Consider the following 54570-nt stretch of genomic DNA (forward strand, 5'->3'; position numbering starts at 1 on the left):
AATTGCGCCTTCGATATCTCCAATCTGTTCCAGACCGAGGTGATCCTCGCCGACCTCGACCTGCCCTACGGCACGGCGAATATCGACTTCGATCAGGACCCGCCGCAGGGCATTTCCGAGGCGATCTATGCGCCGGACCGCCTCGACGAGGTCTTCCTCGACCGTCTCCTGACCAAATGCTCGGAGCATCTTTCGCTTCTGGCCGCCCCCTCGATGCTGGATCGCGCCTACGATCTGGAGCGTGGCTCCTTCCAGCCGGTCCTCGAAGTATTGCAGCGCAGCGCGCCGGTGACGGTGCTCGACGTGCCGCATGCCTGGTCAGAATGGACCCGCACGCTGCTGTCCGAGGTGGACGAGCTGATCATCACGGCGACGCCGGACCTTGCGAGCCTGCGCAACGTGAAGAACATGCTCGACGCGCTGAAGAAGCTCAGGCCGAACGACAAGCAGCCCCACCTGATCCTCAATCAGGTCGGCCTGCCGAAGCGCCCGGAAATCGCCCCGGCGGATTTCTGCGAGCCGCTCGGCATCGAGCCGGTCGCGATCATTCCCTTCGACGCGCAGCTTTTCGGCACGGCCGCCAACAGCGGCCGCATGATCGCGGAAATGGACCGCAAGTCGCCGACCGCGGAAACCTTCTCGCAGATCGCCCATCTCGTGACGGGCCGCGCGACGGTGAAGAAACCCAAGAAGGCCGGGCTCGGCAAGATGCTGGGCCTGATCGGACGCAAGTAGGCCCCGAAGGGGCGATGCAACAGACTGGATGACGTGGCATGTTCGGCAAACGGGGCAATGACGGTTTCGGCAAGAGCGGCGCAGCGGGCCAGATGCCCCATGCCGCGCCTTCGGCCGCCGCGACTGTGACGGCCGAACGGCCGGCCGCGCCCACGCCCGCGGCCCAGCCCGTCTTCGAGCCGGCGCCTGCGCCGGTGGCGGCTCCGGCCCCCGCGCCCGCCGGCTCCAGCCGCCGCCGCTCGCCGCGCACGGAAGACTATTACGATACCAAGAGCCAGGTCTTCTCCGCGCTGATCGATACGATCGACCTGTCGCAGCTCGCAAAGCTCGACACGGAAAGCGCGCGCGAGGAAATCCGCGACATCGTCAACGACATCATCACGATCAAGAACTTCGCGATGTCGATCTCCGAGCAGGAGGAACTGCTTGACGATATCTGCAACGACGTTCTCGGCTATGGCCCGCTGGAGCCGCTGCTGGCGCGCGACGACATCGCCGACATCATGGTCAACGGCGCCGGCAAGACCTATATCGAAGTGGGCGGCAAGGTGCAGGAATCGGAGATCCGTTTCCGCGACAACGCCCAGCTCCTCTCGATCTGCCAGCGCATCGTCAGCCAGGTCGGCCGCCGCGTCGACGAATCGAGCCCGATCTGCGACGCCCGCCTTCCCGACGGCTCGCGCGTCAACGTCATCGCCCCGCCGCTCGCCATCGACGGCACCGCGCTCACCATCCGTAAGTTCAAGAAGGACAAGCTGACGCTCGACCAGCTCGTCCGCTTCGGCTCGATCACGCCGGAGGGTGCGGCGCTGCTGCAGATCATCGGTCGCGTTCGCTGCAACCTCGTCATCTCCGGCGGTACCGGCTCGGGCAAGACGACGCTGCTCAACTGCCTCACCAACTATATCGACCGGGACGAGCGGGTCATCACCTGCGAGGACTCGGCCGAACTTCAGCTCCAGCAGCCGCATGTCGTGCGTCTCGAAACCCGCCCGCCGAATATCGAGGGCGAGGGCGAGATCACCATGCGCGATCTCATCAAGAACTGCCTGCGTATGCGTCCCGAACGTATCATCGTCGGCGAAGTGCGCGGACCGGAGGTCTTCGACCTCCTGCAGGCGATGAACACGGGTCACGACGGCTCGATGGGCACGATCCATGCCAACACGCCGCGCGAATGCCTCTCGCGCATGGAATCGATGATCGCCATGGGCGGCTACACGCTGCCGGCCAAGACGGTGCGCGAGATCATCGCCGGCTCCATCGACGTCATCATCCAGGCTTCGCGCCTGCGCGACGGTTCGCGTCGCATCACCCACATCACCGAAGTGGTCGGCATGGAAGGCGACGTCATCGTCACCCAGGACCTGATGCGCTTCGACATGCAGGGCGAGGACGCCAACGGCCGCATCATCGGCAAGCATATGGGCACCGGCATCGGCAAGCCGCACTTCTGGGAGCGCGCCCGCTACTTCAACGAGGACAGGCGCCTGGCGGCAACGCTCGACGCGATGGAAAAGCCGTAAGGGCAGGGGATACCGCGGATGTTCGGGCTGGATATCACCATCGTTGCGATCTTCGCGCTGGCGGCGCTCTCCACCGCCGGCCTTGCCTATGGCGTGCTCTTCTCGCGCATCGAGGCGGAGAAGAAGACCGAAAGCCGCTTCCGCCGCGTCCAGTCCGCCGAAACCGACCAGAACAAGGCCAAGGCGGCGCGCGACCGCATGCAGGAACTCTCCAAGCGCCGCAAGTCGGTGCAGGAATCCCTGAAGGACCTCGAAAAGAAGCAGCAGGAGCAGACGCGGCGCATCGCCACGACCCTGAAGGCCAAGCTGATGCAGGCGGGCCTCTCGATCACGCCCGCCAAATTCTACGTCTTCAGCGCGATCTTCGGCCTCTTCGCCTTCGTGCTGACGCTCGTGGCCGGCGCGGGGCTTCTCATCTCGCTCGGCGTCGCCTTCATCATGGGGGCGGGCCTGCCGCGCTGGCTCGTCGGCTTCCTCGTCAAGCGCCGCATGAACAAATTCCTCGAGGAGTTTCCCAATTCGCTCGACGTGATGGTGCGCTCCATCAAGTCCGGTCTTCCCCTGACGGATGCGCTGCGGCTGATCGCGGCCGAAGGCCAGGAGCCGGTGAAGACGGAATTCCGCAAGGTTGTCGAATCCCAGCAGGTCGGCCTCAGCGTGCCGGAAGCCTGCGCCCGCATGTTCACCAATATCCCGCTGCAGGAAGTCAACTTCTTCTCGATCGTCATCGCCATCCAGAGCCAGGCGGGCGGCAACCTCTCCGAAGCGCTGGGCAACCTTTCCCGCGTCCTGCGCGAGCGCCGCAAGATGCGCGCCAAGGTCAACGCTCTGTCGATGGAGGCGAAAGCCTCGGCGGCGATCATCGGCGCCCTGCCGTTCATCGTGGCCTTCCTCGTCTACCTGACCTCGCCGGATTACATCATGATCCTGTTCCAGGATCCGCGCGGCCATCTCATCCTCGGCATTTCCGGCTTCTGGATGTCGATCGGCATCCTGGTGATGCGCAACATGATCAACTTCGACATCTAGGGCCGAGACCATGGTCGCCATGCTTACCGATCCCGCCATCCTGCTGCCGGCCTTCGTGATGATCGCCGTGCTGGCGACCTTCTACACGCTGGCGGCGCCCTATCTCGACCGCGGCGACCTCGGCAAGCGCATGAAGGCGGTGGCGCTGGAGCGCGAGCAGATGCGCGCGCGCGAACGGGCGCGCCTCAACACGCAGGCCGTCCAGAGCAAGGCCTCGCTGCGCGCCCAGCACAACACCTCCGTGCGCCAGGTCGTCGAACGGCTGAACCTGCGCGAGGCGCTCGTCGACGCCAATACGGTGAACCGGCTGAAGCAGGCGGGTTATCGCTCGCAGAACGCGCTCAACATCTTCCTCTTCGCGCGCTTCGTCCTGCCCTTCGTCTTCCTGACGCTTGCCGGCTTCTACATCTTCTATCTCGGCCTCCTCGCCGACAAGCCGCTGCCGATGCGCATCCTCGCCACCGTCGCCATCGGCTATCTCGGCTTCTACGCGCCGAACATCTTCGTCTCCAACCAGGTGTCGAAGCGCCAGAAATCGATCCGCCGCGCCTGGCCGGATGCGCTGGACCTCATGCTGATCTGCGTGGAATCGGGCATTTCCATCGAAGTCGCCTTCAAGCGCGTGGCCGACGAGATCGCCATGGCCTCGCCGGAACTGGCCGAGGAGCTGGTGCTGACCACCGCCGAGCTCTCCTTCCTGCAGGAGCGGCGGGTGGCCTATGATAACCTCGGCACCCGCATCGGGCTCGACACGGTCAAGTCCGTCACGCAGGCCCTCATCCAGGCCGAGCGCTACGGCACGCCGCTCGCCCAGGCGCTGCGCGTGCTGGCGCAGGAATGCCGCGACCAGCGCATGAACGAGGCGGAGAAGAAGGCGGCCGCCCTGCCGCCGAAGCTGACCGTGCCGATGATCCTGTTCTTCCTGCCGGTGCTCGTCGCCGTCATCCTCGGCCCCGCCGGCATCCAGGTTTCCGACCGCTTCTGACAGCGGTTAACCGAACGAAAAACGCCCCGGTCGAGCAATCGGCCGGGGCGTTGGCGTCTTGGGAGGGACGCTGGGATGAGCTTCAGTTGGTGCTGCCGCTGTCGTCCGCGGCGAGCTTCTTCCAGGCGTTCTGCTGGGTCAGCATGGAGCGCAGATAGGTGACATTGGCTTCGGCCTGCCCGGCGGTCAGCTCCTGCCTTGCGATGGCCTCCGCCTCCTGGAACCGCCCCTGCAGGCCGACGGTGAGCGCCAGGTTCTGGCGCACGCCGCTGTCGGCGCCGGGCTGGCCGGCGGCCGAGCGCAGATAGGTCTCCGCCGTCTTCAGGTCCCGCGTCAGGAGATAGGACATGCCGAGATTGGAGAGCACGGACGGCTCGTTCGGCCGCAGGTCGAGCGCCTCGCGGTAGCGCTGGCGGGCCTCGCCCGACCGGCCGAGCTGGTCGAGGATTGCGCCTTCCGCCGATTTCAGCTTCCAGTCCGGCCGGTCCGGCGTCTGGGCGCGCAGGATCGTGTCGAGCGCCTGCTGGAGCTGGCCGGCCGCCGCCTGCGCCTTGCCGTAGGCGGCGAGCACTTCACGGTTGTCGGGATTGCTGATGGCGACCTGCTGCATGACGGCGAGCGCCTGGTCGTTGCGCCCGTTCATGCGCAGGACGCTGGCATAGTTCATGCCGGTCTGGGGATCGCGCGGGTTCTTCTCGTAGGCCTTGCCCATGCTGTCGGCCGCACCGCGCAGTTCCGTCGCGTTCATCGCGCCGACCGGCTTGGATGTCGTGGGGATCGAGCCCGTGGTCGGGTTGTTCTTGCTGGCGCAGCTCGCCACCGCCACCGTGATGGCAAGCAGCGCCGCCCCTCTCAGAAGCGCCGAGCGAAGTGACGAACGCGTGCGGCTGATAGCCATGATCGGTCCCCGAAGCGATTTTCGCATCCCCGCGGCGTCAAGAATCACGCCGCAATCTCCACTCCAGCAATAATCTGTTAACCCTAACAGAGTGTTAATTGCCCGATTCCCGGCTCTCTCCAAAGGTTCGCCATGGCCCCCTTCCAGTTCATCGACCGGCCCTCTCCCTTCAACACGAAAGGCGGCAGGACGCTGCCGATCTTCGCGATCACGCCGGCCCATATCGAAACCGGCACGATCGACCCGATCGCGCTCGACTGGGCGAAGAAGGCCGGCTTCAAGGCGGAATCGGGCGCGCTGCTGATGGTGCCGACGGCCGATGGCCATCTCGGCGGGGCGCTGTTCGGCCTCGGCAGGAATCCGTCCGATGCGCCTTTCCTGACGGGCAAGCTCGCCCGCACGCTGCCCGCCGGCGACTGGCATATCGAGACCGCGCCGCTGACGGCCAACCGCCTCGCCCTCGGCTACGGCCTCGGCAGCTACCGTTTCGAGCGCTACAAGGCCTCGGCCTCCGAGGCGCCGACCCTGCTCATCCCGACCGATGCGGACGCCGCCGACATCAAGCGCCAGCTCGCCGGCGTCTTCCTTGCCCGCGACCTCATCAACACGCCGACCAACGACATGGGCCCGGAAGCGCTGGAAGACGTCTTCCGCGCGCTCGGCGAGCACTACAAGGCGAAGGTCTCGGTGATCGCGGGCGAGGATCTCCTCAAGGAGAACTTCCCCCTCATCCACACGGTCGGCCGCGCCTCGGAGCAGGCGCCGCGCCTCCTCGAACTGCGCTGGGGCAAGAAGGGCCACAAGCGCGTGACGCTCGTCGGCAAGGGCGTCTGCTTCGACACCGGCGGCCTCGACATCAAGCCGGCCTCCTCCATGCTGCTGATGAAGAAGGACATGGGCGGCGCGGCCAATGTCATGGGCCTTGCGCTGATGATCATGGACGCCAAGCTGAAGGTGGACCTGCGCGTGCTGCTGCCGGTGGTCGAGAACTCGATCTCGGCCAATGCCTTCCGCCCCGGCGACATTTACAAAAGCCGCAAGGGCCTGACCGTGCAGATCGACAACACCGATGCCGAGGGCCGGCTGATCCTTGCCGATGCGCTCGCCTATGCCGACGAGGAGGACGCCGACCTCATCGTCGACATGGCGACGCTGACGGGCGCCGCCCGCGTCGCGCTCGGCCCGGACCTGCCGCCCTTCTTCACCGACGACGACGACCTTGCCCACGATCTCACCGAGGCGAGCCTTGCGGTCGACGATCCGATGTGGCGCATGCCGCTCTACATGGGCTACGACAAGGACGTCTCCGCCCGCATCGCCGACCTCACCAACGCCCCGTCCGGCGGCATGGCCGGCTCGATCACGGCCGCACTCTTCCTCAAGCGCTTCGTCACGCGCAATCGGCATTGGGCGCATTTCGACATCTATGCCTGGGCGCAGGCCGAGCGGCCGCATTCGCCGGTCGGCGGCGAGGCGCAGGCGATCCGCGCGCTCTACCACCACCTGCGCGGCATGACCGCCTGAGCTTTCCTTCGGGCGGTTGATACGGTAGCGTAACAATTGCGGGAAGCCGATGGTCGCGCCCGCGATTGCGCCAGCAACGCCCGGAGGATCCGTGCCGCTCGATCTCACCCCCTCGCAGGCGCTCGGCCTCTGGCACGCGGTCGCCGTGGAGCAGGTCCGCGAAGACGGGCGGGACCTGACCCTGCGCCAGCTCGCCATCCTTCTGGAGATCTATCTCGTGCCCCCGCCGCATACCGTGCGGGGGCTCGCCGCGAAGCTCGGTGTCACCAAGCCGGTGATCACCCGCGCGCTCGACACGATGGGCGAGCAGGGGCTCGTCACCCGCCTGCGCGACGAGCGCGACCGCCGCAACGTCGTCATCAAGCGCACCGTCGAGGGGGCGCTCTATCTCGAACATCTCGGCGATGTTATCATCGCCAGGGCCCGCGCCCAGAATTCCTGAAGGCTTCCGCGAGAACATCATGAACGCCCTGCCAGACCGCCGCCTCAACGCCTTCCGTCCGGACCTCGCCGAAGAAGCCCTCAAGGGCACCGTCGCCGCCGGGCGCTATGTGACGGGCGTGCCGGCCCGTATCGCCGTGCCCGTCGCCGCCCTCCGGCCCCGGCCGGACGAGGCCGCCGGCATCGACACGCAGGTCCTGTTCGGCGAGGGCGTGCGCGTGCTCGACCGCGCCGGCGGCTGGGCCTGGGTGAAGTCGGATTTCGACGGTTACGTCGGCTACCTGCCGGAAACGGCGCTGGATGCGGCCGCGTTGCCCGCCACCCATGTCGTCGGCGTGCCGCGCACCTTCGCCTATACCGGGCCGGACCTCAGGACGCCCGCCGCCTTCGCGCTTTCCATCGGAAGCCGGCTAACGGTCGTCGGCGAGAGCGAGACGCGGGGCACGCGCTATTTCACGCTGGAAGGCGGCCAGTCGGTCATTGCCGGCCATTGCCTGCCGGTCGGCGGGACGGCGGGCGGCGATTATGTCGCGATTGCCGGCCGCTTCCTCGAAACGCCCTATCTGTGGGGCGGCCGCTCCGGCTTCGGCCTCGACTGCTCGGCCCTCGTGCAGCTTTCCATGATGATGGCGGGGCGAAGCGCCCCGCGCGATTCCGACATGCAGGCCGCGGGTCTCGGCACGCCCGTCGCCCGCGAGGAACTGCGGCGCGGCGACCTCGTCTTCTGGAAGGGTCATGTGGCGATCATGGAGGACGAGACGACCATCATCCATGCCAACGGCCATACGATGAGCGTCGCCCGCGAGCCGCTGGCCGCCGCCATCGAGCGCACCGCCTATCTCTACCAGCAGCCGACGGGCTATCGTCGTCCGGTCTAGAATAGCGTCTCGTAGATCTCCGGCTTGAAGCCGGCCGTAAGCTGCCCGTCGCGGTCGAGGATCGGGCGCTTGATCATGGATGGCTGAGCGATCATCAGCGCGATGGCCTTCTTCCCGTCGAGGTCCTGCTTGTCGCCGTCCGGCAGGGCGCGGAAGGTGGTTCCGGCGCGGTTGAGCACCGTTTCCCAGCCGAGCGCATCGACCCAGCGGGCAAGGCTCGCCTCGTCGATGCCTTCCGCCTTGTAGTCGTGGAAGCGATAGACGACGCCCCGGGCGTCGAGCCAGGTGCGGGCCTTCTTCATCGTGTCGCAGTTCTTGATGCCGTAGATCGTGACGGTCACGCGTCTCTCCTCATGTCATGTGCCGCTTTCATAAAGCGCCGCGAGGATCACGTCACCCCGAAATAGCGGCCGGGGCGGTGATTGATGGCGAGCGTCATGTTGACGACGACGGCGCCGAGCACCGAGAGCGCCAGCCGGTCCGCCGGGATGACGAAGAAGGCCGCGGCGAGGATGGCAAGGTCGACGCCGAGCTGGAAATAGCCGGCGCGCAGGCCGAACCGGTCCTGCAGGTAGATCGCCAGAACATTGATGCCGCCGAGCCCGGTGCGGTGGCGGAAGAGGATGAGCAGGCCCGTGCCGGAAAGCGCGCCGCCCATCACCGCCGCATAGAGCGGATCGAGATGGGAGAAGGCGATCAGGCCGGATGTGAGTCGGGTAAGGATCGAGACCAGCGTCACCGCGGCGAACGTCCGCAGTGTGAAGGCCCAGCCGAGCTTGCGCACGGCAAGCACGTAAAAGGGCAGGTTGATGGCGAAGAACAGCCACCAGAAGCCGATGCCCGTCGCATATTGCAGGAGGAGGGCAAGACCCGCCGTGCTGCCGGCGAGCAGCACGGCCTTGGTGTAGATCACCACGCCGAGCGCCACGAACATCGTGCCGACGACGATGGCGATGACATCCTCGTAGACGGAATGGCGCTCGGGCGGGGATGCTGTCTCGGCCGTCATCGCGTCCTCACAGGCTCAGGAACTTCTCGATGACGGCGTCGACCTCCGCCGTCTTCAGGCCTGCGATGTTGATGCGGCCGGAGGTCGGCATGTAGATGGCGTGCTCGGCCCTGAGCTTCATCACGTCCGCCTCCTCGAGCGGCAGCAGCGAGAACATGCCCTCCTGCTCGCGGATGGCGGTCAGCACCTGCCAGCGCTTCGAAAGGCCCGCGGCAAGGCGCTCGCGGATCGCGGTTATGCGCAGCCGCATGGATTCGAGCTCGGCCTTCCAGTCCGCCATCAGCGCCTCGTCACCGAGGATCATGCTGACGACCGCGGACCCGTGGTCCGGCGGCATGGAATAGCTGACGCGGGCGAGCGCCGCGAGATTGCTGCGCACGGTCAGCGCCGTCTCGGCGCTGCCGCAGACGGCATAGATCGCCCCGGTGCGCTCGCGGTAGAGCCCGAAGGACTTCGAGCAGGAAACGGCGACCAGCGCCTCCGGCACGGCGCTGAGCAGGATGCGCAGGCCCGCCGCGTCTTCGTCGAGGCCCCGGCCATAGCCCTGATAGGCGATGTCGATGACCGGCAGCAGGCCGCGCTCGGCGACGAGCGCGGCAACGGCGCGCCATTGCTCGGTATTGAGGTTCGCGCCCGTCGGGTTGTGGCAGCTCGCATGCAGCAGCACGGCATCGCCCGGCGCGGCGCCGGAAAGCGCCTCCATCATCCGCTCGAAGAGAACGGCCTGCGAGGGGATGTCGAAGAAGGGATAGGTGACGACCTCCAGGCCGGCGGCCGTGAAGATGCTGGCATGGTTCGGCCAGGTCGGCAGGCCGAGCCAGATGCGCCGCGTGCCGGTGCGCGCCATGAGGTCGCCCGCAAGGCGCAATGCGCCCGAGCCGCCGGGCGTCTGCAGTCCGGCGGTCGCGCGGCCGCGGCCGGCCTCGCCCGTCGTCAGCGCCCACAGGCGTTCGAGGAAGACGGGATCGCCTTCCGGCCCGACATAGGCCTTGGTCTGCTGGGTCTCGACGAGGCGGCGCTCGGCCTCCTTGACCGCGCGGAAGACCCGCGTGACGCCCGTTTCGTCGCGATAGACGCCGACGCCGAGGTCCACCTTGCCGGCGCGCTCGTCCGCCCGGAAAAGGCCGATCAGGGCAAGCAGCGGATCGTCGGGCTGGCGGGTGAGGGCATCGAACATGGCCGGTTTCCTGTCTGGCTGGAGGGTGGAACCGGTTTAGGACAAATCGCCCGAAAATTCGACCATGATATTGCGGGCAAGGCGCAAGACGCTTGCATTGCCTCCCGGGCGCCGCGCCGCCCCGACTTTTCGGAACCTTCTTGCCGCAGGGCGGTTGCCGAGAGGAAGCCCGCCCCCATATGATGGGAAGGTGCCATGAGGAAGGTCCATTGGACAGGAACGGCAAGATCACGTCGGCCGCGCTGCTTGCGGCCATTCGCAATCGCCGCGGCCACCGGCCGCCGGAAAACAATCGCCCGGGCGACACCGTCATCGCGTCCTACAACGTGCACAAATGCGTCGGCGTCGACCGGCGCTTCGATCCCGAGCGCACGGCGAGCGTGATCGCCGAGATGAATGCCGACATCATCGCCATCCAGGAGGCGGACAAGCGCTTCGGCGAGCGCTCGGGCCTCCTGAACCTGGAGGCGCTGGAGCGCGACTGCGGCCTCGTGCCGGTGCCGATCAACGCGCTGTCCTCCTCCGGCCACGGCTGGCACGGCAACATGATCATGATGCGCAAGGGCGTGGTGGGCGGCGTGCGGCAGCTGAAGCTGCCGGGCGTCGAGCCGCGCGGCGCGCTCGTCGTCCATCTCGACCTGCCGGTGGGGAAGCTGAGGCTCGTCGCCGCCCATTTCGGCCTCCTGAAGCGCTCGCGCGAGCAGCAGGCGATGGCGATCCTCGCTTCCGTCGCGGAAGAGGAGGAGATGCCGACCCTTCTCGTCGGCGACCTCAACGAGTGGCGCGTCGGCCGGCGCTCGTCGCTCTCGCGCCTGCAGCCGACCTTCGATCCGGCCTCCGGCGCGGTGCCGAGCTTTCCTTCCCGCTTTCCGGTTCTGGCGCTCGACCGGGCGCTCGGCCATCCGCACGACCTCGTCACCTCCGTCGAGGTGCACGATTCGCCGCTGGCGCGCGTGGCGTCCGATCACCTGCCGATCAAGGCCCATATCGACCTCAAGGTCGTCTGGGAGCGTGCCGGCGCGTCTACAGATAGGGCGAGCCGAGCCATGTGATGCGCTCGACGAGGCGCTGGGCGAAGGGCCGTGCATTGAGCTCTTCCAGCGTGACCTCCTCGGCATTCGACAGCGCGGCCGTGATGCGCCCGGTGATGCGGTCGGCGAAATCCGGGTCGATCACCTCGATATCCACCTCGAAGTTCAGCCGCAGCGAGCGCGGATCGATGTTCGACGAGCCGACATAGGTCCAGATGTCGTCGATGACCGTCAGTTTGGAATGGTTGAAGGCGCCGGAGGCGCGCCAGATGCGGCAGCCGTATTTGAGCAGCTGGTCGAACTGGGCGGTCATGGCGAGGTCGACGAGCTTGAGGTTGTTGGCCGAGGGCACGACGATGTCGATCTCCACCCCGCGCCGCGCCGCCGTGACCATCGCGCTGATCAGTTCGCGGTCGGGCAGGAAATAGGGCGACATGATGCGGATCTGCTTCTTGGCGACCGACAGCGCACCCATCAGCATGCGGTGGTTGGTCTCCAGACTCTTGTCCGGCCCGGAGGGCACGACGCGGGCGAGCATGCCGGTATCCGGCGCGTCCGGCGGCGGCGGAATGCGCCAGGCCTCGCCGGAAAGGTCGTCGCCGCCGGAAAAGCGCCAGTCCTCATAGGCGATGCGGAAGAGGTCGCTGACGACGGGGCCGGTGAGGCGGAAATGGGTGTCGAGCGCCGCGGCCTGCCCGGCGAATTCCGCGCAGAAGCCGGCGCGGATGTTGAGGCCGCCGGTAAAGGCGGTGGTGCCGTCGACGATGAGGATCTTCCTGTGGGTGCGCAGGTTCGCATAGGGCAGGCGCAGGCCCATGACGATATTGCCGTTGAACACGTCCGTCGGCACCTTCGCCCGTTGCAGCTCCGAGACGATGGAGGGAATGGAATAGCGCGCGCCGACCGCATCGATCAGCACGCGCACCTCCACGCCGCGTGCGACCGCCGCCGACAGCGCCTCGACGAAGCGCTCGCCGGCCTTGTCGCGGTCGAAGATGTAGGTTTCGAGCAGGATGGAGCGCTCGGCGGCGGCGATGGCGGCGAGCATTGCCGCATAGGCCTCGTCGCCGGTCGAGAGCACCGCGATGCGGTTGCCCGAAGTGAGCCGGCAGCGGCCGACGGCGTCGCCGAGGCGCTGCATGGCGGCGAGCGCCCCGCCGAAGCGCACCTGCATATGGGCGTTGGAGACGTCGTATTCGTCGAGATGGTGCCAGCCGGCGGCGAGCAGGCCCTCGCGGCCGAGATTGAGGGTCTTTCGCCGGATACGGTTCACGCCCCCGACGGCATAGATCAGCGCGCCGACCACCGGCGACAGCACGATGACGCCGACCCAGCCGATCGCCGCGCGCACTTCCTCCTTCGTCATCGTCGCATGGATGGCGGCGGGAACGCCGAGCACGATCGACAGCGCGACGAGGATATGCGGCCAGTAGGCGGAGAGCGTCTCAAACATGATGCGTGCGGATCATCCCAAGGCGGCAAGCTCTTTTGCTGCTTCTATATATTGCTTCGGACGATACGAATGCGAGGGGGAAGGCCATCCCCCGCGCGAAGATTTTTGCAGGCCCCCAGTCAGTCTTCCAGCGTGCCCGGCTTGCGGTCCCTGCGGGTGGCTTCGCGGCAGGCGATCTTCATCAGGTCGTCGCCCCGGCGGGCGTAGCGGGCCGAGCAGCGCGTGGCGATCAGCCCGTCATGGCCGGCAGTGACCGCGAGCGTGCCGCCGGGTTCGCCCGGCCGGACGATGAGGGTTGCGATGAGGTCGCCGGCCTTCACCTCGTCGCCGATATCGCGGTGGAAGAGCACGGTGCCGGGCTCGGGCGCCTTGACCATCTCGATATTGTCGAGCGGCACGGCGGGTCCCGCATAGGGCTTCGCTTCATGCGCCGGGTCGGCGACGACGCCGCGGCCGGCGAGGAAGGCCCAGAGACCGTCCGCATCGTGCCGCGCCATGTCGGGATAGACGTCGCGCCGGCCGCGCAGCTCGACGGTGACGGCAAGGCGGCCGGGTACGCTCTTCAGCTTGTCGCCTCCCTGGCGCTTGAAGGCATGGCCGACGGCCTCCTCGAAGGCGGTGCTTTCGCCGTCCGAGAGGAACACGGCCTTCATGTCGAGGGCCGATGCCAGGTCCGCCGCCTCCGGCCAGAAGGCCTCGTCGATATAGGCATATTGCAGGGATTCGTCGTCGCAGTGCAGGTCGAGGACGAGGTCCGCGCCGAGTGCGGTATGGAGCAGCGTCCGCTTCAGCCGGTCGGCGGCGCTGCGGCTTTCGAATTTGTCGAGCAGCGTATCCCGCCCGGCAAGTGCCACCAGCGGGAAATCGCGGTTGAAATTGGTGCGCGAGCCGAGATCGAAGCGGCCTTCCATCTCGCCGAAATGGTACTGGGCAAGGCCGATCGGGTTGGCCTGCGGCACGACGGTAATGTCGCCGCGGATCGCGCCGTCCGCCTCCGCCTTCTGCAGGCCTTCCAGCAGGAAGTGGAGGAGCGCGGTGCCGGGCAGCTCGTTGGCATGCAGCGCCGCCTGGATATAGGCCGAGGGTGCCGCGCTGTCGCTGCCCTTGAAGCGGAAGACCGGCACGCGCCATTCGATGCCTGCCGTATCCCCGCCGATGATGATCTCGGAACGTTCCACGCCGTTTCTCCTCAAATCGTTTGCCGCGTTATGCGAATTGCCTGCGGATGGCGCAAGCCCCGGCAAGAAACGGGTTGAAACCGGCCGGGCAAAGCCCGATCTTGTGACAAGACGGGAACGGGAGCCGAAAATGACCGGCAAGACCCAGTATCATATCTTCGAAACGGCGAGCGGACCCTGCGGCATCGCCTGGACGGCGGCGGGTGTCGTGCGCTTCCAGTTGCCCGGTGAGGACGCCGCCAAGACGCAGCGCCTGCTGCTGCGCCGTCTCGAAAATGCCGAGGCCGCCGAGCCTGCCGAGCCGCCGCCGGCCATCGCCCGCGCCATCGAAGCCGCGCAGCGCTATTTCGCCGGCGAGGAAGCGGATTTTACCGACGTGCCGCTCGATCTTGCCGGCCAGAGTGAGTTCTTCCAGGCGATCTACGATGCTGCGCGGCGCGTGCATTGGGGCGAGACGACGACCTACGGCACGATCGCCCGCGATCTCGGCGCAGGTCCCGAAGGCGCGCGCGAGGTCGGCCAGGCCATGGCGAAGAATCCCGTCGCCCTCATCATCCCCTGCCACCGGGTGCTGGCTGCCGGAAACAAGGTCGGCGGCTTCTCGGCGCCCGGCGGCGCATCCTCCAAGGTGAAGATGCTGGCGCTGGAGGGCATTTCCTTCGCCCCGCCGGAGCCGGCGCAGCAGTCGTTCGGGTTTTAGGCAGGCTGCGTCAGGCTCGTCAGCTTGTCCGGATTACGGGTGATGTAGATCGCGGCGATGCGTCCTTCGACGATTTCCACGGCCGTGGTCTGCATGTGCCCGTCGATGCGGCTTACGAAGCCGGGCAGGCCATCGATCACGGCATGGCCCAGGAATTCCATCCGCGCGCCCAGCTTCCGCGACAGCCCGAGAAAAAGGCGGACCAGCCGGTCGACGCCCTGGATGGCGTTCGGGAAGGTGAGCACCTTGCCGCCGCCATCCGAGCGCAGCGTCGCGTCCGTCGCCAGCATGGAGCCGAGCGCGTCGGCGTCACCGACGCGGCAGGCCTCGAAGAAGGCGCGCGTCAGCGCCTCGCCGTCCTCGCGGGGGATTTCATAGCGCGGCTGGTCGATCCGCACATGGGCGCGGGCCCGCGCCGCAAGCTGCCGGGTGGCCGCCGGGCTGCGCTTCAGCGTTGCCGCAATGTCGTCGAGCGGCTGGTCGAAGACGTCATGCAGCAGGAAAGCGGCGCGCTCCAGCGGCGAAAGCCGTTCCAGCGCCATCATGAGCGTGAGGGTGATGTTGTCGGCGCGGGTTTCGTCGTCCGCCGGCTCGATCAGCGGTTCGGGAAGCCATATGCCGGGATAGGTCTCGCGCCGTGCGCGGGCGGATTTCATCGCGTCGAGGCAGAGACGCGAGACGATGCGGGTCAGCCATGCCGCCGGCTCGGCCACCGCCGCGCGGTCGCTGCGGTGCCAGCGCAGCCAGGCTTCCTGCACGACATCCTCCGCTTCCGCGTGCGAGCCGAGCATGCGATAGGCAAGGCGCAGCAGCCGCGGCCGCTGCGCCTCGAAGACGTCCGTTGCCGGGTCGTCACGCCGCATGGCGCCGGTCGACCGGGTGCTCGGCGCGGAAGCCGACCTGCACGCGGTTCCAGACATTGATCGCGCCGATCGCGACGGAAAGCCATGCCTGCTCGTCGGGCGTGAAGGCGGCCTCGAGGGCTGCCCAGTCCTCGTCCGGCGCATGCGTTTGCGCCACCAGCGTCAGCGCTTCCGTCCAGGCCAACGCTGCCCGTTCCCGCTCGCTATAGAGGGAAGAGTCGCGCCAGCCGGCCAGCAGATGGAGCCGCATCTGGTCTTCGCCGTCCTTCAGGGCCTCGCCGACATGCATATGGATGCAATAGGCGCAGCCGTTGATCTGCGAGGCACGCACCTTGACGAGATGCAGCAGGCTCGCCTCCAGCGGGCTGGCCTTGAGAGCGGCTTCCAGCGCGTACATCGCCTTGAAGGCAGGTTCGGCGCGTTTGAAATAATCGGTCATGCGAGCGGACATTCCAGTCTCCTTTTCGATCCTACACCGCCATGACGATGCAGGAAGGCAGGATGTGACATGGTGTTGCGGATTTTTTACATCCATGGCCACTCGCGCAAGCCGGCGCCGTTGCTTGAGGGGGAAATCGAGATCAAGAAGGGCGGGGCAGCCCGAGGATTGCCCCGCCCGGATCTTCAGTCGTGCAGCGAGCGCCTTGTCAGGCGGGCAAGCATGAGCAGGGTGGCCGCCGCCATCAAGGCCGCATAGCCCGCCAGCGGCCAGGCGGTGGTGCCATCGAGCAGCAAGACCGCGGCCGTGCCGGCAATGCCCGTGATCAGGCTCTGCACGCAGAAATGCAGCGCAACCGCGGTGCCGGCGGCATGGGCGAAGGCCTGCAGCGCGCCATTGGCGGAGACGGATGCCGTCAGCACGATGCCGACCGCCATCAGCCACATCGGCGGCATGAGGCTCCAGAAGGACGGCCCCAGCAGGTGTTGCCCGAGGACCAGCAAGGCTGCGCCGGAGAGCAGCAGCGCCATGCCGCGCACCGTGCAGCCGGCAATGCCCCAGCGCCCGACAAGCCTTTCCGCAAACTGCGCCGTCGCGATCATGACCAGGGCGGCGGTCGCGAAGGCGAGGCTGAAGCCCAGTTCGGAAAGGCCGGCGCCATCCATCAGGATACGCGGCGCGGTCGAGAAGAAGACGAAGAACGTCCCCATGGCCGCGCTGAAGGCAAGCGTATAGGTCCAGAAGGCAAGGCTTGCCAGCACGGGACCGAAGGCGCGCTTCTGCGCCATCGCCTCGGCGGGCCGCGTCTCGTGCCATTTCGGCAAGGCCACGAACAGCATCGCGATCGCGGGAAGGGCGAGCGCGATGAACAGCGCCTGCCAGCCGAAGGCGCGGGCAATCAGCGCGCCGGCAATCGGCCCGAGGGCGGGAACGAAGGCCAGCATGGCATTCATCAGACTGTAGATGACGGCGCTTTCCGGCCTGTCGGCATAGACGTCGCGGATCGTGGCGAAGAGCGCCACGAGTGCCGCCGAGGCACCGATGGCCTGCACGAGCCGCAACGCCACGAACAGCGGCGCCGAGGTCGTGAGGGCGAGGCCGAGGGAGGCGGCGGCGAAGATCACCACCCCCGCGATCAGCACCGGCCGGCGGCCGATACGGTCCGAGAGCGGGCCGAACAGCACCTGCCCGACGCCGAGCGCGATCATATAGACCGTCAGGGTGAGCTGCACCACATCCGGTGTCGTCCGCAGGATCGCGGGCATGGCGGGAACGACCGGCAGGTAGATGTCCATGCCGAGCGAAGCGAGAATGTTGAAGGGAGCCAGCAGCAGCAGCGCTGCCGGCAGGCTGTAGGTCCACGCGCGTGGATCACGAATACGCATGATTGATCATCCGCTGAATGAGAAATCCGGCGGCGTCTGCGCTGTAGTCTGAAAGGGTTCAGCAGAACGCCGCAACAACAAGGATGTCGTTGCGGCTTATTTCACTGCTTTCTTGGATCCCCGCATGCGAGCCCCCGTTATTCCCACTCGATCGTGCCCGGCGGCTTCGACGTCACGTCGTAGACGACGCGGTTGATGCCGCGGACTTCGTTGATGATGCGGGTGGCGGCGCGGCCGAGGAAGTTCATGTCGTAGTGGTAGAAGTCGGCGGTCATGCCGTCGACGGAGGTGACGGCGCGCAGCGCACAGACGAATTCGTAGGTGCGGCCGTCGCCCATGACGCCGACGGTCTGGACGGGCAGCAGCACGGCGAAGGCCTGCCAGATCTTGTCGTAGAGGCCAGCCTTGCGGATCTCGTCGAGATAGATGGCGTCGGCTTCGCGCAGGATCTCCAGCTTGTCGCGGGTGATGCCGCCCGGGCAGCGGATGGCAAGGCCCGGACCCGGGAAGGGATGGCGGCCGATGAACGAGTCGGGCAGGCCGAGTTCGCGGCCGAGCACGCGCACCTCGTCCTTGAAGAGCTCGCGCAGCGGCTCGACGAGCTTCATGTTCATGCGCTCGGGAAGGCCGCCGACATTGTGGTGCGACTTGATCGTGACCGAGGGGCCGCCGGTGAAGGAGACGCTTTCGATGACATCAGGATAGAGCGTGCCCTGCGCGAGGAATTCCGCGCCGCCGAGCTTGCCGGCCTCTTCCTCGAAGACCTCGATGAACAGGCGGCCGATGATCTTGCGCTTGGTTTCCGGGTCGGAGACGCCTTCCAGCTCGCCGACGAAGCGGTCGACGGCGTCGACATGGATGAGGTGCAGGTTGTAGTGCTCGCGGAACATGGCGACGACGTCGGCCGCCTCGTTCTTGCGCATCAGGCCATGGTCGACGAGGATGCAGGTGAGCTGCGCGCCGACCGCCTCATGGATGAGGAGGGCCGCGACGGATGAGTCGACGCCGCCCGAAAGGGCGCAGATGACGCGCTTGTCGCCGACCTGCTCGCGGATCGCTTCCACCGCGCGGGCGCGGTAGGCGGACATCGACCAGTCGCCCTTGATGCCGGCGATCTTGTGCACGAAGTTCGACAGCAGCTTGGCGCCGTCGGGCGTGTGCACCACTTCCGGGTGGAACATGGTCGTGTAGTAGCGCTTCGCCTCGTTGACGCAGATGGCGAAGGGGGCGTTTTCGGAAACGCCGATGATCTCGAAGCCTTCAGGGGCGACGGTGACGCGATCGCCGTGGCTCATCCAGACCGGATATTTCTTGCCGACTTCCCAGAAGCCTTCGAAGAGTGGGCTTTCCTTGAGGATTTCCACGTCGGCGCGGCCGAATTCGCGGGCATGGCCGCCCTCGACGGTGCCGCCGAGCTGGGTGGCGAGCGTCTGCTGGCCGTAGCAGATGCCGAGGATCGGCAGGCCGGAATCGAAGACGACCTGCGGTGCGCGGGGGCTGCCCTGGTCGAGAACGGAAGCGGGGCCGCCGGAGAAGATGACCGCCTTCGGCTTCATGCGGTGGAAGGCTTCCTCCGCCGACTGGAAGGGGATGATCTCGCAATAGACGCCTGCTTCGCGCACGCGCCGCCCGATGAGCTGGGTCACCTGGCTGCCGAAATCGATGATGAGAACGCTGTCGGGATGGGCTGTCTGGGTCATGGCGAGCCTTTAAAGAATATCCTTGCGGCGTGCAACGGGGAAAAAGCCGGTTTCTCAGCCTTTGAGCACGAGCGTGCCGTCGGCGGCAGCGGTTTCCAGCCTGTCGACGGCGGCGGCGAGCCTTTCGTCGATCACGTGCAGGTATTCCGTCCAGTCGCCGATATGGGTGAGCTCGGCCTTGCCGTCGGAAATGCCGCGAAGCGCGACGAGCCGGACGCCGAAGGCCTGGCAGGCGCGCAGCTCCGCATAGGTCTCCATCTCCACCATGTCCGCGTCGATGGCGGCATAGGCGGGGCCGGAAACCACGTTGGCGCCCGTCGAAAGCCGGGCTTCCGGCAGGCCCGGCACATGCACGGTCAGCGGGACCTCCGCCGGCAGGTCGAGGAAGGGCGTCGCGCCGCGTGTGAAGCCGAGGGGCGAGGCATCCATGTCGCGGTAGGAAACGGAGGTGGCCTGGTAGACGCCGGCCTGCTCCAGCACCGCCGAGCCGGCCGAGCCGAGCGAGACGACGAGGTCGGGCAGGTTCCCCTCCGCCTCCAGGTGGCAGAGGGCGAGCGTCAGCTGCACGGCGGCCTCGACGGGGCCGACGCCGGTCATCAATGGCGTCATGCGAGCCCTGAGATGCGGGCCGTATTCGGCGTCGACGGCCATGACATAGAGGATGCGGTAGCGGCCGGCGGTCTTGAGGACGAAGCTCATTCGGTAATGTCCTCCCGCCCGCGCATCACCATCATCGTGCCGGTCATCGACGCGATCAGCTTGGCCGGCCCGTCTGTCAGGGCATAGCCGCGCCCGTCGGCGACGATGATGTTGCTGCCCGGCTTGGTGACCTCGCCGCGGAACAGGAAGCGCTCGCCCCGCCCCGGCGACAGGAGGTTGACCTTGAACTCGATGGTGAGGATCGAGGCATCAGCATCGATGACGGTATAGGCGGCATAGCCGCAGGCCGTGTCGAGCGCGGCGGAAATGATGCCGGCATGCAGGAAGCCGTGCTGCTGCGTCAGTTTCTCGTCGAAGGGCAGCTCGATTTCCACCGTGCCGTGGGAAATGCGGGTGAGCTCGGCGCCGATCAGCCGCATGGCGGCCTGCCGTTCGAAACTTCTCGAGACGCGGTCGGCAAAACCCGACGGAGGAAAGCCTGTCATGACCCCACTATCGCCGGAACGCCGGCCCTGAACCGAAGGTGGCCGAGGTTTGCACGGCGCATGCTGCACTGCAAGCGCCGGGCGGCGATATCCCTCAGTTGAGGACGAGAATCGCGCCGTTGAGCGCCGTCGCGAAGAGGACCCAGGCGAGATAGGGCAGGAAGGCGAGGGCCGACGGGCGGTCCTGCCGCCAGGATGCGGCGATGAAGCCGGCGACGGCGATATCGAGGGCGAGGATGACGATCATCGCCGATGCCGGATCCTGAAAGCCGAAGAATACCGGGGTCCAGGCGAAGTTGAGGACGAGCTGCGCGAACCAGAACCGCATGGCCGGGGACCGGCGGAACGTCAGCCAGGTGCGGGCGCCCACCACGCCGATGACCAGGTAGAGGATGCTCCAGACCGGCGCGAACAGCCAGTTGGGCGGGTTGAAGAAGGGCTTGGCAAGCGAGGCATACCAGCCGCCGGGAACCGTGTTGGCGCCGATGACGAGGCCGCCGCCGAGAACGAGGATGATGAAGGCGAGATAGACGAGGGGTTTGTTGCTCATGCCCCCAGAGCTAGTGCGCGCCGTGCCTTCGTCCAGAGCGGCAGTCAGCGCTGTGGCATCAGCCCGGCGATGTGCTGGTCCCAGGCGACATCCTCGCGCCGGCCGGCAAAATGGCCGTCATAGGAGGAGACGGCAAAGCCGTGCGGCGCGGCGGCGATGCCGGCGGCATCCGCGACCGCCTCGTCCCTGACGACGCGGCGGGTCTTGGCGTCCAGCACGACGAAGCGCCCGCCGTTCGGCGAGGTGAGGCCGACGAGCCCCTCGCGCCGGTTGACGGCGATGGCGCCGACATAGTTGGCAAGGCCGATCGTGGTTTCTTCCGGAAGGTCGATGAAGGCGAGGTCCTCGCCCCTGCCGAAATGGCCGACGAGCGGCGGCAGGTCGTTGCGCGGCCCCTCGTACTGGCAGGCGAACCAGATGCGGCCCTTGTCGTCGAGGTCGATATGGCGTGTGGAGAGCTGGCGCAACTTCTCCGGCAGCGCGTGGCGCTCGACAAGTGCTCCCGTCGCCGCGTCGATCAAGGCGAGCGAGGGCTCCATATGGTCGAGATTGAGCTTGGTACGGCCGAAATCCGGATGGGTCTCGATGCCGCCGTTCGCCGCGATCAGGAACCTCCCGTCGTCGCTGACGGAAAGGTCGTGCGTGCCGATGCCGTAGGTCGAATATTCGCCGATGCGGCGGTAGCCATCGCGGGCGTCGTAGAGGCCGATGACGCCGCGATTGGCGTCGAAGTCGTTCTCGCTGGCATAGAGCAGCCTGCCGTCCGGCGAGAAGCAGCCATGGCCGAAGAAATGGCGCTCCTGCGCGGCCGCGATGGTGCGCGGCTCCGCCTGGCCGCTCCGGTCGATGACGAGCGCGAAGGTGCCGGGACGGCGGGCGAAGGCGACGAGATGGTTCGTCGCGGGCGAAAAGGCCATGCCGTGGCTGCGGGCGGGAAGCGCCGTGCGGTCGATCACCGTCCCGTCCTCGGCCAGCACCGCGATGCCGAAGCGGCCGTCGCGGTCCATGTAGCCGGAGGCGAAGACGGCGTCGGTGCGCGCGAGCGCGAAGGCCGGGCCGGCGCCGAGCGACGCCACGAAGGCCGTGCCCGCCATGCGCAGGAAGGCACGGCGGTCGAGCGCGGCGCTGGGCAGGCCCATAGCTTCCATCAGTCGCCGTCCGCGAAAGAGAAGCCGGCGCCGAGGCCGATCGCGCCGCCGAAATCGCCGTTGAGCGCCAGGATCAGGTCGCGGGTATTGGTGAGGAGGAAGCCGATCTTCTTCTCGTCCGCCGGCGTGGAGACAGCCCTCTCGATGTCTGGGTCGACGGTCTGTGCGACGCCGCGTAGTGCCTTCATCGCGAAATCGACATTGCCGCTGAGCGACGTGCGGCCGGGATCGACGAATTCGGCGATGCCGGACCGGTCGAAGAGCGTCTGCAGGCCCTCGAGATTGGCGTCGATCGAGGTCCAGGTGTTGCCGGACCGCCAGAAGACCGCCGATTTCGGCCGCGGCGTGCCGCCCTTGCGGTAGAAGGTCTCGATGCGCTGGTCGCGCACCGCTTCCGTCCCGTGCACGAGGATGCCGAGCAGGGCGGTCATCGCCTCCCGGCCGGTGCGGAAGACGGGGTTCTGCGGTCCCGGATGCTTCCAGTGCTGCTGGACGCCGTCGGGCGCGTCCCAGGCCGCCGTGAGCTGCCCGGCCGTCGTCTCGATATGGCTGGCGACGGCGGCGGCGTAGCGGCAGCGGAAGCTTTCCGGCGTCTTCGCGAGGTCTTCGGAACCCGTGCCGTAGAGCGCGAATTCGAGCGCGCCGAACCCCTGGATGGCGACGCTCTTTTCGCCCATTGCCGCGGCCTTGGTGTCCGCCTCGTCCGCCTTCTGGAGCAGCGCCTGCACCTGCTTGAGGCCGGTGCTCTTGCGGTCGGGGTAGAAAAGGATGCGCTCGAAGCGGTTGTCGTCGAGCACCGGGCCGATGCGCACCATCTCGATGCGGCCCCAGTCCGCGACGGCCTGCCGGAAGGCGTCGTCCACCGCCTTGCGCGAATCGTCCGAAGGCGCCTTGCAGAAGGCGGTTGTCGCCCCTGCCAGCTTGCCGGCGGATGCCTCGAAAGCCCGGTAGCCGGGGCGGATGACGTCGTCGACGGCATGGGTCATGACGCCGACGACGCTCTCGTCGGTGAGTTCGGGCGGCGCGGCCGTCGCCTCTTCCTGCGCCATGGCCGGAAGGGCGGTGGAAAGCATCAGGCTTGCCCCGGCAAGGGCGGCGAAACGCAGCAGGAATGAACGCAGCATCGGCATCTACAGGCTCTCCAGGAAGGTCAGAAGGGCGTCTCGGTCCTGCTTTTCCAGCGCGGCGAAGCGGTCGCGCGCCGCCTGTGCCTCCCCGCCATGCCAGAGAATGGCCTCGGTGAGGTTGCGGGCGCGTCCGTCGTGCAGGAAGAACGTATGGCCGTTGACGGTTTTTGTAAGGCCGATACCCCAGAGCGGCGGCGTGCGCCACTCCCTTCCGGTCGCAACGCCCACCGGCTGCCCGTCCGCAAGGCCTTCGCCCATGTCGTGCAGCAGGAAATCGGAATAGGGCCAGATGAGCTGGAAGGCATGGGCCTTGTTGCCGGCATCGCGCCGGGTCACGAATTTCGGATGGTGGCAGGAGACGCAGCCGGTCTCGTAGAAGACCCGCTTGCCGGCGAGCGTTTCGGGGAAGCTCGCCTTGCGCCGTGCCGGCACCGCGAGGTTCTCGGCATAGAAGGTGACGAGGTCCATCACCGGCGGCGGCGCCTCGGCATCGCCAAGGCGCTTCTGCACGCCGTTGGGCCGTTCGAGGCAGGCGGTCTGGGCGGGGGTGCAATCGCCGTCGTGGAGCGGCACTTCCGGCGTCGATATGCCGATGTCCATGGCGAAGGCCTCGGCGCTCTGCTGGCGCACGGTGGCGGCTTGCGCCTTCCAGCCGAACCGGCCGAGCGTCTTTCTGCCGGTGGCCGGGTCGATGGCGACGGCGGCCTTGCCGCTGATGCCGTCGCCGTCCGCGTCGTCGGGATCGGCTAGCGCCAGGATGTCGGCCTCGTGGATCGCCTGCACGAGACCGAGGCCGAGCATCGGCTGGGTGACGCGCGGCGAGAGCGTCGTCGCCGGATCGAGGTTGCCATAGGCAAGGTCGGTAATGGAATAGGTGGGGCGGCGCAGCTTCACGACCTCGCCGCCGGCAAGCGTCACCGGCTCTTCCCTGTAGTCGATGGCCATGTGGCCCTCGGCCTTGAGGCCGGGAATGGCCTGGTCCTGAAGCTGGCGGCCGTAGATGGGGTCCGGCAGGTTCATCGCATGGAAGCTCTTCAGCGCCGCCTCTTCCTCTGTCGTCGCTGCGGGCCGGGCAAGGCGCAGGAACATCGAGGTCGCGTCCGCCGCGCCCTCCGGCGGATGGCCGCGCCCGTCCTTGATGTGACAGGACTGGCAGGAGCGCGCGTTGTAGAGCGGGCCGAGCCCGTCCGAGGCCTGCGTGGAGGAGGGGGAGGAGACCCAGAGTTTCTGGAAGAGCGCGTTGCCGAGCTTGAAGGTCCCGCGCTCCTCGAAGGTGATGTTCTCGGAGAAATGCGAGAAGCTGTTCACGTCGACGCTCGCAAGCGAGGTGGCGGCGCCGGCGGACATGGCCTCGTATTGCTCGGCCTTGGAGAAATCCGTCGCCGGTGCCGTCACGGCGACGACGCGCTTCAGGTCTTTCGCGGAAAGGTCCCCGCGCTCCCGGGTGGCCGAAACGGCGCTGCCGATGACGAAAACGCCCGCCGCGACGGTGAACGCGGCGGAAACCGCGAGCAGGCGACGGGCGGGGCGTTCTGTCATTGCTGGATCGGGCCGCCGTTCATGCGCGGCGGCCCGCCTTCTATCTTATTTGAAGACCGCGCCAGGATTGTCCAGGCTGTCGGAGCCTTCAAGCTCGATCTTGCCGAGGTCGAGCGCCGTGATGACGCGCTCGATCGTCTTCGTCTGGTCGATCAGGCTGTCGATGGCGGTCTGGACGACCTTGTTGCCCTCCGCATTGCCTTCGCCGATCATCTGGTCGTAGGCTTCGCCGCCTTCCGCACGGTCCACCAGCGCCTTGAAGGCGGTGTGGCTGGCGTCGAGCTTGGCCGTCATCTCCTTGTCGAGCGCGGCGTCCTTCTCGGCGACGAGCTCGTGCAGCGACGGACCGGTCAGCTTGGAGCCGTCCGGGCGGGTATATTCACCCGTATAGACGGTCTGGATGCCGACGACGTCGTAGTAGTGCGAGTTGTGCGTGTTGTCGGAGAAGCAATCGTGCTCCTCTTCCGGATCGTGCAGCAGGAGGCCGAGCTTCATGCGCTCGCCGGCGAGTTCGCCATAGGAGAGCGAGCCCATGCCGGTCAGCATGGCGGTGATGCCGGCCTTCGGGTCGGCCGTCACGTTCTTGGTGGCGTCGCCGTCCGGCGACCAGGCCTTGACCATGTCTTCGAGGTCGGAGACGAGCAGCGAGGAGGCGGCCTTCAGGTAGGCGGCGCGGCGGTCGCAATTGCCGTTGGTGCAATTGGCCGTGTCGTAGTCCGTCGCCGGGCGGTTGCCGGCGCCCGCACCCGTGCCGTTGAGGTCCTGACCCCACAGCAGGAATTCGATGGCGTGGTAGCCGGTCGCCACGTTCGCCTCGACGCCGCCCGCTTCATGCAGTTCCTGCAGCACTTCCGGCGTGATCGTCGTGGCGTCGATCGCCTTGCCGGCGATTTCCAGCTTCGGATTGGCGATGACATTGGCGACGAAGAGCGCGTTCTCGTCGCTTTCCGTGCCGTAGCTCGGGTCGACATAGTCGATCAGGCCCTCGTCGAGCGGCCAGGCGTTCACCTTGCCTTCCCATTCATCGACGATCGGGTTGCCGAAGCGGTAGGCTTCCGTCTGCTGGTAGGGCACGCGGGACTTGAGCCACGCCTCGCGCGCTGCCTTCAGCGTGTCGTCGCCGGGCTTGGCGATGAGGGCGTCGATTGCCGCGTCGAGCGCCTTGGCGGCGTCGAGCGCATCGGAATACTTGGCGTGGGCGATGTCCGTATAGTGCTTGACGATCGCAGCCGGATCGGCAGCCGCATGGGCGGAACCGATGGCGAGGCTGGACGCCGCGGCAGCAAGCGCAAAGGCGGCCGCGCGAAGGAAGGAAGTGGTCATGACGTCTCCTGGTGTCCTGTTTGACGTGTCCCCCCGACACCGGAGCAGCGGCGAACGCCGCCCGGATGGCCCGGCGGTCGGCCGGGTTCGGGTAATTCAGGCCTCGCTGTCATGGACCAAATAAAAACTGGTGTCAAAGTGTATAGTTTAGAATGGTTTCAACCTGTTGCGCCGCTTTTTGACGGAGCACAAGGAATTCAGCCTTTGCGGCCCATGGCGCAGAAGAAGAAACCGTCCGTGTCGGTGGAGGCGGGCGTCAGCGTCACGGTCCTGCCGTCGCGTGAGCGGGGCTGCGGCCTGTCCGCGCCGAAGAGCGCCTGCCAGGTCTCCGTGACGGGCAGGATCTCGAAATCGGAATTGGCCTTGCAGAAGCCGTGGACCTGTTCCTCGTTCTCCTGCGGCAGGATGGAACAGGTGACGTAGATGAGGCGGCCGCCGGGGCGCACGAAGGCGCTGGCATTGGCGAGAGCTTCCTGCTGCTGGGCGAGGCGTTCCTCGAGGTTCTTCTCGGTGAGGCGCCACTTGGTGTCCGGTCGCCGGCGCCAGGTACCGGTGCCCGTGCAGGGTGCGTCGACCAGCACGCGGTCGAAGCGTGCGGTCATGGGGGCGAGGCCGGCAAGGTCCTCGTGGACCTGGACATTGCGCGTGCCGGCGCGCTTCAGCCGCTCGATGATCGGGGCGAGGCGCTTGCGGTCGGTGTCGTAGGCGTGGACCTGGCCCTTGTTGTGCATGGCGGCCGCCATGGCGAGCGTCTTGCCGCCGCCGCCGGCGCAGAAGTCGAGCACCTGCTCGCCCTCCCCGGGCACGACGAGGTCGGCGACGATCTGCGAGCCCTCGTCCTGCACCTCGAACCAGCCCTTCTGGAAGGCGAGGTCCGCGGTGACGTTGGGAAGGCGCGACGGGCCTTCGCCGGCCGGAATGCGGATGCCCTGCCTTGCGATGGCGGAGGCCAGCGCGCCGTTGCGCTCCAGCGCCTTCAGCACCTTGTCGCGACCGGCCTTGAGCGTGTTGGCCCTGAGGTCCAGCGTGGGTCGGCCGGCGAGCGCTCTTGCTTCCGCCAACCAGTCACCGCCGAAGTTCGCCTCGAAAGCGGGCTGGATCCATTCGGGAATGTCGCCCTGCACATGGAGCGGGGCCGTGGCGAGGTCGCGGGCGTGGAAGGCGGCAAGCGCGTCCTGCGAAAGCGGCTGCGGGGCGAAGCGGTCGCCCTCGAATTCGGCGGCCAGCGCCTCGGGGGCAAGTCCCCACTGGCGCAGGAGTACGGCATGGCCGAGGGCGGTGGGGCTGTCGTCGTCCATCAGGAAGGCGTGCGACAGTTTCATGCGCAGCGCGTCGTAGACGATATTGCCGATCGCGGCACGGTCGCCGGAGCCGGCGAAGCGATGGGAAAGGCCCCAGTCCTTGAGCGCATCGGCGACGGGGCGCCGCCGCGTCTCGATATCCGTCAGAACCTCGATGGCTCCCGAGAGCCGCCCACCCAATCGCATCCGTCTACTCCGTTTTGCGTCGTGGTAGCGGCGGAATGCGCGAAGGGCAAGCCGGGCGCCGCAGATTCCGCGGAGCGTCAGCCGATGACTTCGTAACAGATCTTGGCGTGGCCCGAGCGGATCATGCCGATGTTGGAGGCTGCTGCCTTGGAAAGGTCGAGCACCCGGCCGCGGATGAACGGGCCGCGATCATTGATGCGGACGACGACGCTCTTGCCGTTGTTCGAATTGGTGACCTTCACCTTGGTGCCGAAGCGCAGGCTCCGATGGGCGGCGGTCAGCATGTTCGGGTTCATCCGTTCGCCGGAAGCGGTGCGCGAATGCAGCGCATACCACGAGGCGCGGCCGCAGCCGGCGGCTTCAGCTTCGGAGAAAGTAACGAATGTCGAGGAGGCGGCGAGGAGGGAGGCAAGGGCGAGGCTGGAGAGCTTGAGCATCATGTATCGGACGACCTTCCGGGAAAGTTGCGGTTTTCCACTGTGTTGATCGCCCTATGAGGAAGCAAAAGTGGCGAAAACGTGCCTCAACCCGCCACAAGTGCCGGCAAGCGGCCCTCCGATATACAGTCCATCGCCCACGATGGATTTTTAACCTTGGTTAACGGGGCAGGAAAAGCGCTTGCGAATCAGTCGCTAAACTGGATCGACTTGGAAGTTGGAATGTCTGTGCGGCAATCCTGCAAATTTTCGGAAAAAACTTTCAATATTAGCAATTTCTGCGCAGGAATTCGGAGGCGAAAATGGGGCAGATAAATTAAAGGTTGTAGAAAATCGCAAAACGGGCCGCGCGGGCCCGTCCTCCGTCAGCCCCGCCAGCGCCCGGACGAGAGCAGCTCGGCGAGCGACTGGCGGTAGTTCGGGAAGCGGAATTCGAAGCCCGCAGCCTTCAGTTTCGCGTTCGAGACGCGCTTGTTCTCCCCATAGAAAGACCGGGCCATGGGAGAAAGTTCCGCCGTTTCGAAAGGAATGTCCGGCGGGGTCGGCAGGCCCATCAGCCGGGCGGCTTCCGCGACCACGTCCTGCGGCGGGCCGGGCTCGTCGTCGGTGATGTTCCAGACGCCACCGAGATGCCGTTCGGCAAGGAAGAGCGCGGAGCGGCCGATATCCTCGACGCGGATGCGGTTGAACACCTGGTCCTGCTTGATCAGGCGGCGGGCGGTGCCTTCCTCCATGTTGCGCAGCGCGTTGCGGCCCGGCCCGTAGATGCCGGCAAGGCGCAGCACGGCGACGGGAAGGCCGGAGGCCGCGCCATGGGCGAGCCAGCGCTCCTCCGCCTCGACCCGCTCGACGGAGCGGGCGGAAACGGGGTTCAGCGCGGTCCCCTCGTCGACCCAGCCGCCCCTGTGGTCGCCATAGACGCCGACGGTGGAGAGATAGCCGGCCCATTCGAGCTTCGGCATCAATTGCGAAAGCGGGGGAACGCCGGCGCGGAACAGCGGATCGCCGTCGCGGCCGGGCGCGATGGACTGCACGACATGGGTGGCGCGGGCCATGTCGGCGGCAAGGTCGGCGGAAATCGTGCCGTCGAAGAGGAGGGGCGTCATGCCGAGGCCGCGCAGCGCCTCCTCCTTCTCCGCCGAGCGCGTCGTGCCGGAGACGGTGAAGCCGGCGGCCAGGAAGGTTTCGCCGATGGCCTTGCCGGAAAAGCCGGCGCCGAGGATCAGGAGGTGCTTCATGGTCTTTCCGCCTTCGCTCTTGCATATTCCGCGCGCACGTCCTCGTCCGCGTCGTCCGCCCTTCCTGCCGCAAATTCCGCGAATTCGGAAGCCGTCATCAGGCGGGAAAGCGCCCATGCGGCCATGCCGCGCACCACGGGCGCGGCATCGTCGGCAAGGCGGATGCAGGTTTGGATAAGGTCGCGGTCGCCGGAATTGCCGGCGGCGATCAGCACGTTGCGGATGAAGCGGTTGCGGCCGATGCGCTTGACGGGCGAGCCGGAGAAATGGGCGCGGAAGCCGGGATCGTCGAAGGTAAGGAGATCGGCGATGGCCGGCGCCTTCAGCTCCTCGCGGGCGACGAGCTTCATCTCGGAGGCGGCCGCGGCGAACTTGTTCCACGGACAGGCGGCAAGGCAATCGTCGCAGCCATAGATGCGGTTGCCGATCCTTTCGCGGATGTCCTGCTCGATCAAGCCCTTGTGCTCGATCGTGAGATAGGAGATGCAGCGCCGCGCATCGAGCTTGTAGGGCGCCGGGAAGGCATCGGTCGGGCAGGAATCGAGGCAGGCCCGGCAGGAGCCGCAATGATCGCGCTCCGGCTCGTCGCGGAGGAGGTCGGCGGTGGTGAAGAGGCTGCCGAGGAAGAGCCAGGAGCCGTGCGTGCGGCTGACGAGATTGGTGTGCTTGCCCTGCCAGCCGAGCCCGGCGGCCGCCGCCAGCGGCTTTTCCATGACCGGTGCGGTATCGACGAAGACCTTGACGTCCGCCCCGCCGCGTGCGGCAAAGCGCGTCGCCACTTCCTTCAGCCGGCCCTTGATGATGTCGTGATAGTCGCGGTTCTGCGCATAGACGGAGATCGCCGCCCGGTCCGGCATGGCGAGCACGGCGCGCGGATCGTGCTCCGGCCCGTAATTCATGCCGAAGAGGACGACGGAGCGCACGTCGTTCCACAGGACGCGCGGATCGGCCCGGCGCGCCTCCGTCTCCGCCATCCAGTCCATCGTGCCGTGGTAGCCGGCGGAAAGGAAGTCGGCGAGCCGTGCCGGCGCCTGGGGAATAGAATCGGGGCCGGTGATGCGACAGAGGTCGAAGCCTTTGTCCGCCGCCTCCGCCTTGAGGAAGTCGGTCAGGCGGCGCCGGAGCCTGTCGTCGCCCGACATGGCGTCATCCTCAGAAGTCGAGGTCCGCGTAATGCGAGACCGGGGTCACGCCGCGCACGCGCTCGGCGAGCAGCGGGCGGAAGGAGGGGCGGGATTTCAGCCGCTGGTACCAGTCCTTGGCCTGCGGCGCGTCCGTCCAGTTGATCTCGCCCATATAGTCGAGAACGGAGACGGCGGCTGCGGCGGCAAGGTCGGCATAGCTGAGCCGGTCGCCGGCAAGATAGGTGCGCGAACCGGCAAGCCAGGAGAGATATTTCATGTGCTGGCGGATATTGGCGCGCGAATTGCGCAGGATCTTGCTGTCCGGCGGCCCGCCGCCCTGGTCGGAGGTCATCTGAAGCTTGAAGATGCGCTCGCGCACCAGGGGCCGCGTCACGTCCTGCTCCATCTTCTGAAGGAACCATTCGGTAAGGCGGCGGATTTCCGCGCGCTGGAACGGGTCCTCGGCAAGCAGCCGCCGGTCGCGCTTGAGGACGCCGTGCGTCTCGTCGAGATATTCCGAAATGATACTCGCGCCACAGAGCGCCCGCATGCTGTCGTCGACATAGACGGGCAGCGTGCCGGCCGGGTTGAGCGCCAGGAAGTCGCGCCGGTTTTCCCAGGGCTGCTCCTCGGCAAGCTCCGTCTGGAAGCCGTATTCCGCGAGAATCAGCCGGACGAAGCGGGAGGCAGAGGACATCGGGTGATGATAGAGTGTGGGCATGGACGCTGCTTTACTGGTCTTGCGGAAGGGGTTGCCCCGGGCCCTGGCGCGCGTGCGGCGCAGATCCGGATCACGGCTGATTTGACGAACCTATAGAAATTTGATGGTACAAACACAAGCGAATCGGGCTTTTTGCCGTATGCCCGGTTTCGTTTCGTGCCTTTCCTTCCTCCCATCCCAAGGAACATCCATGGCAGACCAGTCCATCGTCAGCGCCCTCGTTCTCGGCCTAATCGAGGGCTTGACCGAATTCATCCCCGTCTCTTCCACCGCCCATATCCTGCTCGCCGGGCATTTCCTCGGCTTCAAGTCGCCCGGCAACACCTTCGCGGTGCTGATCCAGCTCGGCGCGATCCTCGCGATCCTGTCGGTCTACAGCGCCAAGCTGCTGCGCATCGCCTTCGCGCTGCCCTCGAGCCCGGAGGCGCGGCGCTTCGTCATCAGCATCCTCGTCGCCTTCCTGCCGGCCGCGGTGATCGGCGCTCTGGCGCATGATTTCATCAAGACGGTGCTTTTCGAGACGCCGATGCTGATCTGCGTCGTGCTGATCGTCGGCGGCGTCATCCTCTATGCGATCGACCGCATGCCACTGACGCCGCGCTATACGGATGCGATGAAATATCCGCCCTCGCTCGCCTTCAAGATCGGCCTCTGCCAGTGCCTAGCCATGATCCCCGGCACCTCGCGCTCGGGCGCGACGATCGCCGGCGCCCTCTTGATGGGCACCGACAAGCGCTCGGCGGCGGAATTCTCGTTCTTCCTGGCGATGCCCACCATGGTCGGCGCCTTCGCGCTCGATCTCTACAAGAACCGGGACGCGCTTTCGTCCGACGACGTGCTTCTCATCGGCGTCGGCTTTGCCGCCGCCTTCGTCGCGGGCCTCTTCGTCGTGCGCTCGCTGCTCGACTTCGTCTCGCGGCGCGGCTTCACGCTGTTCGCGATCTGGCGGATCGTCGTCGGCGTGCTGGGCCTTGCGGCGCTGCTGATCTGGGGCTGAAAGGCCGGCTTCGGCCGGCCCGACGGGCTGGCCGGGGCTTACTTGACCGAAGCGGTCGTGCAGGGATCGACGCCATAGGCCGGCGAGCAGCCGTGCTTGCTGGCGGAGACCGTCGTGGGCGCGGCAAAGGACCCGGCCACGATGATCAGAGCCGAAAATCCGAAGAAGATTGCAATTGCCTTGCCCATTTGCGCCGGAAGCCTCTTGAAGTGCTGAAATGCGCCGTGTCCGTCTCTTTTGCATGACGCGGCGGGGGCGGTGTTTATTCGCAGGTCCCGTTACAATCAATATCGCGACATGCTGAATCGGGCGTAAATGCCGCAACGCTTTTTTGAACCGCTGCATAAGTGCAACAGCAGGCCGAAGCGCCTTGAAAAAAACGGACCGGCCGCCGCGGAAAGCCTCCCGCGGCGGCCGGTTCTGCATTTCCAAAAGGGGCGATCAGGCCGTGCGGTCGATCTTGGTGAACTGGCCCTGCGGGCGGTAGCGCACGAGATAGCTCGGCAGGATCGCTTCGGCCAGGACCGGCTCGACGCCGAGGCCTTCCAGCGTGCGGCCTTCCTTGCGGGCAGCCTCGGAAACTACGTTGTCCGAACGCAGCAGCTTCACCTGGTCGGAGGTCAGCGGCGGCTTGACGAAGGGGATCAGCGAGGCGATGGAGCCGATCAGCGAGGCGATGCCGAAGGGCAGCGCGACGAGCGGGCGCTTGCGGTCGACGATGCGCAGCATCGTTTCGAGACACTGGCGGAAAGTCAGCACTTCCGGGCCGCCGAGCTCATAGACGCGGCCGCGCCCGATCGTGCCGTCCACCGAGCGGGCGACCGCTTCGGCGACGTCGTTCACATAGACCGGCTGGAACTTCGTGTGGCCGCCGCCGATGAGCGGCAGGGCCGGCGCGAAGCGCGACATCTCGGCGAACTTGTTGAAGAAGCCGTCTTCCGGGCCGAAGACGATGGACGGGCGCAGGATCACGGCGTCCGGCACGGTGCGCATGACCGCCGCCTCGCCGCGCGCCTTGGTGCGCGCATAGGTCGACGGGGAATTCTCGTCCGCGCCGATGGCGGAGATGTGGGTGAGCTTCGCGCCGACGGCACGGGCGGCCTCGGCCACCGCGCGGGCGCCGAAATCCTGAACGGCGTCGAAGGTGTTGCGGCCGGTCTCGAAGAGCACGCCGACGCAGTTGACGACATGGTCGGAGCCTTCGACCGCGCGGTCGACGGACTGGCGGTAGCGCAGGTTCGCCTGGACGAAGGAGATCTGGCCGACGCCGCCGATCGGCTGCAGGAAGCCGGCGAGGTCCGGGCGGCGCACGGCGACGCGGATGCGGTAGCCGCGGCGCGCCAGCGCGCGCACCACATGACGCCCGACGAAGCCCGAGCCGCCGAAGACGGTGACGAGCGGCGGAAGGTTGGACAAGGTCATGAGGCTGCTCCTGAAGACTAGGATAGGTAGGTAGGGCCTACATAGCCCAAACAACCGGCAAGGTGAAGCGCGGCGAAGCGTCTCTCATGCCGGTTTTGCAAGGGCTTGCGGCCGGGGGCTCAGAGGCCTTCGACGACCACCATCTCCGCATCCGCCACTTCCTGGCGGATCGCGGCGGCGATCTGGTATTCCGGCGAGTTGTAACAGTCGACGGCGGCCTGCAGCGAGGGGAACTCGATGATCACGTTGCGGGCGCGCACGCGGCCTTCCAACTGCGCGAAGGCGCCGCCGCGGGCGATGAAGTTCGCGCCGTATTTCTCGAAGGCCGGCTTGGCGGCGGCCACATAGTCCTTGTAGCGCTCGGGATCGCGCACATCGACCTGTGCAATCCAGTAACCCTTGGGCATGTCTGTCTCCCTCTTGTTATGCTGTAAGCGCGCCATCCATCTCGGCGAGGATCGCCTTTGTGGCCGCAAGCGGATCGGCGGCCTTGACGATGGGGCGGGCGACGACGAGGTGGCTGGAGCCGGCCTTCAGCGCATCGGCGGGCGTCATCACGCGCTTCTGGTCGCCGAGCTCGGCACCGGCGGGGCGGATGCCGGGGGTGACGATCGCCATGTCGGAACCGACGACCTTGCGCACGGCGCTCGCCTCTTCGGCCGAGCAGACCACGCCGCCCATGCCGGCGATGCGCGCCTGTTCGGCGCGGCGCAGCACCAGCGTGTGCGGATCGTATTCATAGCCGGCGTCGATGACGTCCTTGGCGTCCATGGAGGTCAGCACCGTGACGCCGAGCAGGCAGAGGTCCGAGCCCTTCGCCGCGGAAACGGCGGCGGCCATCGCCTTCGGATAGGCGTGCAGCGTCAGCATGGACATGCCCATCTTCACGATGTTCTCGACGCCCTTGGCCACCGTGTTGTCGATGTCGAGCAGCTTCATGTCGAGGAAGACCTTCTTGCCGTCCTTGGCAAGGTCGCGGGCGAATTCCAGCCCGCCGGCAAAGACGAGCTGGTAGCCGATCTTGTAGAAGAGGGCGGTGCTGCCGAGCGTCCGGACCACCTTTTCCGCCTCCGCGATGGTCGGTACATCGAGGCCAACGATCAGGCGGTCGCGCGCGGACATGGTCACATCCCTTTCCAAGATTCCATTGCCGTCCAGTCGCATGTGACGCTGCGGTCCGCAAGACGGAAAGCGAAAAGATTGCCGCCGCCCGCCGGCTGGTCGTGGTCGCGGCGGATGGGAGTGCCCCCGAGGTGGCATTTCAGCAGCGTGCCGACGCCGCCATGGCCGACAAAGGCGATCGGAAGGGTCGGGTCATGGGTCGCGAGCACCCGCTCGATGGCGGCGACGATGCGCGCCTGCGCATCCATCGCCCGTTCCCATCCGTGAAAGCTTTCCTGCGGGTGGGCGAAGAACCAGTTTGCGGCCTCTTCGAAGGCGTCCGGCGGCAGGAAGCCGGTGGCGGAGCGGTCGTTCTCGCCCATGGCGTGATCGGTTTCCACGGGAAGGCGGCCGGCGGACAGAATCTCTGCCGTCTCGATGGCCTTGCGCTCCGTGCTCGCGACGAAGCGGCCGATCTGCTGCGCCCAATCGGTGGAGGCGGCAAGCGCGGCGCGTTCCCGGCCGCGCTCGGAAAGGCCCCAGTCGGGCACCGGCACGGCCGGGTCGATGGCGACCTGCGGATGGGTGATGTAGAGCGCGAACATCGCCGCCGCTCAGTGCGTGCGGCGGTAGGTCCAGAGCTGCGCCGGCGGGATGTTGCGCACGACGAAGTCGAGATGGGTGATCTGGTAGCGATCCGGCATGGCGACGACGGGGGAGAGCGGGCCATAGGAGATCTGCACCACCGGCCGGCCGGCGGGGATGCGGGCGAGCAGGTCCTCGATCAGCGCGACGCGCCGGTGCATGGGGAAATTCAGCAGCGGCACGGCGGAGATGACGCTGTCGAAGGTGGCGTCGCGCAGCTCGCCGAGCGTCCTGTCGAGATCGAAGGCATCGCCGTTGATGAAGTTGACGCCGTGAAAGCGCTCGACAAGGTGATTGTAGAAATCCGTCGAGAATTCCACCGAGGTCAGCTTGTCCGGCGTGATGCCGGCCTGCAGGATCGCCTTGGTGATGACGCCGGTGCCGGGACCGAGCTCGAGGACGGGCAGGCCCGAGGCCGGGTTGACGACGCTCGCCATGCGGCGCGCGGTGACGGAGGATGTCGGGATGATGGCGCCGACCGCCTTGGTGTTGCTCACCCAGCCCTTGAAGAAGCGGATCTCGTCGTCGAATTTCCTGCCGAGCCGTTCCTTCACCTTCACGCGCAACGTCATGTCGTCTCCCCCTTCATGGTAGCATTTCCGAGGCCGGCGGCAGGTTTCATCCCGTCCGCATGGTTCGGCCCCGCCGAATATGTGACGCGGTTTGCGTCAAAAACAAGTCTGATTGCGCCGCCACCGGCAAGTTTCTCGAAGATGGCGGTATTGCCTTTTGCAAAAAAGAACCCGCCGGGCGACCGGCGGGTTCCTCGAACGGTTCCCGATGCCGCGACGGCCGGACTATACGCGCATCGGCATGAGCACGTAGAGCGCATCGTCGCCGGCAAGGTCGCGCACCAGCGTCGGCGAACCCGGATCGGCCAGCATGAAGACGGCTTCCGTGCCGGAAAGCTGCGCGGTGATGTCGAGCAGGTATTTCGCGTTGAAGCCGATCTCCAGCGGATCGTTCTCGTAGCCGACCGCCAGTTCTTCCGTCGCGCTGCCCGAATCCGGGTTGTTGACGGTGAGCGTCAGCTGGCCTTCGGTCAGCGCCAGCTTCACGGCGCGGCCGCGTTCGGAGGAAATGGTGGAAACGCGGTCGACGGCCTGCGCGAAGGACTGGCAGTCGATCTTCAGTTCCTTGTCGTTGTTGGTCGGGATCACGCGCTGGTAATCCGGGAAGGTGCCGTCGATCAGCTTGGAGGTCAGTACGATGGAGCCGATGGTGAAGCGGATCTTGGCGTCCGACACTTCCACGGTCACGGTGAGGTCGGGGTTATCGACCAGCTTCTGGAGTTCGCCGACCGTCTTGCGCGGAATGATGATGCCCGGCATGCCCTCGGAGCCCGAGGGGGCGTCCACGTCGGCGCGGGCCAGGCGATGGCCGTCGGTGGCGACGGCGCGCAGCTTCAGGTCGCCCTTGCTCTCGATCGTGTGGATGAAGATGCCGTTGAGGTAATAGCGGGTTTCCTCGGTCGAGATCGCGAACTGAGTGCGATCGATCAGCATCTTGAGGTCCGTCGACTTGAGGCGGAACGTGTGCGAGAAGCTGCCGGCGGTAAGGTCAGGGAAGTCGGACTGCGGCAGGCACTGCAGCGAGAACTTCGAGCGGCCCGAGGCGACCGTCATCGACGCGCCGTCGGCGCTCGTCGCCAAGAGCACTTCCGAACCGTCGGAGAGTTTTCGCACGATGTCGTAGAGGAGATGGGCGGGAACGGTCGTCGCGCCGGCCTGTTCCACCTGCGCCGGCGTCGCCTCGGTGATCTCGAGGTCGAGGTCGGTCGCCTTCATGTCGAGGCTGGCGCCGTCGGCCCGCAGCAGCACGTTCGAGAGGATCGGGATCGTGTTGCGCCGTTCGACCACGCGATGGACGTGGTTCAGCGACTTCAGAAGATTGGACCGCTCGAGAGTAATGCGCATGGAACTGTACCGCTTTCGACCGCTAGCCCGCCGGAACCCGGCGCGGCATTGCCTTGAAGGTCCGGCAGGTGCCGGAAGATGTGGACGGGCAAAATGGCAGAAGTTCCGGCCCGATTGCAAGTGCTAACGGCGCAGCACACACGATAGTCAACCGCCGGACCTTGCGGGGGCATCCGCGCTCGCCCATAAGGAGGGAAAAGTGCGGCCATCCGTGGCCGGAAAGGGACTGACGATGCGGGATGAAGGCTTGGCAAGCGGGGCAGGGGATGGCGCGAAAAGCTTCCGCCTCCACAATGCCGTGATCCCCGCCCGGCCGCTGGAGCCGGCGCTCTATCTCGTTGCAACGCCCATCGGCAATCTCTCCGACATCACGCTGCGCGCGCTGGAAACACTGGCCGGCGCGGATGTGCTCGCCTGTGAGGACACGCGCGTCACCCGCGTGCTGCTCGACCGCTACGGCATCGTCAACCGTCCCTATGCCTATCACGAGTACAATGCGGACGAGGCAGGCCCCCGCCTGATCGCCGCACTCGAAGCCGGAAAATCCGTCGCCCTCGTCTCCGATGCGGGCACGCCGCTCGTCTCAGATCCCGGTTATCGGCTCGCGCTGCTTGCCATCGCGGCCGGCCACCGGGTCGTGCCGATCCCCGGCGCATCCGCCCCGCTCGCAGCCCTCGTCGGCTCGGGCCTGCCGAACGACGCCTTCTTCTTTGCCGGCTTCCTGCCGTCCAAGGACAAGGCGCGCCGCGACCGCCTCGCGGAACTGGCGACTGTTCCGGCAACGCTCCTCTTCTTTGAATCGCCGCACCGCATCGCCGCGACGGTCGCCGCCGCCGCCGATGTGCTAGGCGAGGCGCGCGCGGCCTGCGTCTGCCGGGAACTCACGAAAACCTTCGAGGAATTCCGCCGCGGCACGCTGGGCGAGCTCGCCGCCCGTTATGGCGACGGCGCTTCCGTCAAGGGCGAGATCGTCTTCGTCATCGGCCCGCCGGGTGAGGCGGCCGCGCCGGACGCGGAGGATGTCGACCGGCTGCTGACGATGCTCGCAAAGGACATGTCGACCGGCAAGGCGGCGACCGAGGCGGCGCGCCAGACCGGCCTGCCGCGCAAGGACCTCTACCAGCGCCTTCTCGACCTGAAGGACGCCGATGGGCAATAGGACGGCGGACCCGAACCGGCTGAAAGCTTTCCGCCGGGGGCACGTCTCCGAATATCTCGCCGCGCTCTATCTTCTTTGTAAGGGCTACCGCATCCGCGCCATCCGCTACCGCACGAAACTGGGCGAGATCGACATTGTCGCCCGGCGCGGCGATCTCGTCATCTGCGTGGAGGTGAAAGCCCGCCGCGATGTCGACAGCGCCGTCTTCGCCGTCACCGGAACCGCGCAGCAACGCATCCGCGCGGCGAGCGAGATCTGGCTTTCCCGCCAGCCGGCCGCCCATCGCTTGTCCTTACGATATGATATTGTTGCGGTCCTGCCCTGGCGGCTTCCGAAACACCTTCCGGATGCGTTTTGATTGAAAAGAAAATGTAACGAAACTGACATGAAAGCGTAACGCGTCTGTCATCGGCCGCCCTTAGTGCACCCCTCACACCAAATCCGGTGAAGAGGAGCAACTCATGTTCAAGCCGCTTTCCCTCGCAGGTTTCGCACTCGCAATTTCCGCCACGACGTCGATGGCCGCCACCAACATCACCTGGTGGCACGGCATGGCCGGCCGCAACGGCGAGGTCATCAACGAAGTCGCCAAGAAGTTCAACGACGCCCAGTCGGCCTGCGCCATCACGCCGGTTTCCAAGGGCACCTACGAGGAAGCGCTCGCTTCCGGCATCGCGGCCTTCCGTTCGGGCGAACAGCCGAACATCCTGCAGGTCTTCGACGCCGGCGCGGCGACGATCATCAATGCTCCGGGCGCGGTCATCCCGGCCGAGGACCTGATCACCCAGGCCGGTTACAAGTTCGACCGCGAAGCCTTCATCGAGGGCGTGCGCTATTTCTACGCCGCTCCTGACGGCAAGTTCGTCGGCATGCCGTTCAACTCTTCGGCGCCGATCATGTATGTGAACACCGAAGCGCTCGAAAAGGTTGGCGTCGAAGCGCCGAAGACCTGGGAAGAGTTCGAGGCGATCGCCCCGAAGCTGAAGGAAGCCGGCTACCTGCCGCTCGTGCAGTCGCAGCTCACCTGGCAGTTCACGGAAAACTTCTTCTCGCGCCACAACATCCAGTTCGCGACGAACAACAACGGCTACGACTCGGTCGCCGACACCAAGATCAACATGACGGACCCGAACCTCGTCATGATGTTCACCAAGCTCAAGGCCTGGGCTGACGAAGGCTACTTCGGCTACTACGGCGCCGGCTGGAACGACAACCAGAAGCTCTTCGAAGACGGCAAGGCCGCCTTCTGGATCGGCTCTTCGGGTTCGTTCGGCGGCCTCCAGAAGACCGCGCAGAAGCCGTTCACCGCGACCTTCCTGCCCTACTGGCAGAGTGTGAAGGGCGCCGGCACCAACACCTTCATCGGCGGTGCGGCCCTCTTCGCCATGTCCGGCAAGCCGGAAGCCGAGAACAAGTGCACGGCCGACTTCTTCCAGTTCCTGACCTCGCCGGAAGTGCAGAAATTCTACCATGAGGCCACCGGCTACGTCGCCATCACCAAGGCGGCCTACGAGCTGGCGAAGTCCGAAGGCTACTACAAGGAGAAGCCGGTCGCCGAAGTCGGCATCCAGCAGCTCATGCTGCCCTCGGGCGAATGGTCGAAGGGTTACCGCCTCGGCTTCTACCCGCAGATCCGTGAAATCATGGAACGCGAATACGGCCGCATCTTCGCCGGCGAAACCTCGGTCGAGGAAGCCCTGAAGACGATCGAGACCGAAGCGAACGACCTGCTCGCCCGCTTCGCCAAGACCGCCGGCTGATAGGTCCGCGTCCGGCAAGCCCCTCATCCGGCCTGCCGGCCACCTTCTCCCCGCAGGCGGGGAGAAGGGACAAGCCGCAACATTGCCTCTCCCTCTCCCCATCGGCGGGGAGAGGGTTGGGGTGAGGGGCAACCCGCCCGCTTCTCCCGTTCTTTCAAAGGCCACGCCATGAAGCGCGTCCAGTTCTCCTCGCCCTTTCTGCCCTATCTCTTCCTTGCGCCGCAGATGGCGATCATCTTCGTCTTCTTCTACTGGCCGTCGATCCAGGCGATCCAGTCGTCCTTCTACCTCGAGGACCCCTTCGGCTTCGGCTCCACCTTCGTCGGCCTTTCCAATTATTCGGACGCGCTCGGCTCCGTGCAGTACCAGTCGATCGCCCGCTTCACGGTCGTCTTCACGGCGCTGGTGACGTTCCTGTCGCTGGGGATCGGCATGCTGCTCGCCGTCAAGGCGGATGCGGTGCTGAAGGGCAGCTCCACCTACAAGACGCTGCTGATCTGGGTCTATGCCATCGCCCCGCCGGTCGCCGGCCTCATGGGCATGATGTTCTTCGACCAGCATATCGGCCCGCTGGTGAAATTCGCCGCCCTCTTCGGCTGGGACATGAAGGTCGGCCTCAACTACAACGACACCGCGATTGCGATGATCATCGTCTCGGTCTGGAAGCAGATCCCCTATAATTTCATCTTCATCCTTTCGGGCCTGCAGAGCATTCCCGCCTCGGTGCGGGAAGCGGCCACCATCGACTGCCGTTCCGGCTTCCGCCGCTTCTGGACGATGACGCTGCCGCTGCTCGCGCCCACCGCCTTCTTCCTGCTCATCATCAACATGACCTACGCGCTCTTCGACACGTTCGGCATCATCGACGTGATGGTGAAGGACAAGGCCGCCAACAACCCGATCACGCTGGTCTATAAGGTCTATATGGATGGCTTCCGCGGCAACGACCTCGGCGGCTCCTCGGCCCAGTCCGTCATCCTGATGATCGTCGTCTTCGTGCTCACCGTCTTCCAGTTCCGCTTCATCGAGCGGCGCGTGCACTACAATTGAGAGGACGCCCGTGATGAACCGCATCCGCCTTTTCGATCATCTCGTCCTCATGCTCGGCGTCTTCGTCATGGTGGCGCCCGTCGTGGTCGCCTTCATGACCTCCACCCACGATGCCGCCGACATCCACCGCAACGGCCTGTCGCTCACCTGGGGCGGCAATTTCGCCGAGACCTACAACACCGTGCTGACCCGCAAGGGCGGCTTTACCGGCGAGATCACCGGCGCGCGCATGATCTGGAACTCGCTGATCCTCGGCGTGGGCTTCGCCGCCGGCAAGATCGTCCTCTCCATGCTCGCCGCCTATGCCATCGTCTATTTCCGCTTCAGGCTCGGCACGCTGTTCTTCTGGATGATCTTCACGACGCTGCTGCTGCCGCTCGAAGTGCGCATTGTCCCCTCCTACGAGGTGATGAACAAGCTCTCGCTCACCAACACCTATACCGGCCTCATCGTGCCACTGCTCGCCTCGGCCACCGGCACCTTCTTCTTCCGCCAGTTCTTCAAGTCCGTGCCGGAGGAGCTGCTGGAGGCCGCGCGCATCGACGGGGCGGGGCCATTCAAGTTCTTCATCGACGTGCTGGTGCCGCTCTCGCGCACCATGATCGCCGCCATCTTCATCATCATGTTCGTCTATGGCTGGAACCAGTATCTCTGGCCGACGCTGATGACCACGGACGAGCGCTTCTTCACGCTGGTGCGCGGCATCAAGCAGATCCTGCTCGTCTGGGTCGGCTCCAACATTCCCGATTACAACGAAGCCTTTGCGCTGGCGATCCTCGCCATGCTGCCGCCGGTCATGATCGTGCTGATCTTCCAGCGGTGGTTCATCAAGGGTCTTACCGAAAGCGACAAGTAAGGAGTTCCGTCCCATGGCATCCATCGGCATCAAGGACGTATCCAAGATATACAATGGCGGCGTGACCGCGGTCAGTTCCGTCAGCATCGACATCGCCGACGGCGAGTTCATCGTGCTTGTCGGCCCGTCGGGCTGCGGAAAGTCGACGCTCCTGCGCATGGTCGCGGGACTGGAGACGATCAGCGAGGGTGAAGTCACCATCGGCGGCCGTGTGATCAACGATGTCGACCCGGCCGACCGCGACATCGCCATGGTCTTCCAGAATTACGCGCTCTATCCGCATATGACGGTCTACGAAAACCTCGCCTACGGCCTGAAGAACCGCCGCACGCCAAAGAGCGAGATCGACGCCCGCGTGGCGGAGGCCGCCCGCATGCTGGAACTGCAGCCCTATCTGGAGCGCAAGCCCCGCGCCCTCTCGGGCGGCCAGCGCCAGCGTGTCGCCATGGGCCGCGCCATCGTGCGCAAGCCCTCCGCCTTCCTCTTCGACGAGCCGTTGTCGAACCTCGATGCCAAGCTGCGCGTCTCCATGCGCGGTGAGATCAAGCGCCTGCAGCGCCGCGTCGGCACCACCTCGATCTATGTCACGCACGACCAGCTGGAAGCCATGACGCTCGCCGACCGCCTCGTCGTGCTCTCGGGCGGCCGGATCGAGCAGATCGGGGCGCCGCTGGATGTCTATCACCGCCCGGCCACCACCTTCGTCGCCAGCTTCATCGGCTCGCCGGCCATGAACCTCGTCGGCGGCGAACTGCACGGCAGCAAGCTGGCGCTCGGCCCCGCCCTCCTCGATCTCGGCGCGGCCGTGCCGGCGCAGGGCGCGCTCACCGTCGGCCTGCGTGCCGAGGACCTGCGCCTCCATGCGGGATCGGACGGCGCCATGCCCTTCCGCATCGACTATGTCGAGGAACTGGGCTCCCAGCGCCTCGTGCACGGCTTCGTCGGCGACCAGCCGATGGTGGCGGCCATCTCGTCGGAAATCCCGCTGCCCGAGACCGCCTCGCTCTCCATCGCGCCCTCCCGCCTGCATTTCTTCGACACGGCGAGCGGCCGGCGCATCGACTGGACGATCGCGGAACAGGGGCAGGCCGTCGCCGTTTCCGGTCTGGAGGTCGCCGCATCATGATCCGCACCACCACCGACAGGCTCGTAGCCCCGAGCGCGGAAGACCGCGCCGGCATCGCCACCCTTGAAAGAACCGTCGCCGCCCATGACGCCCGCATGGCGGAGCTGCCCTCCATGAACGTGGTGGAAGCGGGCGGCCGCGCCGAGCGCGCCGAGCCTCTGCCGTTTCCCTTCACCGTCGCCGCCTGGAACCTGGAACGCTGCCTCTTCCCGCTGCAAAGCGCCGAGCATCTGGGCGCGACCGGTGCCGAAATCGTGCTTCTCTCCGAGATGGACGACGGCATGGCCCGCACGCGGCAGGCCCACACCACGGCGGATGTCGCCGAGGAGCTGGGCATGGCCTATCTCTACGGCGTCGAATTCATCGAGCTCGGCCTTGGCTCCGACACCGAGCGCGAATTCTGCAAGGACGATTTCAACCGTCGCGGCCTGCATGGCAATGCCCTGCTTTCCACCGTGCCGCTGCACGAACCCTTCCTTCTGCGTCTGGAGGGCGAACGCCTGTGGTTTACCGGCGAGGTCGACCAGCCGCGCCTTGGCGAGCGCGTCGCCGTCGGCGGCACGATCAACACGGAGGCCGGCCCGCTGGTGCTCGTCTCCACGCATCTCGAAAGCGCCACCACCGCCGCCTACCGTGAGCGACAGGTGGTCGGTATCATCGATGCGCTCGACGCCGCGTTCCCCGGCCGCCCCGTCCTCATCGGCGGCGATCTCAACACCGGCAACCACACGGGCGGCGATTTCGAGGCGGAGGGCCTTTTCGCCCGCGCGGCCGAGCGCGGCTTCATCCGCCACGGCGGCCCGCTCGACGTCATGACCACGCGCCCGAGCCTCATTACCCGCTGGCCCGACCGGGCGATGAAGCTCGACTGGTTCCTCTCGCGCGGCCTTGCCGTCTCCGGGGTGGAGATCGTCTCCTCGCTCTCGCCCACCGGCAAGCCGCTGTCGGACCACGACATGATCACCTGCCGCATCGATGGCCTTGCCTGAGCCCGTTGCCATAGCGCCTGCCGCATCCTAAATGTGTCGGGCAATTCTCAGGGGACCTTTCATGGCAAAGATCAAGAACGTCGCGGTCCAGATGGACCATGTGTCGACCATCAACATCGCCGGCGACTCCACCTTCGCCATGAGCATCGAGGCACAGAGCCGCGGCTACAAGCTCTTCCACTACACGCCTGACCAGCTGAGCCTGCGCGATGGCAAGGTCTATGCCACCGTCGAGCCGATGGAGCTGCGCGACGTGAAGGGCGACCACTATACGCTGGGCGAGGCCGAGCGCATCGATCTGTCGACGATGGACGTGGTGCTGCTGCGTCAGGACCCGCCGTTCGACATGTCCTACATCACCTCCACGCATCTTCTGGAGCGCATCCATCCGAAGACCCTCGTCGTCAACGATCCGGCCTGGGTGCGCAATTCGCCGGAGAAGATCTTCGTCACCGAATTCGCCGACCTGATGCCGGCGACCCTCATCACGCGTGACCCGGCCGAGATCCGCCGCTTCCGCGACGAGATGGGCGACATGATCCTCAAGCCGCTCTACGGCAACGGCGGCGCCGGCGTCTTCCATTCCACCAAGGACGACCGCAACCTCTCCTCGCTGCTCGAAATGTTCGGCCAGATGTTCCGCGAGCCCTTCATCGCCCAGCAGTACCTGCCGGACGTGCGCAAGGGCGACAAGCGCATCATCCTCATCGACGGCGAGCCGGTCGGCGCGATCAACCGCGTGCCCGCCGAGCACGACGCCCGCTCCAACATGCATGTCGGCGGCCGCGCGGAAGCGACGGAACTGACGGCGCGCGAGAAGGAAATCTGCGCCCGCATCGGCCCGGCCCTGCGCGAGCGTGGCTTCATCTTCGTCGGCATCGACGTCATCGGCGACTACATGACCGAGATCAACGTCACCTCGCCCACCGGCATCCGCGAAGTGAAGAAATTCGGCGGCGCCGACATCGCTGCTCTCCTCTGGAACGCTATCGAAAAGAAGCGCTGAGCCGCCACGGCAGGGCGCGCCGGGACCGTCCGTTCGCGAACGGTCCCGGCTTCGTTCCGCAAATGCAACCGCCCACAACCGATGGGCGGAAAATTCCCGCTTCAGTTCTATAATTGTTCTTGTTTCATTCCGTCTTTCATGCCAGATTTGCGGCTGCAACCCAGAGGCGGTTGCGGGAGCGGTTTTCGGCAAAAAGGTGTTGCGGCGTCCCTTGCGCATGAGCGGCGCGCGGCGCTGCACGGCGGGCGGGGGCAGGCATGGTGGCGCGGGTCGGTACGATTGCGTTTCAGGGCATCGAGGGCGTTCCGGTGGACGTCCAGGTCATGGTCGCGCCCGGCAAGGTGGGCATGCAGATCGTCGGCCTGCCGGACAAGGCCGTCGCCGAAAGCCGCGAGCGGGTCCATGCCGCGCTGCACGCGTCCGGTCTTTCCCTGCCGCCGAAGCGTGTTACCGTCAATCTCGCCCCGGCCGATCTTCCGAAGGAAGGCAGCCACTACGACCTTGCCATCGCGCTCGGCCTCATGATGGCGCTCGGCGCCGTGCCCGGCGATGCGCTGGAGGATTACATCGTCATCGGCGAATTGAACCTCGACGGCACGATCGCCTCCGTCGCCGGCGCGCTTCCCGCCGCGATGGGCGCCAATGCGCTCGGCAAGGGCCTCATCTGTCCGGCGGAGAACGGGGCGGAAGCCGCCTGGGCCGGCGGTGGGCTCGGTATTCTCGCGCCGCGCAGCCTCATCGCGCTCGCCAATCATTTCAAGGGCACGCAGGTCCTCGCGCGGCCGGCGCCGGCGATCCGCGCCCCCGCCGCAGGCCTGCCGGACCTTGCCGATATCCGCGGGCAGGAAAGCGCCAAGCGCGCGCTGGAAGTGGCCGCCGCCGGCAACCATAATCTCCTGATGGTCGGCCCGCCCGGCTCGGGCAAGTCGATGCTCGCCGCGCGCCTTGCCGCCATCCTGCCGCCGCTCTCGCCGGCGGAGCTGCTCGAAGTCTCGATGATCCATTCCATCGCCGGCCAGCTTTCCGGCGGCCGGCTATCGGATCGCCGACCCTTTCGCACGCCGCATCATTCCGCCACCATGGCCGCCCTTGTCGGCGGCGGAGCGAGGGCGAAACCCGGCGAAGTGTCGCTCGCCCATAACGGCGTGCTCTTTCTCGACGAGCTGCCGGAATTCTCCCCGCAGGCGCTCGACGCTCTGCGCCAGCCGCTCGAAACGGGCGAATGCATCATCGCCCGCGCCAATCACCGCGTCAGCTATCCGGCGGCCGTGCAGCTCGTCGCGGCGATGAATCCCTGCCGCTGTGGCATGGCGGGCGAGCCGGGCCGGACCTGCGCCCGCGGCCCGCGATGCGTGAGCGACTACCAGGCCCGCGTCTCCGGCCCGCTGCTCGACCGTATCGACATTCGCATCGACGTGCCGGCGGTCTCGGCGACGGACCTCATCCGCCCCATGGCCGCCGAGACCAGCGAAACCGTCGCCGCAAGGGTCGCAAGGGCTCGCGCCCTGCAGATCGATCGCTTCGCTCGCCTCGGCATGGCCGGGGTGACGAGCAATGCCCGCGCCTCGACGGCGCTCGTCGAAAAGATGGCCGAGCCCGATCCCGGCGGCCTCCAGCTCCTGCGGGACGCCGCGGAGAAGATGCGGTTCTCCGCGCGCGGCTACCACCGCGTCCTCAAGGTCGCGCGCACGCTGGCCGATCTCGACGAAGCCTCTATTGTCGGCCGCATCCATCTGGCGGAAGCGATTTCCTACCGCATGGCCGGCGAACGGTTGACGGCGCCGGCGTGAGTGCCGGCCAGCGGCAGACGCCGGAGATTTGTGCGCGCGCCGGTGCCATACGGTGGGGTGGCAGGCACGGAGCCGCTATCGGCCGGCACCGTATCTGAAGTGATTAGCGTACCGGTGCCGGTTCTGTCTCAGTCCGGCCCCTTGAAGACGGCCTCGAGGTGGTGCCCGTCGGGGTCGATGACGAAGGCGGCATAATAGGTCGGGCCGTAATGACTGCGGAGTCCGGGCGGGCCATTGTCGGTTCCGCCGGCTGCAAGCGCGGCCTTGTGGAAGGCTTTGACGGCCTGCCGGTCCGGCGCGTCGAAGGCGACGTGAAAACCGGGGCCCGGCGCGGCGGCGGCGTCGTACTGTTTGAGAGCGAGCTTGTCGCCGCCGCCGGGCAGGCCGTAGCCGATGGCCTGATCCGGTTCGCCGGGCCGGATGTCCGACCAGACGCGCTCATAGCCGAGCGGCGCCAGCGCCGCGTCGTAGAAGGTGGCCGTGCGTTCGATGTCGCGCACGCCGAGGGAGAGATGGTGGAGCATGGGCCGTGCCGGTTCGCTTGGCGAGGCCCGTCGCGCAGGATTACCGCACGACGGGCTGTCCGGTTCAGCCGCCGAGGCCTTCGAAGAGCGCGGTCGAAAGGTAGCGCTCGGCGAAGGAGGGGATGATGACGACGATGGTCTTGCCGGCATTTTCCGGCCGGCTGCCTACCTTCGCGGCCGCCGCCAGCGCTGCGCCGGAGGAAATGCCGACCGGCACGCCCTCGAGCCGCGCGACGAGGCGGGCGTTCTCGAAGGCTTCGTCATTGGTGACGGTCACCACCTCGTCGTAGATCGCCGTGTCGAGCACAGCCGGGGCGAAGCCCGCGCCGATGCCCTGGATCTTGTGGGGGCCGGGATTGCCGCCGGAGAGCACCGGGCTGTCGGTCGGCTCCACGGCGATGACCTTGAAGCCCGGCTTCCTGGATTTCAGCACCTGCCCGGCGCCGGTGATCGTGCCGCCGGTACCGATGCCGGAAACGAGAATGTCGACCGCGCCGTCGGTGTCGTTCCAGATTTCTTCCGCCGTCGTCCTGCGGTGGATTTCCGGATTGGCCGGGTTCTCGAACTGCTGGGGGATGACGGCGCCCGGAATGGTGCTCGCCAGTTCCTCCGCCATGGCGATCGCGCCCTTCATGCCCTTGGGGCCTTCCGTCAGCACCAGTTCGGCGCCGAGCAGGGCCAGCATCTTGCGCCGCTCGACCGACATGGTCTCCGGCATGGTGAGGATCAGGCGGTAGCCCTTGGCGGCGGCGGCGAAGGCGAGCGCGATGCCGGTATTGCCCGATGTCGGCTCCACCAGCGTCGACGTGCCGGGCGTGATCTTGCCTGCCGCTTCCAGCGCCTCGATCATCGCCACGCCGATGCGGTCCTTGACGGAGGCGACGGGATTGAAGAATTCGAGCTTGGCGAGAAGAGTGGCGACGACGCCCTTTTCTTTCGCGAACTTGTCGAGCCGCACGATCGGCGTGTCGCCGATCGTCTCGGTGATGGAGGCATAGATACGGCCACGGCCGGGCTTGCGGGTTTCGGTCATCGGGTGCTCCTCTGTTCTCTTTGCCGGAGAATGTAGGAGGGAACGCGGCCTTAGACGAGTCCGGATTTCGCCGCAGGCGGGCGAAAGCGGAATATTCCTTCGCCGTTTGCGTGCGGCCTCAGAATTCCGCCATCGGCGAAAGGGCGAAGGGTCCTTCCGGCCGCAGGGTCTTCGCCATGCGGAGCATCAGGACCATCTCGCCCGTATCGGCAAGGGCCTCGCCCCGCCATTCCAGCCTGTCGGGCGGGAAATGGACGACGACCTGCGTTTCAGCGGCCTGCACGCTGGCAAGGATATCCGCAAGGCGGGGAATGCGCGTGCCGGCGACGTCCAGCAACTCGAAAGCCCCGTCCCCGGCCACCCGCCACGCGACGACGGCGTCATCGCCGATCAGGTCGAGCCTGACGTCGGGCATCAGGGCGGCGTTGAAGAGGAACATCCCGGTCTGCCGCACCGGCGCGAAGCGATCCGAAACGGGCTGGCGGGCATCGAGCAGCCGGCGCAGCAGCGCGATATCCGCCGCGCTTCCAAGGTCCAGCCGCCGCACCGGGCCCGTCGTCCCGCCGCCGGACGCCGCGCCGGCGAAGCGGTGCTGCGCCAGCGGCTCGAAACCGTAGCGGCCGTAGAGCGCCGGCGTATCGGTCAGGAGGGCGACGACCGCAAATCCTTCCGCATCGCAATGGGCAAGCGCCGCCTCCATGACATCGCGGTAGAGGCCCATGCCGCGATGGCCCGGCCGCACCGCGCCGGATTGCAGGCCGGCCGCGCGCAGGGAAACGCCATCGACGACGAGCGGCAGCGAGAAGGCGCTGATATTGGCGATGCAGGCACCATCCGCATCGAACCACGAGAAGGGAATGCCGGTCGGGTCCGATCCGCCGAGCCGGTCCATGATCGTCACGTCGATCCCGAAGACATCCTGCAACAGGTCCGCAAGGGCGCGCGATGCCGGGGGATCGCCGAAATAGCCGGAGCGGAAGGAAAGACCTGTACGGCCGGACATCGCCTCAGCGAACGCCGGTCGAGCCGAAGCCGCCCGCGCCGCGCGTGGTTTCGCTCGCCTGCGAGGCCTCGCGCACCGCGACCTGTGTCACGGGGGCGATCACCATCTGGGCGATGCGCATGCCGCGCTCGATGACGAAGGGTTCCTCGCCGAGATTGACGATCAGCACCTTCACCTCGCCGCGATAGTCACTGTCGATGGTGCCGGGCGTATTGAGGCAGGTGATGCCGTTCTTGAAGGCAAGGCCGGAGCGCGGGCGGATCTGCGCTTCGAAGCCGTGCGGGATTTCGAAGACGAAGCCGGTCGGCACCAGCGCGCGCTTGCCGGGCTCCAGCGTGAGCGGTGCGTCGGTCGCGACGGCGGCGCGAAGGTCCATGCCGGCGGCGCCTGAAGTCTCGTAGGCGGGAAGCTCGATCCCTTCGCCATGGGGCAGGCGGACGAGGGAAAGCGTGGGCTGGGAGGGGGCGTGCGCGTTCATGCGCCCATAAGCCGGCGCGCGGCGCGCCTCGTCAATTGCGCTTTTTCGGCGGAGCCTGTAAAGACCCCGGCAACTCACAGGATATTGCAGAAAATGGCCGAAACCCTTGCCGAGGCGGTCTCCCGCCGCCGCACCTTCGCGATCATCGCGCACCCGGACGCCGGTAAAACCACCCTCACCGAAAAGCTGCTCCTTTTCGGCGGCGCCATCCAGCTCGCCGGCGAGGTGAAGGCGAAGAAGGACCGCATCCAGACCCGCTCGGACTGGATGAAGATCGAGCGCGAGCGCGGCATCTCGGTCGTGACCTCGGTCATGACCTTCGAATATGACGGCAACGTCTTCAACATCCTCGATACGCCCGGCCACGAGGACTTCGCGGACGACACCTATCGCACGCTGACGGCGGTGGACGCGGCCGTCATGGTCATCGATGCCGCCAAGGGTATCGAGCCGCGCACGCTGAAGCTCTTCGAGGTCTGCCGCCTGCGCGACATCCCGATCATCACCTTCGTCAACAAGATGGACCGCGAGAGCCGCGACCCGTTCGAGATCCTCGACGAGGTGGAGGAGAAGCTGGCGCTCGACACCGCCCCGGTCACCTGGCCGGTCGGCCGCTCGAAGACCTTCTGCGGCTCCTATCACCTCGCCGACCGCACCTTCCGCGGCTCGGACACGCAGGTCCAGCCGACGCGGATGGACGATGCGGCGGAGGTCGCGAAGCACCTGCCGGAAAACGAGCGGGACGCTTTCATCGAGGAGATGGAGCTTGCCCGCGAGGCCTGCCGCCCGTTCGATCGCGAGGCCTTCCTCGAAGGACACCTGACGCCGGTCTTCTTCGGCTCGGCGCTGCGCAATTTCGGCGTGCGCGACCTCATCAACGCGCTCGGCGCCTTCGCGCCGCCGCCGCGCGACCAGGTGGCGGATACGCGCAAGGTCCATGCCTCGGAAGACAGGATGACGGCCTTCGTCTTCAAGATCCAGGCCAATATGGACCCCAACCACCGCGACCGCATCGCCTTTGCCCGCGTCTGCTCCGGCATGCTGGAGCGCGGCATGAAGGTGCGCCTTGCCCGCACGGGCAAGACCATCGGCCTCTCGGCCCCGCAGTTCTTCTTCGCCTCGCAGCGCCAGCTGGCCGACACGGCCTATGCCGGCGACGTGGTGGGCATTCCCAACCACGGCACGCTGCGCATCGGCGATACGCTGACGGAAGGCGAGGCGCTGGTCTTCGAGGGCGTGCCGAACTTCGCGCCGGAAATCCTGCGCCGCGTGCGGCTGGAAGACGCGATGAAGGCCAAGAAGCTGAAGGAAGCGCTCCAGCAGATGGCGGAAGAGGGCGTCGTGCAGCTCTTCTCGCCGGAAGACGGCTCGCCGGCCATCGTCGGCGTCGTCGGCGCGCTGCAGCTCGACGTGCTGAAGGAGCGGCTTTCGGCGGAATACGGCCTGCCGGTCTCCTTCGAGATGTCGCGCTTCTCCGTCTGCCGCTGGATTTCTTCCGACAGCGCGGCCGAACTCGACAAGTTCGTCACCCAGCGCCGCGGCGATATCGCCCGCGACCTCGATGGCGACCCGGTGTTCCTCGCGCAGGACGCCTTCTCGCTGCGCTACGAGGCGGAGCGCTACCCGGCGATCAAGATGGTCGCCATCAAGGAGTATCACGTCACCAAGGCGTAACCGATGCCTGTCACTTTCAGGGTGACAGGTGTCTCGACATTTGCGAAAACCGTTTGAGACAGGGGCGTCCGTCGGAAGGCGGGCTGAGAAGCACCCTTTGAACCTGAACCGGATCATGCCGGCGGAGGGAGTCGAACGGGCCTCAATTTCGTTGCCCGAAGACCGCCTCCGCCCCAAGGAGGCGAAATGGCCATCGCAAACATTCTCTCCATCGCGGGCTCCGACCCGTCGGGCGGGGCCGGCATCCAGGCCGACCTCAAGACCTTCGCCGCCCGCGGCGCCTACGGGATGGCCGTGCTGACGGCACTGACGGCGCAGAACACGCAGGGCGTCTCCGGCGTGCATCCCGTGCCGCCGGCCTTCGTCGCGGCGCAGATTGCGGATGTCTTCAGCGATGTCAGGGTCGATGCGGTGAAGATCGGCATGATCGCCTCGGCGGAGATTGCCGGGGCGGTGGCGGATGCGCTTCTCCCCCATCGCGGCACGCCCGTCGTGCTCGATCCGGTCATGGTCGCCAAGGGCGGGGCTTCCCTGCTGGCGGAAGCTGCCGTGGAGGCGCTGACCCGCCGCCTCCTGCCGCTCGCGACGGTACTGACGCCGAACCTGCCGGAAGCCGCCGCGCTTCTCGGAGAGCCGGAGGCCGCCGACCGGGCCGCCATGGAAGGGCAGGCGATGCGCCTGCTCGCGCTCGGCCCTAAGGCGGTGCTGCTGAAGGGCGGGCACCTGCCGGGCGGCGAGAGCCCGGACGTGCTGGCGACGCCGGGCGGGCTGCGCTGGTACGAGGGCGTGCGGGTGCTGACGCGCAACACCCACGGCACCGGCTGCTCGCTGTCGAGCGCCATTGCCGCCGAACTCGGCAAGGGCAGGCCGCTTGCCGATGCAGTCGCGGCGGCGAAGAGCTTTATCGCCGGGGCGGTGCGATCCTCGGATGCGCTGTCGGTCGGCTCCGGCCACGGGCCGCTCCATCATTTCCACGCGCTCTGGACTTAACCGTCAACGATCCGCCAGCGCCAGCCTGAGGCCCATCACGCCAAGGGCGGCGGCAAAGCCCCGCTGCGTCCAGGCCATGATCCCCGGCCGGCTCAGCACCTGCTGGCGAAGGCTCGCGGCCAGCCCCGCATAGATGGCGAAGACGAGGAAGGTCAGGGCCATGAAGACACCGCCGAGGACGAGCATCTGCGCGGTGGCGTCAGGTGCGTTCGCGGGAATGAACTGCGGCAGGAAGGCGAGGAAGAACAGCGAGAGCTTCGGATTGAAGATATTCGTGAAGATGCCCTTGCGCACGATGCGCATGGCCCTTTCCGCCGGCGCCTGCTCGGGCCCGAGATCGAGCGCATTGCTGTCTTTCAGCAGGCTCCAGGCGATGAACAGCAGGTAGGCGACGCCAATGTAGCGCAGCACCTCGAAGGCAAGCGCGCTCGCATGCAGCACGGCGGCAAGGCCGACGACGCTGGCGAGGATATGCGGGACGATGCCGAGCGTGCAGCCGAAGGCGGCCAGCAGGCCGGCGCGGAAACCGCCGCTGATGCCGAGCGCCAGCGTATAGATCACCCCCGTGCCCGGAAGCAGGATGACGACGAGTGAGGTGATCAGGAATTCGGTGGTCATGACAGGCTCCATGCGACTTGGGAGCAGCAGGAAACACCGGAAGGCTGACCGGGTCTTGAACGAAATTGCGCAATCAGGCGCGGGCGGCGAGCCAGGCGCCCGGCGTATAGCCGTAGCGCCGCGTGAAATTGCGCGTCATGTGGCTCTGGTCGGCGAAGCCCGCTTCCATGGCGGCCTCGGCAAGCGGCGCGCCGCCTGCGATCAGCCGGCGGGCAAGCTCGGTGCGCCGCTGGAGCTGGTAGGCATGGGGCGTAAGACCCGTGCTGCGGGCGAAGTCCCGCACCAGCCGGAAACGCCCGATCCCGCATTCGGCGGAAAGCGCCTCGAGGGTCACGGCCGAAGCCGGGTCGCTGTCGAGATGCTCACGCGCCCGGCTCACGGCCGGCGAGGCAAGGCTTTCGCGGCGGGGCGCTCCCTCCCGCAGGAGTGCGGCAAGGAGCAGGAGAAGCCGCTCCTCCCGGGCGAGGCGCGCGGCGTCGCGGTCCATGAGCGCGGCAAGCGTTGCCGAAACGAGCCCGGCGATGCGCCCATCCTCCAGCACCGGCGCATGGAACTCCTCGCGCGGGTCGCCCTCGAAGATATCCCGTGCCGCGGCAGCGACGACGGCCGGCTGCAGGTAGAGCATGCGCCAGGCACGCGGCGCATCGCCGATCGGCGCGCCGTCATGCACTTCGCCGGGATTGACGGTGATCGTATGGCCGGCCCCCGCCTCGACCATGCCGCGCCCGCTCGCCGATTTCTGCGCCCCGCGCTCGATCACGCCGACGCCATAGGCATCATGGGTGTGGCGGGCGAAGGCATGCCGGCTGTCGGCGAAGACGGCCTCGATGCCGTCGATGCCCGTCCTGAAGATCTGGAAACGCCCGGCGGTCACGGCTCAATCCTTCGGCACGCCGGGAAGCGCCGCCGTCTCGCCGAACCAGTTCATGGCGGAGCCGCACCAGATCTGCCGCTTCGGCGTCAGGCTGGCGCGCTGGTTGATGCTGCCCCAGCGAATGCCCCAGATCGCGGCGTCCTCTCCGGTGCCGGTCGTGAAGAGCGGCGAACCGCATTGCGGACAGAAATATTGCAGCCGCAGGCGGCCGTTCCCGGCGGTCTTGGTATAGAGCCTGGGCGGGTTGCCGGTCAGCTGCACGGCACTTTCCGGCACCATGGCGGTGACGCGATAGGGCGAGCCGGTCAGCCTCTGGCAATCCGTGCAATGGCAGATCGAGACCGCCTCGGGGTCGATCTCGGCCTCATAGGTCACGAAGCCGCAATGGCATTGCCCGTCGATCCGCATGACACGTCCTTCCGCCGCAGGATACGGCGGAAGGATAGGGGCTTGTGGCCGCGCGTCAATGCGCCGGCTTGATGAAGGTGCCGTTGCGAAGCTCGCGCATCGCCTGCTGCAGCTCTTCCTGCGTGTTCATCACGATGGGGCCGTGCCAGGCGACAGGCTCCTGGATCGGTTTGCCGGAGACGAGCAGGAAGCGGATGCCCTTCTCGCCGGCCTGCACCGTCACCTCGTCGCCCGTGTCGAAGACGACCAGCGTGCGGTTGCCGGAGAGGTCGCGGATGTTCAGCTCTTCGCCCTGGTATTCCTTCTCCACCTTCACGCCGAAGGGCTTCGAGGCGTCGCGGAACGTGCCGGAACCGGCGAA

General features: G+C 66.7%; 58 protein-coding genes and 1 riboswitch (2 of these 59 only partly in view). Of the genes, 21 read left to right on the forward strand and 37 right to left on the reverse strand.

The annotated features are described in order from the left end of the window. The 4 genes in view from DSD28_RS15615 to DSD28_RS15630 are tightly spaced (at most 38 nt apart) and all read left to right on the forward strand, a layout consistent with a single transcriptional unit that may run on beyond the window. Positions 1-735: the 3' portion of an AAA family ATPase gene (locus DSD28_RS15615; protein ID WP_119257341.1), read on the forward strand. Its footprint begins 552 nt before the window's first position; only the last 735 of its 1287 coding nucleotides appear in the window; its start codon lies beyond the left edge, outside the window; it ends in the stop codon at positions 733-735. Between the two features lie 38 nt (positions 736-773). Next, positions 774-2261, forward strand: a complete 1488-nt coding sequence (locus tag DSD28_RS15620; RefSeq protein WP_119257342.1) for a CpaF family protein — start codon at positions 774-776, stop codon at positions 2259-2261. A gap of 18 nt (positions 2262-2279) precedes the next feature. After that, entirely contained in the window at positions 2280-3290 is a 1011-nt protein-coding gene (locus DSD28_RS15625) for a type II secretion system F family protein (RefSeq protein ID WP_119257343.1), read from the forward strand. Positions 3291-3300: 10 nt separating this feature from the next. Continuing rightward, positions 3301-4275: a type II secretion system F family protein gene (locus DSD28_RS15630; protein ID WP_119257344.1), complete on the forward strand. Its 975-nt coding sequence runs from the start codon at positions 3301-3303 to the stop codon at positions 4273-4275. Positions 4276-4357: 82 nt separating this feature from the next. On the opposite strand, the gene DSD28_RS15635 is transcribed toward DSD28_RS15630, so the two are convergent. Further along, positions 4358-5173 carry a tetratricopeptide repeat protein gene (locus DSD28_RS15635; RefSeq protein ID WP_119257345.1) on the reverse strand — a complete coding sequence of 272 codons (816 nt, stop codon included), beginning with the start codon at positions 5171-5173 and terminating at the stop codon, positions 4358-4360. A 132-nt stretch (positions 5174-5305) separates the two neighbouring features. Between DSD28_RS15635 and DSD28_RS15640 the strand changes: the two genes are divergently transcribed. The 3 genes from DSD28_RS15640 to DSD28_RS15650 all read left to right on the forward strand — a co-directional run bounded on the left by DSD28_RS15640 (position 5306) and on the right by DSD28_RS15650 (position 8016). Beyond that, the gene (locus DSD28_RS15640) at positions 5306-6697 is read left to right on the forward strand and encodes a leucyl aminopeptidase family protein (RefSeq protein ID WP_119257346.1); all 1392 of its coding nucleotides are present in this window, start codon (positions 5306-5308) and stop codon (positions 6695-6697) included. A gap of 91 nt (positions 6698-6788) precedes the next feature. After that, positions 6789-7139: a MarR family transcriptional regulator gene (locus tag DSD28_RS15645; protein WP_119257347.1), complete on the forward strand. Its 351-nt coding sequence runs from the start codon at positions 6789-6791 to the stop codon at positions 7137-7139. Between the two features lie 19 nt (positions 7140-7158). Continuing rightward, a complete protein-coding gene (locus tag DSD28_RS15650) occupies positions 7159-8016 on the forward strand; it encodes an NlpC/P60 family protein (protein WP_119257348.1) in 858 nt (285 codons plus the stop codon). Here the strand turns inward: DSD28_RS15650 and DSD28_RS15655 are convergent. Genes DSD28_RS15655 through DSD28_RS15665 form a run of 3 tightly spaced genes read right to left on the reverse strand, consistent with a single transcriptional unit; the run spans position 8013 to position 10202 of the window. Further along, on the reverse strand, positions 8013-8357 hold the full coding sequence (locus tag DSD28_RS15655) for an ArsC family reductase (RefSeq protein ID WP_119257349.1): 345 nt from the start codon (positions 8355-8357) through the stop codon (positions 8013-8015). The genes DSD28_RS15650 and DSD28_RS15655 overlap by 4 nt on opposite strands. 47 nt (positions 8358-8404) lie before the next feature. After that, positions 8405-9025, reverse strand: coding sequence for a YitT family protein (locus DSD28_RS15660; RefSeq protein WP_119257350.1), 621 nt, complete (start codon positions 9023-9025; stop codon positions 8405-8407). Positions 9026-9032: 7 nt separating this feature from the next. Further along, a complete protein-coding gene (locus DSD28_RS15665; RefSeq protein WP_119257351.1) occupies positions 9033-10202 on the reverse strand; it encodes an amino acid aminotransferase in 1170 nt (389 codons plus the stop codon). Positions 10203-10411: 209 nt separating this feature from the next. On the opposite strand from DSD28_RS15665, the gene DSD28_RS15670 reads away from it, so the two are divergent. Continuing rightward, positions 10412-11254, forward strand: a complete 843-nt coding sequence (locus DSD28_RS15670) for an endonuclease/exonuclease/phosphatase family protein (protein WP_245424851.1) — start codon at positions 10412-10414, stop codon at positions 11252-11254. Here the strand turns inward: DSD28_RS15670 and DSD28_RS15675 are convergent. Then, entirely contained in the window at positions 11226-12686 is a 1461-nt protein-coding gene (locus tag DSD28_RS15675) for a phospholipase D-like domain-containing protein (protein WP_119257352.1), read from the reverse strand. The genes DSD28_RS15670 and DSD28_RS15675 overlap by 29 nt on opposite strands. Before the next feature lie 119 nt (positions 12687-12805). Then, on the reverse strand, positions 12806-13864 hold the full coding sequence (locus tag DSD28_RS15680) for a succinylglutamate desuccinylase/aspartoacylase domain-containing protein (RefSeq protein WP_119257353.1): 1059 nt from the start codon (positions 13862-13864) through the stop codon (positions 12806-12808). A 130-nt stretch (positions 13865-13994) separates the two neighbouring features. Between DSD28_RS15680 and DSD28_RS15685 the strand changes: the two genes are divergently transcribed. After that, positions 13995-14564, forward strand: a complete 570-nt coding sequence (locus DSD28_RS15685; protein WP_119257354.1) for a methylated-DNA--[protein]-cysteine S-methyltransferase — start codon at positions 13995-13997, stop codon at positions 14562-14564. Here the strand turns inward: DSD28_RS15685 and DSD28_RS15690 are convergent. From DSD28_RS15690 to DSD28_RS15765, 16 genes are all read right to left on the reverse strand, one after another. Continuing rightward, entirely contained in the window at positions 14561-15427 is an 867-nt protein-coding gene (locus tag DSD28_RS15690) for a sigma-70 family RNA polymerase sigma factor (protein ID WP_119257355.1), read from the reverse strand. The two genes, DSD28_RS15685 and DSD28_RS15690, sit on opposite strands and share 4 nt — an antisense overlap. Continuing rightward, the gene (locus tag DSD28_RS15695) at positions 15417-15878 is read right to left on the reverse strand and encodes a carboxymuconolactone decarboxylase family protein (protein WP_119257356.1); all 462 of its coding nucleotides are present in this window, start codon (positions 15876-15878) and stop codon (positions 15417-15419) included. The genes DSD28_RS15690 and DSD28_RS15695 overlap by 11 nt, the downstream gene beginning before the upstream one ends. 173 nt (positions 15879-16051) lie before the next feature. Continuing rightward, complete coding sequence (gene cml / locus DSD28_RS15700; protein ID WP_119257357.1) at positions 16052-17251, reverse strand: CmlA/FloR family chloramphenicol efflux MFS transporter; 1200 nt, start codon at positions 17249-17251, stop codon at positions 16052-16054. A 137-nt stretch (positions 17252-17388) separates the two neighbouring features. After that, positions 17389-18951: a glutamine-hydrolyzing GMP synthase gene (gene guaA, locus DSD28_RS15705; protein ID WP_119257358.1), complete on the reverse strand. Its 1563-nt coding sequence runs from the start codon at positions 18949-18951 to the stop codon at positions 17389-17391. A 54-nt stretch (positions 18952-19005) separates the two neighbouring features. Beyond that, positions 19006-19650, reverse strand: a complete 645-nt coding sequence (locus DSD28_RS15710) for a 5'-methylthioadenosine/S-adenosylhomocysteine nucleosidase (RefSeq protein ID WP_119257359.1) — start codon at positions 19648-19650, stop codon at positions 19006-19008. Beyond that, entirely contained in the window at positions 19647-20096 is a 450-nt protein-coding gene (locus DSD28_RS15715) for a PaaI family thioesterase (RefSeq protein WP_119257360.1), read from the reverse strand. Before DSD28_RS15715 ends, DSD28_RS15710 begins: the two co-directional genes overlap by 4 nt. Before the next feature lie 94 nt (positions 20097-20190). Then, positions 20191-20646: a TspO/MBR family protein gene (locus DSD28_RS15720; RefSeq protein ID WP_119257361.1), complete on the reverse strand. Its 456-nt coding sequence runs from the start codon at positions 20644-20646 to the stop codon at positions 20191-20193. 44 nt (positions 20647-20690) lie between these two features. Next, complete coding sequence (locus tag DSD28_RS15725) at positions 20691-21794, reverse strand: DUF1513 domain-containing protein (RefSeq protein WP_245424852.1); 1104 nt, start codon at positions 21792-21794, stop codon at positions 20691-20693. Next, entirely contained in the window at positions 21794-22924 is a 1131-nt protein-coding gene (locus tag DSD28_RS15730) for an imelysin family protein (protein WP_245424853.1), read from the reverse strand. Before DSD28_RS15730 ends, DSD28_RS15725 begins: the two co-directional genes overlap by 1 nt. Further along, positions 22925-24460: a di-heme oxidoredictase family protein gene (locus DSD28_RS15735; protein ID WP_119257363.1), complete on the reverse strand. Its 1536-nt coding sequence runs from the start codon at positions 24458-24460 to the stop codon at positions 22925-22927. A 45-nt stretch (positions 24461-24505) separates the two neighbouring features. After that, complete coding sequence (locus DSD28_RS15740) at positions 24506-25783, reverse strand: imelysin family protein (protein WP_119257364.1); 1278 nt, start codon at positions 25781-25783, stop codon at positions 24506-24508. Positions 25784-25980: 197 nt separating this feature from the next. Further along, positions 25981-27270 (reverse strand): RsmB/NOP family class I SAM-dependent RNA methyltransferase, encoded by a 1290-nt coding sequence (locus DSD28_RS15745; protein WP_119257365.1) that lies wholly within the window; start codon positions 27268-27270, stop codon positions 25981-25983. A 77-nt stretch (positions 27271-27347) separates the two neighbouring features. Beyond that, positions 27348-27707: a septal ring lytic transglycosylase RlpA family protein gene (locus DSD28_RS15750; protein WP_119257498.1), complete on the reverse strand. Its 360-nt coding sequence runs from the start codon at positions 27705-27707 to the stop codon at positions 27348-27350. 365 nt (positions 27708-28072) lie between these two features. Beyond that, a complete protein-coding gene (locus DSD28_RS15755; RefSeq protein WP_119257366.1) occupies positions 28073-28945 on the reverse strand; it encodes an SDR family oxidoreductase in 873 nt (290 codons plus the stop codon). Further along, entirely contained in the window at positions 28942-30087 is a 1146-nt protein-coding gene (gene queG / locus DSD28_RS15760) for a tRNA epoxyqueuosine(34) reductase QueG (RefSeq protein WP_119257367.1), read from the reverse strand. The genes DSD28_RS15755 and queG overlap by 4 nt, the downstream gene beginning before the upstream one ends. Positions 30088-30097: 10 nt before the next feature. Beyond that, the gene (locus tag DSD28_RS15765; RefSeq protein ID WP_119257368.1) at positions 30098-30790 is read right to left on the reverse strand and encodes a glutathione S-transferase family protein; all 693 of its coding nucleotides are present in this window, start codon (positions 30788-30790) and stop codon (positions 30098-30100) included. Between the two features lie 190 nt (positions 30791-30980). Here DSD28_RS15765 and DSD28_RS15770 point away from each other — a divergent pair, with 190 nt between their 5' ends. Further along, positions 30981-31787: an undecaprenyl-diphosphate phosphatase gene (locus DSD28_RS15770; RefSeq protein WP_119257369.1), complete on the forward strand. Its 807-nt coding sequence runs from the start codon at positions 30981-30983 to the stop codon at positions 31785-31787. Between the two features lie 38 nt (positions 31788-31825). Here DSD28_RS15770 and DSD28_RS25950 read toward each other — a convergent pair whose 3' ends face one another. The 7 genes from DSD28_RS25950 to dnaN all read right to left on the reverse strand — a co-directional run bounded on the left by DSD28_RS25950 (position 31826) and on the right by dnaN (position 36871). Then, on the reverse strand, positions 31826-31975 hold the full coding sequence (locus DSD28_RS25950; protein WP_162911418.1) for a hypothetical protein: 150 nt from the start codon (positions 31973-31975) through the stop codon (positions 31826-31828). 253 nt (positions 31976-32228) lie between these two features. Beyond that, positions 32229-33209: a complex I NDUFA9 subunit family protein gene (locus DSD28_RS15775; protein ID WP_119257370.1), complete on the reverse strand. Its 981-nt coding sequence runs from the start codon at positions 33207-33209 to the stop codon at positions 32229-32231. 119 nt (positions 33210-33328) lie between these two features. Continuing rightward, positions 33329-33616, reverse strand: coding sequence for a DUF1330 domain-containing protein (locus DSD28_RS15780; RefSeq protein WP_119257371.1), 288 nt, complete (start codon positions 33614-33616; stop codon positions 33329-33331). 16 nt (positions 33617-33632) lie between these two features. Further along, the gene (gene pyrF, locus DSD28_RS15785; protein WP_162911419.1) at positions 33633-34331 is read right to left on the reverse strand and encodes an orotidine-5'-phosphate decarboxylase; all 699 of its coding nucleotides are present in this window, start codon (positions 34329-34331) and stop codon (positions 33633-33635) included. Positions 34332-34333: 2 nt separating this feature from the next. After that, positions 34334-34915 carry a histidine phosphatase family protein gene (locus DSD28_RS15790; protein ID WP_119257373.1) on the reverse strand — a complete coding sequence of 194 codons (582 nt, stop codon included), beginning with the start codon at positions 34913-34915 and terminating at the stop codon, positions 34334-34336. Positions 34916-34924: 9 nt separating this feature from the next. Continuing rightward, a complete protein-coding gene (gene pmtA / locus DSD28_RS15795; protein WP_119257374.1) occupies positions 34925-35527 on the reverse strand; it encodes a phospholipid N-methyltransferase PmtA in 603 nt (200 codons plus the stop codon). Between the two features lie 225 nt (positions 35528-35752). Further along, on the reverse strand, positions 35753-36871 hold the full coding sequence (dnaN, locus tag DSD28_RS15800) for a DNA polymerase III subunit beta (RefSeq protein ID WP_119257375.1): 1119 nt from the start codon (positions 36869-36871) through the stop codon (positions 35753-35755). A 232-nt stretch (positions 36872-37103) separates the two neighbouring features. On the opposite strand from dnaN, the gene rsmI reads away from it, so the two are divergent. The 9 genes from rsmI (at position 37104) to DSD28_RS15845 (ending at position 46607) form a co-directional block, all read left to right on the forward strand. Beyond that, positions 37104-38030, forward strand: a complete 927-nt coding sequence (gene rsmI, locus DSD28_RS15805; RefSeq protein WP_119257376.1) for a 16S rRNA (cytidine(1402)-2'-O)-methyltransferase — start codon at positions 37104-37106, stop codon at positions 38028-38030. Next, a complete protein-coding gene (locus tag DSD28_RS15810) occupies positions 38020-38388 on the forward strand; it encodes a YraN family protein (RefSeq protein WP_119257377.1) in 369 nt (122 codons plus the stop codon). The genes rsmI and DSD28_RS15810 overlap by 11 nt, the downstream gene beginning before the upstream one ends. A gap of 103 nt (positions 38389-38491) precedes the next feature. Then, positions 38492-39790 (forward strand): extracellular solute-binding protein, encoded by a 1299-nt coding sequence (locus tag DSD28_RS15815; protein WP_119257378.1) that lies wholly within the window; start codon positions 38492-38494, stop codon positions 39788-39790. Positions 39791-39958: 168 nt separating this feature from the next. Beyond that, positions 39959-40840, forward strand: a complete 882-nt coding sequence (locus DSD28_RS15820) for an ABC transporter permease subunit (RefSeq protein WP_119257379.1) — start codon at positions 39959-39961, stop codon at positions 40838-40840. Between the two features lie 13 nt (positions 40841-40853). Continuing rightward, positions 40854-41696: a sn-glycerol-3-phosphate ABC transporter permease UgpE gene (ugpE, locus tag DSD28_RS15825; RefSeq protein ID WP_119257380.1), complete on the forward strand. Its 843-nt coding sequence runs from the start codon at positions 40854-40856 to the stop codon at positions 41694-41696. Positions 41697-41709: 13 nt separating this feature from the next. Continuing rightward, positions 41710-42822 (forward strand): sn-glycerol-3-phosphate import ATP-binding protein UgpC, encoded by a 1113-nt coding sequence (locus tag DSD28_RS15830; RefSeq protein ID WP_119257381.1) that lies wholly within the window; start codon positions 41710-41712, stop codon positions 42820-42822. Continuing rightward, positions 42819-43811 carry an endonuclease/exonuclease/phosphatase family protein gene (locus DSD28_RS15835; RefSeq protein WP_119257382.1) on the forward strand — a complete coding sequence of 331 codons (993 nt, stop codon included), beginning with the start codon at positions 42819-42821 and terminating at the stop codon, positions 43809-43811. The genes DSD28_RS15830 and DSD28_RS15835 overlap by 4 nt, the downstream gene beginning before the upstream one ends. Positions 43812-43872: 61 nt before the next feature. Next, positions 43873-44817 (forward strand): glutathione synthase, encoded by a 945-nt coding sequence (gshB, locus tag DSD28_RS15840; protein ID WP_119257383.1) that lies wholly within the window; start codon positions 43873-43875, stop codon positions 44815-44817. 257 nt (positions 44818-45074) lie between these two features. Continuing rightward, positions 45075-46607: a YifB family Mg chelatase-like AAA ATPase gene (locus tag DSD28_RS15845; protein WP_119257384.1), complete on the forward strand. Its 1533-nt coding sequence runs from the start codon at positions 45075-45077 to the stop codon at positions 46605-46607. Positions 46608-46735: 128 nt separating this feature from the next. Here the strand turns inward: DSD28_RS15845 and DSD28_RS15850 are convergent, their stop codons facing one another. The 4 genes from DSD28_RS15850 to dut form a co-directional block, all read right to left on the reverse strand. Continuing rightward, a complete protein-coding gene (locus DSD28_RS15850) occupies positions 46736-47131 on the reverse strand; it encodes a VOC family protein (RefSeq protein WP_119257385.1) in 396 nt (131 codons plus the stop codon). A 64-nt stretch (positions 47132-47195) separates the two neighbouring features. After that, positions 47196-48164, reverse strand: coding sequence for a cysteine synthase A (gene cysK, locus DSD28_RS15855; protein ID WP_119257386.1), 969 nt, complete (start codon positions 48162-48164; stop codon positions 47196-47198). A gap of 118 nt (positions 48165-48282) precedes the next feature. Further along, positions 48283-49167, reverse strand: a complete 885-nt coding sequence (locus DSD28_RS15860) for a GNAT family N-acetyltransferase (RefSeq protein ID WP_119257387.1) — start codon at positions 49165-49167, stop codon at positions 48283-48285. A 4-nt stretch (positions 49168-49171) separates the two neighbouring features. Then, positions 49172-49645 carry a dUTP diphosphatase gene (gene dut, locus DSD28_RS15865; RefSeq protein WP_119257388.1) on the reverse strand — a complete coding sequence of 158 codons (474 nt, stop codon included), beginning with the start codon at positions 49643-49645 and terminating at the stop codon, positions 49172-49174. Between the two features lie 93 nt (positions 49646-49738). Here dut and DSD28_RS15870 point away from each other — a divergent pair, with 93 nt between their 5' ends. Continuing rightward, entirely contained in the window at positions 49739-51319 is a 1581-nt protein-coding gene (locus tag DSD28_RS15870; RefSeq protein ID WP_119257389.1) for a peptide chain release factor 3, read from the forward strand. Positions 51320-51369: 50 nt separating this feature from the next. Next, a riboswitch (TPP riboswitch) is annotated at positions 51370-51466 on the forward strand. Between the two features lie 39 nt (positions 51467-51505). Next, positions 51506-52309 carry a bifunctional hydroxymethylpyrimidine kinase/phosphomethylpyrimidine kinase gene (thiD, locus tag DSD28_RS15875; protein WP_119257390.1) on the forward strand — a complete coding sequence of 268 codons (804 nt, stop codon included), beginning with the start codon at positions 51506-51508 and terminating at the stop codon, positions 52307-52309. Between the two features lie 3 nt (positions 52310-52312). Here thiD and DSD28_RS15880 read toward each other — a convergent pair whose 3' ends face one another. The 4 genes from DSD28_RS15880 to DSD28_RS15895 all read right to left on the reverse strand — a co-directional run. Then, the gene (locus DSD28_RS15880) at positions 52313-52927 is read right to left on the reverse strand and encodes a LysE family translocator (protein ID WP_119257391.1); all 615 of its coding nucleotides are present in this window, start codon (positions 52925-52927) and stop codon (positions 52313-52315) included. Positions 52928-53000: 73 nt separating this feature from the next. Beyond that, positions 53001-53801, reverse strand: a complete 801-nt coding sequence (locus tag DSD28_RS15885) for an AraC family transcriptional regulator (protein ID WP_119257392.1) — start codon at positions 53799-53801, stop codon at positions 53001-53003. A gap of 3 nt (positions 53802-53804) precedes the next feature. Continuing rightward, positions 53805-54209 (reverse strand): GFA family protein, encoded by a 405-nt coding sequence (locus DSD28_RS15890; RefSeq protein WP_119257393.1) that lies wholly within the window; start codon positions 54207-54209, stop codon positions 53805-53807. A gap of 55 nt (positions 54210-54264) precedes the next feature. Next, on the reverse strand, positions 54265-54570 hold the final stretch of the coding sequence (locus DSD28_RS15895; RefSeq protein WP_119257394.1) for a pirin family protein. 606 nt of this gene lie beyond the right edge of the window; the window shows 306 of its 912 coding nt (coding positions 607-912); its start codon lies off the right edge, out of view; the stop codon is at positions 54265-54267.

The sequence above is a fragment of the Shinella zoogloeoides genome, from assembly GCF_003574625.1.
Lineage (GTDB): Bacteria > Pseudomonadota > Alphaproteobacteria > Rhizobiales > Rhizobiaceae > Shinella > Shinella zoogloeoides_A.

Excerpts from the sequence above, each read along its gene's own strand:
- DSD28_RS15890 (WP_119257393.1), bottom strand. The coding sequence starts at position 54,209 with ATGCGGATCGACGGGCAATGCCATTGCGGCTTCGTGACCTATGAGGCC.
- DSD28_RS15715 (WP_119257360.1), bottom strand. The coding sequence starts at position 20,096 with ATGACAGGCTTTCCTCCGTCGGGTTTTGCCGACCGCGTCTCGAGAAGT.
- DSD28_RS15880 (WP_119257391.1), bottom strand. The coding sequence starts at position 52,927 with ATGACCACCGAATTCCTGATCACCTCACTCGTCGTCATCCTGCTTCCG.
- DSD28_RS15620 (WP_119257342.1), top strand. The coding sequence starts at position 774 with ATGTTCGGCAAACGGGGCAATGACGGTTTCGGCAAGAGCGGCGCAGCG.
- DSD28_RS15725 (WP_245424852.1), bottom strand. The coding sequence starts at position 21,794 with ATGGAAGCTATGGGCCTGCCCAGCGCCGCGCTCGACCGCCGTGCCTTC.
- gshB (WP_119257383.1), top strand. The coding sequence starts at position 43,873 with ATGGCAAAGATCAAGAACGTCGCGGTCCAGATGGACCATGTGTCGACC.
- DSD28_RS15815 (WP_119257378.1), top strand. The coding sequence starts at position 38,492 with ATGTTCAAGCCGCTTTCCCTCGCAGGTTTCGCACTCGCAATTTCCGCC.
- DSD28_RS15685 (WP_119257354.1), top strand. The coding sequence starts at position 13,995 with ATGACCGGCAAGACCCAGTATCATATCTTCGAAACGGCGAGCGGACCC.
- DSD28_RS15690 (WP_119257355.1), bottom strand. The coding sequence starts at position 15,427 with ATGCGGCGTGACGACCCGGCAACGGACGTCTTCGAGGCGCAGCGGCCG.
- DSD28_RS15625 (WP_119257343.1), top strand. The coding sequence starts at position 2,280 with ATGTTCGGGCTGGATATCACCATCGTTGCGATCTTCGCGCTGGCGGCG.
- DSD28_RS15635 (WP_119257345.1), bottom strand. The coding sequence starts at position 5,173 with ATGGCTATCAGCCGCACGCGTTCGTCACTTCGCTCGGCGCTTCTGAGA.
- DSD28_RS15665 (WP_119257351.1), bottom strand. The coding sequence starts at position 10,202 with ATGTTCGATGCCCTCACCCGCCAGCCCGACGATCCGCTGCTTGCCCTG.
- DSD28_RS15730 (WP_245424853.1), bottom strand. The coding sequence starts at position 22,924 with ATGCCGATGCTGCGTTCATTCCTGCTGCGTTTCGCCGCCCTTGCCGGG.
- DSD28_RS15660 (WP_119257350.1), bottom strand. The coding sequence starts at position 9,025 with ATGACGGCCGAGACAGCATCCCCGCCCGAGCGCCATTCCGTCTACGAG.
- pmtA (WP_119257374.1), bottom strand. The coding sequence starts at position 35,527 with ATGACGTTGCGCGTGAAGGTGAAGGAACGGCTCGGCAGGAAATTCGAC.
- DSD28_RS15835 (WP_119257382.1), top strand. The coding sequence starts at position 42,819 with ATGATCCGCACCACCACCGACAGGCTCGTAGCCCCGAGCGCGGAAGAC.
- DSD28_RS15775 (WP_119257370.1), bottom strand. The coding sequence starts at position 33,209 with ATGACCTTGTCCAACCTTCCGCCGCTCGTCACCGTCTTCGGCGGCTCG.
- DSD28_RS15810 (WP_119257377.1), top strand. The coding sequence starts at position 38,020 with ATGGGCAATAGGACGGCGGACCCGAACCGGCTGAAAGCTTTCCGCCGG.
- DSD28_RS15735 (WP_119257363.1), bottom strand. The coding sequence starts at position 24,460 with ATGACAGAACGCCCCGCCCGTCGCCTGCTCGCGGTTTCCGCCGCGTTC.
- DSD28_RS15640 (WP_119257346.1), top strand. The coding sequence starts at position 5,306 with ATGGCCCCCTTCCAGTTCATCGACCGGCCCTCTCCCTTCAACACGAAA.
- DSD28_RS15770 (WP_119257369.1), top strand. The coding sequence starts at position 30,981 with ATGGCAGACCAGTCCATCGTCAGCGCCCTCGTTCTCGGCCTAATCGAG.
- DSD28_RS15695 (WP_119257356.1), bottom strand. The coding sequence starts at position 15,878 with ATGTCCGCTCGCATGACCGATTATTTCAAACGCGCCGAACCTGCCTTC.
- DSD28_RS15755 (WP_119257366.1), bottom strand. The coding sequence starts at position 28,945 with ATGAAGCACCTCCTGATCCTCGGCGCCGGCTTTTCCGGCAAGGCCATC.
- DSD28_RS15765 (WP_119257368.1), bottom strand. The coding sequence starts at position 30,790 with ATGCCCACACTCTATCATCACCCGATGTCCTCTGCCTCCCGCTTCGTC.
- cysK (WP_119257386.1), bottom strand. The coding sequence starts at position 48,164 with ATGACCGAAACCCGCAAGCCCGGCCGTGGCCGTATCTATGCCTCCATC.
- DSD28_RS15820 (WP_119257379.1), top strand. The coding sequence starts at position 39,959 with ATGAAGCGCGTCCAGTTCTCCTCGCCCTTTCTGCCCTATCTCTTCCTT.
- queG (WP_119257367.1), bottom strand. The coding sequence starts at position 30,087 with ATGTCGGGCGACGACAGGCTCCGGCGCCGCCTGACCGACTTCCTCAAG.
- pyrF (WP_162911419.1), bottom strand. The coding sequence starts at position 34,331 with ATGTCCGCGCGCGACCGCCTGATCGTTGGCCTCGATGTACCGACCATC.
- DSD28_RS15675 (WP_119257352.1), bottom strand. The coding sequence starts at position 12,686 with ATGTTTGAGACGCTCTCCGCCTACTGGCCGCATATCCTCGTCGCGCTG.
- DSD28_RS15740 (WP_119257364.1), bottom strand. The coding sequence starts at position 25,783 with ATGACCACTTCCTTCCTTCGCGCGGCCGCCTTTGCGCTTGCTGCCGCG.
- DSD28_RS15720 (WP_119257361.1), bottom strand. The coding sequence starts at position 20,646 with ATGAGCAACAAACCCCTCGTCTATCTCGCCTTCATCATCCTCGTTCTC.
- DSD28_RS15750 (WP_119257498.1), bottom strand. The coding sequence starts at position 27,707 with ATGCTCAAGCTCTCCAGCCTCGCCCTTGCCTCCCTCCTCGCCGCCTCC.
- DSD28_RS15850 (WP_119257385.1), bottom strand. The coding sequence starts at position 47,131 with ATGCTCCACCATCTCTCCCTCGGCGTGCGCGACATCGAACGCACGGCC.
- dut (WP_119257388.1), bottom strand. The coding sequence starts at position 49,645 with ATGAACGCGCACGCCCCCTCCCAGCCCACGCTTTCCCTCGTCCGCCTG.
- cml (WP_119257357.1), bottom strand. The coding sequence starts at position 17,251 with ATGCGTATTCGTGATCCACGCGCGTGGACCTACAGCCTGCCGGCAGCG.
- DSD28_RS15870 (WP_119257389.1), top strand. The coding sequence starts at position 49,739 with ATGGCCGAAACCCTTGCCGAGGCGGTCTCCCGCCGCCGCACCTTCGCG.
- DSD28_RS15830 (WP_119257381.1), top strand. The coding sequence starts at position 41,710 with ATGGCATCCATCGGCATCAAGGACGTATCCAAGATATACAATGGCGGC.
- DSD28_RS15745 (WP_119257365.1), bottom strand. The coding sequence starts at position 27,270 with ATGCGATTGGGTGGGCGGCTCTCGGGAGCCATCGAGGTTCTGACGGAT.
- DSD28_RS15860 (WP_119257387.1), bottom strand. The coding sequence starts at position 49,167 with ATGTCCGGCCGTACAGGTCTTTCCTTCCGCTCCGGCTATTTCGGCGAT.
- DSD28_RS15650 (WP_119257348.1), top strand. The coding sequence starts at position 7,159 with ATGAACGCCCTGCCAGACCGCCGCCTCAACGCCTTCCGTCCGGACCTC.
- dnaN (WP_119257375.1), bottom strand. The coding sequence starts at position 36,871 with ATGCGCATTACTCTCGAGCGGTCCAATCTTCTGAAGTCGCTGAACCAC.
- rsmI (WP_119257376.1), top strand. The coding sequence starts at position 37,104 with ATGCGGGATGAAGGCTTGGCAAGCGGGGCAGGGGATGGCGCGAAAAGC.
- DSD28_RS15630 (WP_119257344.1), top strand. The coding sequence starts at position 3,301 with ATGGTCGCCATGCTTACCGATCCCGCCATCCTGCTGCCGGCCTTCGTG.
- DSD28_RS15710 (WP_119257359.1), bottom strand. The coding sequence starts at position 19,650 with ATGAGCTTCGTCCTCAAGACCGCCGGCCGCTACCGCATCCTCTATGTC.
- DSD28_RS25950 (WP_162911418.1), bottom strand. The coding sequence starts at position 31,975 with ATGGGCAAGGCAATTGCAATCTTCTTCGGATTTTCGGCTCTGATCATC.
- DSD28_RS15845 (WP_119257384.1), top strand. The coding sequence starts at position 45,075 with ATGGTGGCGCGGGTCGGTACGATTGCGTTTCAGGGCATCGAGGGCGTT.
- DSD28_RS15790 (WP_119257373.1), bottom strand. The coding sequence starts at position 34,915 with ATGTTCGCGCTCTACATCACCCATCCGCAGGTCGCCATCGACCCGGCC.
- thiD (WP_119257390.1), top strand. The coding sequence starts at position 51,506 with ATGGCCATCGCAAACATTCTCTCCATCGCGGGCTCCGACCCGTCGGGC.
- DSD28_RS15780 (WP_119257371.1), bottom strand. The coding sequence starts at position 33,616 with ATGCCCAAGGGTTACTGGATTGCACAGGTCGATGTGCGCGATCCCGAG.
- guaA (WP_119257358.1), bottom strand. The coding sequence starts at position 18,951 with ATGACCCAGACAGCCCATCCCGACAGCGTTCTCATCATCGATTTCGGC.
- ugpE (WP_119257380.1), top strand. The coding sequence starts at position 40,854 with ATGAACCGCATCCGCCTTTTCGATCATCTCGTCCTCATGCTCGGCGTC.